The organism is Paraburkholderia metrosideri, from assembly GCF_904848625.1.
Classification (GTDB): Bacteria; Pseudomonadota; Gammaproteobacteria; order Burkholderiales; family Burkholderiaceae; genus Paraburkholderia; species Paraburkholderia metrosideri.
Map to the genome: position 1 here is coordinate 1 of NZ_CAJHCP010000015.1, position 57,117 is coordinate 57,117.

Consider the following 57,117-nt stretch of genomic DNA (forward strand, 5'->3'; position numbering starts at 1 on the left):
CCGGCGTGAAAGCCGTTACCCGGCCCTGGCGATTGCGTAGCGCTGCGTGCGCCCACATCGCCCGCCCATCCCGGGTGCGGATCCTGAACGCCATCAGCGAGGAACCGTCAGCGGGATTGGCACTTCGTCAGTCCCGTCGCCGACTCAAGAAAAACCCATCGTGGCGGCGCTTGATTACCTATATTCGCCGTGCCCGCCACTGAGCCCCGACTCACTGCGCGGCGACATCCCCCGTATTACCACCCGCGATACCACCGGCATTACCACCGGCATTACCACCGGCATTACCACCGGCATTACCACCGGCATTACCACCACCAATACCACCACCAATACCACCCGCACCACCACTCTCAACCAACACCGCAGCCTCGCTCGAATCCGCCCTGCCAACCTCAGCAAGCAGCGCCTCGTCGCGTGCAATCACTTTTGGCAGATGTGTGCGCAAGAACTCCACCCACGTCCGCGTTTTTGCGTCGATGAACTTACGGGACGGATACAGCGCATAAACGTTCATCTTCTGCAGCGTATAGTCCGGTAACACGCGCACCAGCGTGCCATCGCGCAACCCCGAAATGGCCGCGTACAGCGGCACCATACCGATACCCATTCCTTCGCGAATCGCGACGATCAGCGACTCCGCGATGTTCACTTGCACGGGCCCGTTCACCTCCATCATCTCGCTGCCATTCGGGCCGTCAAGTACCCATTCGTGCGGAGGAAATGCCGGCGTGTGCAGGATCAGACACTCGTGATGCGTCAGCTCGCCAGGCTTCTGCGGTGCGCCGTGCGCGCGCACATACGCGGGCGACGCACACAAAATGCTGAAAGTGGTGCCCAGCGGAAGCGACACGAGGTCCGAATTGGGCAACGTGGAGGCGCCAATCACTGCAACATCCGCGCTACCTTCAAAAAGATCCGGCATGCGTTGCGACAACGTCAACTCGACCGTCACTTCTGGATACAACGCGCGATATCGCGAAATCGCCGGCAACACGTAATGTTGCCCAATACTGGCAAAGCTATGCATGCGCAACGCGCCAGCCGGACGCTCGTGCGCGCAACTTGCTTCTTCCTCGGCGGTATCGACGTCGGCAAGTATCTGTTGCGATCGCTTCAGATAACGCTCGCCCGCAGTGGTCAGCGCAAGCCGTCGGGTCGAACGGTTCAGCAGCCGGGTACGCAAATGCGTTTCAAGTTCCGAGACGGCGCGGGACATAGCGCCCGTCGTCGAATTGAGCGACTGCGCGGCGGCAGTAAAACTACCGGCTTCGACCACGCGCACGAACACCCGCATATTTTGTAACGTATCCATCGATCCTTCTATTTCACGGCAGAAGCCGTATTGTCCGCCTCTCCCGGAGGCGCATTGTTGTCGGTTCTGGAAGGGACGTTCCCTGATCGTCCCCTTAATGCGCGCACTGCATGCTCCTACAATCGGCGCCTTGCCTGCCGGTGTGCGCAGTCTTCGCCGGCGCTTTTTTCAGCGACCAATCGGGGCGCACTGCTTTCAGATGAAACGCCAACATGCGATCAGATCTTCGGGGGACCTCTTCCGCCCGTGGAGCGCCATGTGGCAATCGTTCAGCCAGAGAACGCTCAGCCCCGCGATTCGCGACTGGGCGAACAGCGACGGTCTGATCTGGCTGCACCTGCTGAAAACGGTCACTGCGGGTTTGCTGGCGCTGGGTATTGCGATGCTGCTCGATCTTCCGCAGCCGCGTATCGCAATGACCACGGTGTTCGTGCTGATGCAGCCCTTCAGCGGGATGGTACTCGCGAAAAGCTTCTACCGGATTCTCGGCACTGCGGTCGGCACCATGGCGGCGTTGGTGCTCGGCGCGCTGTTCGTCCAGCAGCCAGAGCTGTATATGCTCGGCATGATTGCGTGGGTAAGCGCCTGTATTGCAGCCGCAGTCCGGTATCGACATTTCAGATGGTACGGCTTCGTGCTGGCGGGATACACCGCTGCGCTAATCGGCATTCCGAACGTCACCGCACCGAACGCTCTGTTTCTGGCGGCGCTCACGCGCGCGGCGGAAGTGGCGGTCGGCATCGTGTGTTCGAGTGCTGTCAGCGCGTTGATCGTGCCGCAGCGCTCCAGCCTGGCACTGCGTCACGCGCTGCAGATCCGGTATGCAAACTTTACGGTGTTCGCTGCCGATGTGCTCAATGGCGGAATCGAACGAGGTCAGTTCGAGCGGCGCTTTGCGGGCCTTGTCGATGAAATCGTCGGGTTCGAAGCGACGCGTACGTTCGCGGCCTTTGAAGATCCGGCGATGCGCTCGCGCAGTCAGCATCTCGGTCGTCTGAACGGCGAATTCATGGATGCGTGTGCGCGCTTGCACGCGCTGCATCAATTGCTGAAGCGTCTGCGCGCGAGCGGATCGCAACCGATGGCAACCGCCATCAAGCCGTATTTCCACGAACTTGCCGCGCATTTCCAGCCACAACTCGACCGCGCTGTTCCAGATGCGTCGCAACTCGCGACGCACTTACGGCTCTTTCAATCGACGTTGCCCCGCCGGATGCGTGAAACGAGACGGCCTCTGGAAGCTTCGCCGCGTGAATCGCTGGCCGACTTCGATACCGCAGCAGAGTTGCTATACCGTTTCGTCGACGAATGGATCCGCTATTCGGAGACATACACGTCGTCGTTAGCGCAACGTAAGCCAGCGAGCCAGCCGCGCAGCACGAGCCGCTACGTGAGCCGTACCAATGGCTTTGTCGTCGCGTTCACGTTCGTGCGTTGCGCAGTGGTGATGGCGATCGCCAGCTCGTTCTGGATCGCAACCGACTGGCCGAGCGGCGGCCTTGCCGTGATCGGTGCGGCGCTCGCGTGCGCGCTCACGTCCACCGCACCGAACCCGCCGAAGATGTCCGTGCAAATGGGCATCGGCGCCGTGTTCGCGACCATGACCGGCTATCTATTCACGTGCTACGTATATCCCAACATCGACGGCTTTCCGCTGCTTTGCACGATGCTTGCACCCGTGCTCGCATCCGGTGCGTTCATCGCGACCCGGAAGGGCGCTGCGGGATATGGCATCGGCTTTGCGGTGTTCTTCTGTCTGCTCGCCGGGCCGGATAACGTTGTCAGCTATGCGCCGGATCTGCTGATTAACAACGGCATCGCCGTCACGGTGTCGATGTTGTTGTCGGCGATCGTCTCTGCGGTGGTTTTCCCCGCTGACATGCCCTGGCTCACGAGAAGAATCATGAGCGATTTGCGCGCCCAGGCCGTCTCCGCGTGCAACGACGAATTGCCGGGACTTAACCAGCGCTTTCAGTCGAGCACGCACGACCTGACATCGCAACTGCGGATGCTGTTGACGCGGCACACGCGGCGTCGGCGACAGGCATTGCGCTGGATGCTTGTCACGCTCGAAGTGGGTCACGCCGTGATAGATCTGCGCAACGAAACGGCTCGTTCTGCGTACGCCTATGAGTTGCATCCGCGTTGGCGCAGCAGCATGGAACGAGTCCGCGATGACCTTGCACAACTCTTCGAGCAGCCGGGCCCGCGAGCACTGGACAGCGCGCTCGTCTCGGTCCGCTCCGCCACGTGGATCGCTCAGGACCTGTTGCAAATCGTGCATGCAGACCGCGAAAAACGCCATGACGTGCAGCGCATTCTCAGCTGTCTGCATTTCATCCGCACGGCATTGCTCGACAAGGACTCACCGTTTAACGCGCGTTGAAGCCGCACATTGTGTGCTGTCACGCGGCTCGATCCTTCTGCCAGATAGAAAGATCACTTCCGGACAGCCCGGTTTATCTGGGTAGGCGGCGGTCATATAGTTTCATCACTGCCTCGCAGTCACCGTAAGTCCTGGAGAACGAAATGAAAATGTTGAAGATCGCCCTGATTGCCTGCTCGTTGTCTGCTGCTGTCGCTCATGCACAGTCGGCGCCGGCTACTCAGGAACAACAGGTCGCGCAAGCAACTGTCCAGCGCGCCGATAGCGTCAATCGTGTCAATGCACGCAGCCGTGCCGACGTGCCGAAGAGCAAAGCTGAAGTGTGCGTGGGTCCTGTGAGCTTCTGCAACATCTACTCCGGTAGCTGATTCGACCATCGTGAAGTATCACGCGTAGTAACTGACGTATGAGCAACACCCGCCGCAAGCATGTTGCGAGCGGCGAAGTCACTGGCCGCGACGCTGTCCTGTCGAGACGCCGCGGCCAGCGCGACGACCTGTCTACCGGGTGAAGCACACCGCAGACGTGCGCATCGGCAGACCAGACTGGTGATTATGGAGAGACTCGTTTCATGTACGAAGACCGGATTCGTTGTGCCGCATTGCGCGGCAAAATCACATCGGCCGCCGAGGCGGCGCTTCTGATTCAGGACGGCATGCGCGTCGGCGCCAGCGGCTTTACGCGCGCGGGCGACGCCAAGGCTGTCCCTGTCGCGCTGGCTGAACGCGCACGCGCGGAAGGCACGCCGCTGCGCATTACGCTGATGACGGGCGCATCGCTCGGTCATGACGTGGACCGCATGCTCACCGAGGCGAACGTGCTCGCGCGCCGCTTGCCGTTTCAGGTCGACAAGACGTTGCGTGATGCGATCAATCGCGGTGAAGTGATGTTCGTCGATCAGCACTTGTCCGAAACGGTCGAGATGCTGCGCGCAAACCAGCTTGGCAAAATCGACGTTGCGATTATCGAAGCCGCCGCGATCACCGAGACCGGCGGCATTGTGCCGACTACGTCGGTCGGTAATTCAGCCAGCTTCGCGATCCTTGCCGACAAGGTGATCGTCGAAATCAATCTGGCGCAACCGCTCGCGCTCGAGGGGCTGCACGACATCTGGATTCCGGGTCGCAGACCTTACCGTGAGCCGCTGCCGATCGTCCGCGCGCGCGACCGCGTCGGCACACCGGCGATCGAGATCCCGCTCGAAAAAATCGCGGCAATCGTGATCACGAACATGGCCGACAGTTCGTCGACGGTATTGCCCGCCGATATAGACACCGAGTTGATTGCCGGCCATCTGATTGAATTTTTCCAGCATGAGGTGTCGCGCGCACGCATGCCGGCGCAGCTGCCGCCGTTGCAGGCGGGCATTGGCACGATTGCTAATGCTGTGCTGGCGGGCTTCGTCGATTCGCCATTCGACAACTTTGAAATTTACTCAGAAGTACTGCAGGACTCCACCTTCGACCTCATGGATGCCGGCAAGGTAACGTTCGCCTCGGGTGCATCGATCACGCTGTCTGCCGCGCGTCAGGCGCAGGTGTTCGGCGAGCTCGAACGTTATCGCGACCGGCTCGTGCTACGCCCACAGGAGGTGAGCAACCACCCTGAGGTCATTCGCCGGCTGGGTCTGATCGCGTTGAATACGGCGCTCGAACTCGACATTTACGGCAACGTGAATTCGACGCACGTGGGCGGCACGCACATGATGAACGGCATTGGCGGCTCGGGCGATTTCGCGCGCAATGCGTCATGCGCGATTTTTGCGACGAAGTCGATGGCGAAGGGCGGTCGCATTTCGAGCATCGTGCCGATGGTGCCGCATTGCGATCACAACGAACACGACGTGGATGTGGTCGTGACCGAGCAGGGTCTTGCCGATCTGCGCGGCCTCGCACCGCGCGAACGCGCGACACTGATTATTGAGAACTGCGCGCATCCGCTGTATCGCGATCTGCTGCGGGATTACTATCGGGACGCGTTGAAGTGGGGCGGACAAACGCCGCATCAACTGGATCAGGCGTTTGCCTGGCACACGCGGCTACGTGATACCGGCTCGATGTTGGTGGCGGCTGAGGCAGGGCTGGAAGCGTTGGGACGCTAAGCACAACAGGCGTCAGGCGGCGTTCGCCCCTGACGCGTTGAAACGTTGGCTACGCTACGATCACCCTCGTCGGATGAGCCGGATAATAAACAACAGAACGACTGCGCCGATCACCGCTGTGATGATCGAGCCGATCCAGCCGCCACCGAGCGAAATGTGCAGTACGCCGGCAAGCCAGCCGCCAATGAACGCGCCGACAATCCCGACGATGATGTCGACGATCAGGCCGAAGCCGCCACCCTTGACGAGTACGCCGGCCAGCCAGCCCGCAATCGCGCCGATGATAAGCCATGCAATGATGCCGTGTTCCATATTCGAGACTCCCTGGTTGTGTGTGAAGAAATCACGGTGACAGAGCTTAGTCGAAGGTTATGGGACAGTCCATGCTCAGGACGCTGAATTAACATTGTCTGAATCTGTTGCAAGCTAAGTGTAGACGATGCACGTCGATCCGGGGAACTCATGCGCGACGTGCGGCAGTCGTATTACTCCGGCGTCGGCTCCGCTTCTTTCGCTGTCCAGCTGACGCTGGAGACGCTCTTTTCCATGCTTAAACGGCCAGCCATCTGTTCGAGCTTCGACTGATCCTTGGGATGCAGCTTGAGGGTTGCTGTCACACGAATGCGGCCGGAATCGCTATCCACGTCTTCGCTCGTCAGGCTCTGGAACGACAGCGGCGCCGAGTACATCGAGTTTGAAATAGCGGTGCGGATATGGATCTCGTCGGCTTCCTTGCAGACGATCGTCAGCACGTATTCGCGCACGAGATCGGCGTTTGAAACCGGCGTCGCGTTGATCGTGCGGCTCACTTCGCGCAGCACCGTATTGGTCAGCAGCACCACGGCGGTGCCGGCCAGCGCCGGCCCATAGTGACCTGCGCCGCATAGCACGCCGACCGCCGCCGAGCACCATAAGGTTGCCGCCGTATTGATCCCCTGAATGGAACCTTTGTCGCGCATGATCACGCCGCCGCCGAGAAAGCCGACGCCGGACACGACATACGCGGCGATCTGCGTGATGCCGGAGGTGCCATTGCCGGTCAGCACACCCAGCGTGACGAACAGGCAGGCGCCGCTCGCGACCAGCGTAATGGTGCGCAGGCCGGCATTGCGCTGGCGCATCTGCCGCTCGAGGCCGATTGCGACGCCGCAGGCGAAGGCGGCCATCAGCCGCCAGACGAATTCGAGTGTCATCGTTAAGAAAGAGTGGGGCGCGTGTTCGCGCAGTGTGAACCAGACGCGTGACAGCCGCGCGTCTCCTTCGCGGGAGGCGGGCGGTTCAGGCGTGACGCATTACACGAGCGAAAGCTCGCGGCGTTGACAGCGGCGAATGTGACGCATCGCATGGGATCGAACCATGCGGCGTTGTACTGTCAACGTCTGACTATCAAAACGGGGATGTGAACGACGTGCACCGTCTGGCCCGAAGGCAAGACGGCGACAGTGTGGAAACTGACGCGGAAATCTTGCCGATCAGGCGATCGGGCGAATCGAAGCTCGACAGGTACGACTGCTACTGTCCAAGATCGTGATTCCGGTTGATTGAAGTGGGCGAATTTTAGGCGGCTGTGCAAAGTTAAGTCAAGCCGGGGAGCCGGTGATCTGTCGAAACCCTTGCGAATAGCGTGAGGAAATTTCTTCTGTCAGATCAGAACTATCCTTGCTTAGATACGGACTCCGAATATTGACGGTGATCATCCCGGAAAACACACTGTTTGCAGTCGTCGTGCTGCGCGCACTGCCTTTTTTTTCTTCGTTTTGTCGCAGCCGGTTTAGCAGCACGACACCGTCGTTTCCGCCGTTCAGTTCAATTGAGGAATGTATGAAAGTGAAAGCTTCCGGCATGATCGCCGCTGCGTTATTGGTAGTTGCGCCGCTCGTATCGAACGCCGCAGGTTTGCCCGCTGCTTTCGAAGGCACCAGCACGTTGCAGGCTGATGGCGTGGTCAAATCGATAAACCCGGCGCAAAACTCGCTGACCGTGCTCGACGCGCAGGGCCACGAAGCATCGTTCAATATCACTGACGCACGCAGCCTCACGCAGATCACCCAGGGCGGGAAGGTCCAGCTTCGTATGGTGCGCAGCGCGGTGGTGCGTGTCGTGCAGCCGGCGGATAGCCAGAGTCCGGCGGCCCAGCCGGATACGATCGAACGCGTGAGCGCCGAGGTCCAGGCGGTCGATCACGCTTCCGGGGTGATGGCGCTCAAGCGTGCGAATGGCACGGTGTTTCATATTCAGGGACGCGAGCCGGCAACGGTCGCCGACGTCGCGCCGGGCATGCAGGTGTCGGTCGTGTTTGCGCCGCAAGTGAGTGTGGCGGTGGCACCCGCGCTGTAACGAGTGTCGCCGGCCCGATTACAACGCTCAACAACACGCTTCACGCTAATCGGGTTCGCCCGGCACAAGCCGCACGCGCGTAATTTCTGACGGCGCGCCCAGCCGCTTGGGCGGGCCCCAGTAGCCGGTGCCACGGCTGGTATAAACCCACAGCCCATTCAGTCTTGCGAGACCAGCGGTAAACGGTTGTTGGAAGCGCACAAAGAAATTCCACGGGAAGAACTGACCGCCGTGGGTGTGTCCGGAGAGCTGCAACGTGAAACCTGCTGCGGCAGCTGCTTCAGCGGAACGCGGCTGGTGTGCGAGCAGCACTTTGATCAGCACGTCGCCAGGCGCGCCGGCAATCGCCGCAGCGGGGTCGCTGCGATGCGACGGGTCGTGATGTCCCGCGGAATAATCGGTCACGCCGGCAATGACGGCGCGTGCGCCATTGTGATTCACCACCACGTGCTCGTTAAGCAGAACGGTCAGACCGAGGCGGCGGAATTCGTCAATCCATGCGTTTGCGCCCGCGTAGTACTCGTGGTTGCCGGTAACCAGAAACGCACCATGACGTGCGCTCAGGCGAGACAGGGGTTGCGTGTGCCGGGTCAACTGCGGCACGCTGCCGTCCACCACGTCGCCGGTCACGGCAATCAGGTCAGGTTTGAGCCGGTTCACTGCGTCGACGATCGCATCGACATACCGGTGTTTGATCGTCGGGCCAACGTGAATATCGCTGATCTGAACAATCGTGAAGCCGTCGAGTTCGGTCGGCAAGTCGTCGATCGGTATATCGATCGTGACTACTTTGGCGCGACGGCGTGCGTTGAACAGGCCGACCAGCGTCGAGAGTAGCGCGAGCACAGGTACTGCTGCCGCCGAGCCCATGCGCCAGTGATGAATTGCAATGGAGTTGGGCCAGATGGCATCGACGGTAAGCAGCGACGCGAGCACCAGATCGCGCGCGAACGTCAGCACCAGCAGCGACGAGAAGAAACCCATGGCGAGCAGCCCGACCCAGGCGAGTCGGTCGCCGAGCGGCTGCCGTTTGATACTGCGCGCCAGCATGCCCAGCGGAATCAGAAAGATCGACAACACGAGCCACAACGCCATCAGCCAGCGGCCGGTCGTATCGACCGGCGTATCTGGAATCAGACGCAGGCCGACATAGATATGCAACATGATGCCAATCAGGATGATGCGGACAAGAAACGATGAGCGGCGCATAGAGAGGATCAGGGCGGGAAGGGGCCGGCACGAAGCGAAGGCGCGGGTTTTTGGTCGACCGCGGCAGTGCAGCAGTGATGCCGAAGCGAAGTAGCCGACCCATTCTACCGGCATGTTTAAGTGCTTGCCGAAGCTATCAGATTTAACGTTGATAGATTGCCCACGCGATGTCTGAAAGCCAGTGCGAGGGTCGCGTTTCGCAGCAAATCCATGTGGCGCGCATGAGGGTTCTGCGCGCACATACAAGCCAATTAAATGGGCTTTGAATTGTGTTCTCGCGTGGACTATTCTCAAAGAGAAGCAGCTGATTTTACGTGTGCCGCAAGGACCGTGGCCATGCAATAACGGCTGGTTCTGTCGCCATGAGAGGGCGAGGAGGCACATCATGAAACTGCTCAGAACAAGTCACCCGCTACGTCATGCGCATCATGCGCACCACGTCGGACGAGAGGGGCGCCATGTGATGCTGCCGCTCGTGGTCATATCATTGATGGCGATTGCGTTGTACGCGGGTGTGCACAACATCGATTTCTCCGAGCTTGGCCGAAGCGCGTTATTCGACGTGACGATGCTATGCGTCGCGCTGGGCATCGCCGGACTATTCGGCGTTGTCGGGGCCTGGGTGCGCTCCAGTGGCGACGACGCTGATGAGGGCGAGGGCTTCTGCTTCGTCGGCGCGTTGATCGGCGCAGTGGTGTTTTACATCGCGCTTTTCAGTTGAACGCACCATGGCTCAGCGCGACGTATCACACAATGCGCGCGGCTTCGTCGAATGAGAAACGCGGGCTGCGCGCAAATAGCTTCGCTGGGTCGCCGTAGCCGAGATTGATCAGGAAGTTCGACTTGACGGTCGTGCCGGCAAAGAACGCCTGGTCGACTTTGGCTGCATCGAAGCCCGACATCGGTCCGGTATCCAGGCCCAGCGCGCGAGCAGCGACAATCAGATAGCCGCCTTGCAGCGTCGAATTGCGAAAGGCGGTATCGGCGATCGCCTTGTCGTTACCGGCGAACCAGCTGCGCGCGTCCGTATGCGGAAACAGTTTCGGCAGATGCTCGTAAAACGCCATATCCATTCCGACAATCGCCGTCACCGGTGCGGCCATCGTCTTGTCGAGGTTGCCCGGCGACAGGGCCGGCCGCAGCTTTTCCTTCGCTTCCGGCGATTTGACGAAGACGAAGCGAGCCGGGCTCGAATTGGCGGACGTCGGGCCGAGTAAGGTCAGTTCGATGAGTTGCCTGAGCACGGCGTCGTCGACGGCCTTCGGTTGCCAGTCGTTGTGCGTGCGTGCCTCGCGGAAAAGCTGGTCGAGTGCCGCATCGGAGAGAGTCATGAAGGGTGCCTCTGGGAGTAAGGAGTGAGATGCCCGAGTGAGATGCGCTGAAAGCAGTCGAACGACAGCGCAACGTGGCGTTTGCCGTTGCCGCCATAATAGCCAACGTTCTCACCCGCACGCGTGGTTCGCGCGATCGCATCCGGCATCTGATCATGGATCTTTTCAACGACCTGCCGACGCCCGACGTCGACTGGTATCCCGACTGGCTCGAGCCCGCTGCTGCAACGCGCGCTCTAACGCAACTCATCGATGAAGTCGCGTGGCGGCAGGACGTCATCGGCACGCCCGCCGGGCGCGTACCGTTGCCGCGGCTGACCGCATGGCAAGGCGAACCCGACGCCGTCTATGTCTACTCAGGCATCCGCAATATCCCGCAGCCGTGGACACCGACCGTGGCGGAACTCAAGGCCGCCGTTGAAGTGGCGTGCGACGCCCGTTTTAACAGCGTGCTGATTAACCGCTACCGCAGCGGCACCGACAGCATGGGCTGGCATGCAGACAAAGAGCCCGAACTCGGCCTTCATCCCGTGATTGCGTCGGTCAGCCTCGGCGTGGCACGTACTTTCGATTTGCGGCATAACAAGACCGGCGTCGTGCAGTCGTTCTCGCTGAAGGGCGGCAGCCTGCTGGTGATGAAGGGCAATACGCAGGCGGAGTGGAGGCATCGTGTGCCGAAGGAGCCGCGCGTGGCGGGAGAGCGTATCAACCTCACGTTCCGCTGGGTGACATCGCGCGCGCCCGTCCGCTCGTAGCCGGTCGCGAGGCCAATTCGTAGAAACAACTGCCACGTGACTATGCGCACCAGGTAAGCACATAAGAAAGCCGATGGCTCGGTTGCGCTATCGAAAGACCATCCGAAACACACCCGAGCGCACAGTTCAGGGCCACGCCGACACCGATCCCGCCCGTTATACCAAAATTGGTATCGCGGACGCGAATCATATGATTGGACGGGTAACGCCCCGCACACTACGCTACATCACGATCCACGCACCTTGAGGGCCGCAAGGGCTGGGCAGGTTTGCTGGGTCGCCTACACAACAAAGATCAGGAGACAAGTCATGGCGAATAAACGACGTGCCGCATGTCGTGCGTTGGGCGCACTCGCACTGTCCGCGGGCATCGGCGCGCTGACGCTGGCCACGCCGGGCGCATATGCGCAAGATAAACAGATTACGCTGGGTTTTGCGCAAGTCGGCGCGGAAAGCGCATGGCGAACCGCGAATACCGAATCGGTGAAGTCCGCCGCCGCGGACGCGAAGATCAAGCTCAAATTCTCCGACGCCCAGCAGAAGCAGGAAAACCAGATCAAAGCGATCCGCTCGTACATCGCGCAGAAAGTGGATGTGATCGCGTTCTCGCCGGTCGTCGAATCGGGTTGGGAACCGGTGCTGCTCGAAGCGAAAGCCGCCAAGATTCCGGTGATTCTGACCGACCGCAATATCGATGTGAAAGACCCGTCGCTGTACGTGACGATGATCGGCTCGGACTTCATGGAAGAAGGTCGGCGCGGCGGTCACTGGCTCGAAGATCACTATAAAAGCGACCAAGGTCCCGTCAACATCGCCGAACTTCAGGGAACGGTCGGCTCCGCGCCTGCCAATGACCGGCACTCCGGTCTGATGGAAGTGATCAAGAACGATCCCAAATTCAAGATCATCGCGTCGCAAAGCGGCGACTTCACGCTGGCCGGCGGCAAGCAGGTCATGGAAGCGTTTATCAAGACTTACGGAAATAAAATAAATGTAGTTTATGCGCATAACGACGACATGGCGCTCGGTGCGATCCAGGCGATGGAAGAAGCCGGCATGCATCCGGGCAAGGACATCACCGTCGTTTCGTTCGATGCCACCAAGGGCGGCTTCCAGGCCATGGCCGCAGGCAAGATGAACGTCGATGTGGAATGCAGCCCGTTGCTCGGACCGCAACTGATGTCGGCAGTGAAGGACGTCGTGGCTGGCAAGCCGCTGCCGAAGCGCATCCTCACGCAGGAAACGGTGTTCCCGATGAGCGTTGCCGCGCAGACATTGCCGACGCGCAAATACTGACGCGAAGTAGTTGGGCGAAGTACTAAGCTTTCCTGATGAACCGCACAAAAATGGCGGCGCAGCGAACCGGCGTAGTACGGATATAGCGAAAAGGTTCTCCAGTGGTGCCTGACCGCCTGGCTGCTTCGGCAGCGGGCGGTCTCTTTTCAGGACTCATCGTTGCTGAGTGGCGCTGGAGCCCGCCGAACCCCCGCATTGCCTATCGAGCGAGGTCTATGACCCATTCCGCTTCCGAATCGAATTCGCCGACGAATGGCACAACGGGCGCACGTGATGCCGCGAACGCGCACGAACCCATTCTGGCCACCGCCGGCGTCAGCAAAACATTCCCGGGCGTAAAAGCGCTCCAGGGCGTCGATTTCCGTCTGTTTCCCGGCGAGGTTCACACGCTGATGGGGCAGAACGGCGCCGGCAAATCCACCTTGATCAACGTGCTGACCGGCGTCGTCGCGCCTGATGCCGGCACGATCCGCCTCGGCGGCGAAGTGGTCGCGTTCGCGTCGCCGCAGGAGGCCGAAGCGGCCGGCGTGCGCACGTTGTATCAGGAAGTGAATCTGTGTCCGAACCTGTCGGTGGCAGAAAATATTTTTGCGGGCCGGCAGCCCAGGCGCTTTGGCGCAATCGACTGGGCCGATATCAAGCGGCGCGCGCAGGCTGCGTTGGCGCGGCTCGACGTGTCGCTCGACGTGACCCGTTCACTCGACGCGTATCCGATCGCCGTGCAGCAGATGGTGGCAATCGCGCGTGCGTTATCCGTCGATGCGCGGGTGCTGATTCTCGACGAGCCGACTTCGAGTCTCGACGACAGCGAAGTCGCACAGCTTTTCAAAATACTTCGCCATCTTAAGCAATCGGGTATTGCGATCCTGTTCGTCACGCACTTTATCGAGCAGACGTACGCGATTTCCGACCGTATCACCGTGATGCGTAACGGCGAGCGCGAGGGCGAATATCTCGCCCGCGATTTGCCGGCGGATCAACTGGTGTCGAAGATGGTGGGCCACGAGCGGATGAGCGCGCGTTTGCGCGAAGCGTCGCACGAACATGCTGCGGCCGACCCGGCCAGCGAAACCGGCGAAACCAGCGACGCTGCACCGCACGCCGCGTCCAAAGCCAAACCGTTCATGGAACTACGCGGCGTAGGACGACGCGGCACGCTGCAACCCATCGACCTCGACGTCCAGCCGGGCCAGATTCTCGGCCTCGCCGGTTTGCTCGGCTCGGGCCGCACCGAAACCGCGCGCCTGCTGTTCGGCGCAGACCGCGCGGACAGCGGCACGATTCTCGTCAACGGACAGCCAGTGCGGCTGCGCTCGCCACGCGACGCGGTGCGCCACGGTATCGGCTATTGCGCGGAAGATCGCAAGAAAGAGGGCATCGTCGCCGAACTGTCGATCCGCGAAAACATTCTGCTGGCGTTGCAGGCACGCCGTGGCTGGTGGCGCAAGATCAGCCGCCAAAGGGCGCGCGAAATCGCCGACTTGTGGATCGAACGGCTCGGCATCAAGGCGTCCGACGCCGAGCAGCCGATTGGCCTGCTGTCCGGCGGCAATCAGCAGAAGGCGCTGCTCGCGCGCTGGCTCGCCACCGATCCCAAATTGCTGATCCTCGACGAACCCACGCGCGGCATCGACGTCGCCGCGAAGTTCGACATCATGGATCGCCTGTTGGCGCTCTGTGCGAACGGCTTGAGCATCCTGTTCATTTCGTCGGAAATCAGCGAAGTGCTGCGCGTCAGTCACCGCGTGGCGGTGTTGCGCGACCGCCGCAAGATTGCGGAAGTGGCCGGCAAAGCCTCGACTGAAGACAATATCTATCGACTCATCGCGGGGAGCGGCGAATGAAGCTATCGAACTGGTTCGTGCGCGACGGCGTCGAGCGTCCATTGATCTGGCCGTGTGTCACGCTGGTGTTGCTGTGCATTCTGAACCTGTGGGTCAATCCGCATTTCCTGTCGCTGCGGATGCTCGACGGCCATCTGTTCGGCGCGCCGATCGACGTGCTGAACCGCGCCGCGCCACTGGTGCTGGTCGCGACCGGCATGACGCTGGTGATCGCGACGCGCGGCATCGACATTTCGGTCGGCGCGGTGGTGGCGATCGCGGGCGCGGCAGCGGCTACGATTCTCACGACGCAGGCCGAGCCGAGCGGCGCGCTGATCGCGCAGGCGCTGGTGGCGGCGTTGATCGTCGGCGTGCTGAGCGGTATGTGGAACGGTCTGCTGGTGTCGTTTGTCGGCATGCAGCCGATCATCGCCACGCTGATCCTGATGGTCGCCGGGCGAGGCATCGCGCAATTGCTCACCGCCGGGCAGATCATTCCGATCGGTGCGGCGGGTTATCTGTTTGTCGGCGGAGGCTACTGGCTCGGCGTGCCGTGTTCGGTGTGGATTGCCACCGTGGCCGTGCTGGCGACGGCGGCAATCGTCGAAGGCACCGCACTCGGGTTGTTCATCCGGGCCATTGGAGTGAATCCGGTGGCGACGCGTCTGGTCGGCTTGCGCTCCAAAGCGCTCGTGTTCGCGGTGTACGGTTTCTCGGGATTGACGGCGGCCATGGCCGGCATCCTCATCAGTTCGAACGTGCGCAGCGCGGACGGCAACAACGCCGGCCTGCTGCTCGAACTCGACGCGATTCTCGCCGTCACGCTCGGTGGCACGTCGCTGCTGGGGGGCCGCTTCAGCTTCGCGGGCACCGTGCTCGGCGCGCTGATCATTCAGACGTTGACTTACACCACTTATTCAATCGGCGTGCCGCCCGAAGCCACCCTGGTCGTCAAGGCGGCCGTGGTGCTCGCGGTGAGCGTGATCCAGTCGCCGACTGCACGCGGGCTGGCGATGTCGGTCTTTACCCATCGCGGGGTGGCACGATGAGACGAATTCTCGATGCGTGGTCGCATATCGTCGATCCGCGTACGCTGCCGATCGCCGTCACGATCCTGCTGTTCTGTGTGCTGTTCGGTTTCGGCTCGGTGATGTACACCGGCTTCTTCTCATGGCAGGTGTTGCTCGATTTGCTCGTCGACAATGCGTTCCTGCTGATCGTCGCAATCGGCATGACCTTCGTGATCGTGTCAGGCGGGATCGATCTGTCGGTCGGCTCGGTCGTCGCGCTGACGACGATTGTCGAGGCCGTGTTGTCCGAGCACATGCACTGGTCGGTGTGGGTGATCATCCCCATCGTGCTGGTGATGGGCACCGTGTTCGGCGCGATCCAGGGCGCGTTGATTCACTTCTTCCGTCTGCAGGCGTTCATCGTCACGCTGGCCGGCATGTTCTTCGCGCGCGGCCTGTGCTTCCTGATCACGACCCAGTCGATCACGATCACCGATCCCACGTTCGCGAAGATCTCCGCGTTCCGCCTGAGCATCGGCGTCGGCTCGGTGACGGCAAACGTGCTGATCGCGCTGGTGACGCTGGTGGCCGCGATCTACGTCGCGCATTTCACGCGCTTTGGGCGCAACGTGTATGCGGTCGGTGGCAACCCGCGTTCGGCGTTGCTGATGGGCCTGCCGGTCGCCCATACGCGGATCGGCGTGTATGCGCTGAGCGGCTTCTGTTCGGCGCTTGGCGGCGCAGTGTTCACGTTCTACGTGCTGTCGGGCTATGGCTTGCAGGGGCAGGGCATGGAACTGGACGCGATCGCCGCCACGGTGATCGGCGGAACGTTGCTGACGGGCGGTGTGGGCTATGTGATCGGCTCGCTGTTCGGCGTCGGCATTCTCGGCACGATCCAGACGCTGATTACGTTCGACGGTACGCTCAGTTCGTGGTGGACACGTATCGTGATCGGCGCGTTGCTGTGCGCGTTCTGTCTGCTGCAACGGTTGATCGAACGGCATGCGAAGTCGGCGCGTCGCCCCGGAGGGACCGGTGCGGTGGCGACGGCGGGACGCGAACGCAAGCATGGCGACGCATCGGCCACGGCGTCCGATTCGCAGGTGTTAGGGCGCGCACCTGAACAGGCGTGAGTGAATGGTGAGTCTGCTGGCGGACTCACGCATTCTGCGTGACCTCAACCGGTTTTCAGACGTCGGGTGGCGGTCGCCACGAGTCTGTCGAACTCCGTAAAAGTGCTCGCGGCTAACGTCGTGGTCTGCGGGAAATACTCGCGCGTAATGTCGGTCAGCACCTGCCCCGGCGGTGCTTCGATCAGTACGCGCGCGCCCATTTCCTGCATGACCGTGAGCGCGTCGAACCAGCGCACCGTGTAGCGCATATTGGTGGCGAGATCGTCGCGGATCGCGTCTGCCGTGTACAAAGGGCGGCCGCCACGATTGCCGACGTAAGTGCTTTGCGGCGTTTGAAAAGGCACCTTGCGTGCGTAGGCGATCAGTTCGTCGGTGGCCTGCGCGAGCAACTCGCAATGTGACGGCACGCTGACCGCGAGGCGGGTGGCCTTGCGCGCACCCGCCGCCAGCGCACGTTCAATAAACGTATCGAGCGCGGCATTTGCGCCGGCCATCACGATCTGGCGTGGCGCATTCACATTGCCGATATACACGCGCTGACCGGTTTCATCGGCATGCTGCTGGGCGAGTCGTTCCAGTTGATGCTCGGTCAAACCCGACACTGCCGCGAGACCATAGCCCGATGGATACGCGGTCTCCATCAACTCGGCACGACGGCGAACCATCTTCAATGCGTCGTCGAATTGCACAGCGCCGCAACTGACCGCCGCCGGATAAGCGCCCACCGATAACCCCGCGCTGATCTGCGGCGCAAGTCCTTCAGCGGCGAGGGCGCGCGCAATGGCGACACCCGCAATCGTCAAAGCGGTTTGCACCGCGACGGTCGAGCGTAGCGCGTCGGGCGTGTCGAGCGTCAGTACATCGATGTCGAGCACGTGCGACGCTTCATCGAGCGTGGCACGCGCGGTTTGATGGGTTGGCAGGTTATGCAGGAAACCGTCTGTCTGCGCGCCCTGGCCCGGAAAAAGCAGCGCGAGCATCAGATGCGGCCTTCCTCGGCGCTTGCCCACGGGTCGGCAAGCAATTGCGGACCGCGTGCATGGCGCGCCATCACGCGCGGCTTGCGCGCGGCCCATTCGGCGAGCGCGACCCCGCCGGCGGGCGTTTCGAGTTGCGCATCCACGCGAATCGCCGTTTGTGTCGCGAGCGTTTGCAGTTGCTCGAGCAACGCGGCGGCGATGTGCGGCGATAGCGGTTCGGGCGTGCGGATCAGCAGATCGAGATCGCTCGATCCGGTCACCGCCGGCACCTGCGTGGCGAGTTCAAAACCGGCGCTACCTGTCGGGCCCCAGGCGAATTGGCTCAAAGGCGAGTTCGCGTCGGTTTGCTGGGCGACGAGGTGGGCGAGCGCGACGAACGGCGGCAACGCGCTGCGCCCGGAAAGCGGGGTGGCGAGTATCAGCGCTTCGGGTGGCACGACATTCAGCACGTCGCCGGCATGCGCCCATGTGCCGTAGCGCTGCGCGCGTTCAGCGCCGCGTACGCCAATCGCGATCACATCGTCGGCAGCTAACGCGCGTCTGACCACTGCATACGGCGCGCGCGCGAAAGCGTCGCGGACCCATGCCGGTTCGTCATCGAACACCGGCAGGCGCCGCAAGCGCAGCAAGTCATGCGGACGCCATCGCGCGTCGCACGACGACGCTGCGCGATCGGCAACAGCATAAGGCGGCGCCGCGCAGACCCGCATCACACGGCATCCCACTGTTCGGCAAGACGCCGCCGCACCTCGATCGACGCCGCGCGATTCTTCTGCGCCGCCGCCGATTCCAGCCGATGCGACAAGGTTCGCTGGCCGTCGCGCGCACTGCGAATCTGCGCGGCCAACACCTGACGCACGTGCTCGATCTGCGACGCGTCGGGTGCATCGGCATTGACGCCTTGAATCAACTCGTCGAGCAGGCCAAGCTTCGCGAACGACGCCATCGAGTACGACATCGGCACGATGGTTTCGCCGAGCGCGTCGAGTGCTTCGACCGTGCGGCGCGTGACCCGCGCGGCAGCTTCCTTGCCCATCGCGTGAACCATCGTGCCGGGCGCGTCGAGTGCGACGATCCGGTTGGCCTGATAGCCGTGCGCGAGGAAGGCGCCCGACATCGCCGGCCCGACGATCAGCGCGATCACGGGATGACCTGCATCGCGTGCGCTCGCATACGCATCGACGGCAGCGGCGCAGGCCAGATGAATGCCGAGCATTTCCTCGCGATAGCCATACGCCTGACTTTTCACGTCGACGATGGCGACGATCGGGCGGCGCGTGCCGCTCGCCGCGTCTTGTGCGATGACTTCGCGCACAGCCTTCGCCAGCAGCCAGCCTTGCTCCAGACCGACGACGTTATCGACCGCGCGCGGGAAGCGGTTGGCCGGATCGGGCACGACGCTGATGAAGCGCGCGGTTTCGCCGCCAACGGAAGCGTCACCGCTCCACACGGGCGCGTTGCCGCCAGCTTCGCCTGCCAGAGCGTGGAACCAGCGCGCGCCGCGGCTGAGTTGGGTCTCGCTCATGATTGCTCCTTGCGCGTGGCGTTCTGTGCGGACGGGTTATAAACATCGCGCATGCTTTCCGGCGTGACGCTGGCCGGATCGATCTGCGCGAGGCGATTCAGAAACGTGTCCACCTGTTCGCTGCGATGGGCGGCCGGCACGCCTTGCGCGAAAGCGGCATGCACCGCATGGCGGACCGCGTCGGCGTCGTCGTCGACGAGCTGATCCGCCAGCGCGGTCGCCGCGCGTTGTTCACCGCCGATTAATTGCCACACGTGACGGCGGTCGCTTGAATCGAGTTCATCGATCCCGGCTTCCTGTTCGATCACTTCGGGACCGTTCATACCGAGCCGCCCCTGCTTCGTCACGATCAGATACGAGCACAGCGCGGCGGCGAGCGACATCCCGCCAAAGCAGCCGACCATGCCCGCGATCACGCCGACCACCGGTACATGCCGGCGCAGTGCGACGATCGCCGCCTGCATTTCGGCGATCACCGCGAGGCCGAGGTTCGCTTCCTGAAGCCGCACGCCACCGGTTTCGAACAACACGACCGGGCGCACGATCTTGCCGCGCTCGCAATCGCGTAGCGCCATTTCCAACGCCGCGGCGATCTTGCTGCCCGACACTTCGCCGATGCTGCCGCCCTGGAATGCGGATTCGATCGCGGCGACCACAGCGGGTTCACCGTCGATGGTGCCACGCGCGATCACGCAGCCGTCGTCGGCCTGGCAGACGACGCCTTGCAGCGGCAGCCACGGCGATTCGATTTTGTCGAACGGACCCAGCAGTTCGCGGAAGCTGCCCGCGTCGAGCAGCGAGCGGGCGCGTTCGCGCGCCGGCAATTCGATGAAACTGTCGCGCAACAGCGGGGCGGAATGGGCGCTAGTCAGTGTGCTGGAAGGCGTGCTCATGCAGCGTCTCCTTCTTCAGCGGCTTCGACGGCTTCGGCGAGGCGCAGCGCGACCACGCCAGGCGTTGCGCCGAAGTCGTTGATTTCGATTTGCGCGGCGCCGTCGTAGCGGGTGAAGAAACGGTCGAGCACGCTTTTCCAGATGTGGCTGTAGCCGTCGACGCTGGTGCGTACGACCACGTGCGCGGTGAGCGTGCTGGCGGAATCGGCGGGCGTGAGCAGCACTTCCAGATCGCCGGAGCCGACCACGCCGACATGCGCGCGGGTTGTGACGGCACGTTGCGCCGGATAGTCGAAGGTCAGATGTTCCATGAGTCTGGGCTCCGGCTGGCGTCGTGGTGCGCCAGCATGTCGAGAAAAAGAGTGGCGGCGAGCAGATCGGCTGCGCCGCCCGGCGATGCGTTGAGCGACAGCAAATCGTGTTCGAGCGCGGCAAGCGCGGCGCGGCCCGCGGACGTCGAGTAGCCGCCTGCCTGCAGCACGCGTTGCGCGCCGTGCTGGCCCGCGTGCAGGCCGGCCAGGCCCGCGCGATGCAGCAGGCAGGTGTCGTCGAGTGAAGCCATGATGGCGAGCAGGGTATCGACACGCGCGGCGTTTTCGTCGATGCCGCGTGTGCGCGCCGCGTGCAAAAACGGCAAACCCACGTCGATAACATGACGGAAGCCGTCCTGCGCTTCCTGCCGTGCGCCGCCGACCTGGTAGCGTTGGCGAGCGCGTTCGCCGTGACTGTCGGGGGCGGGTGCAGCGAAGCGGTCCGGGAAGCAGGCGATTCGCGCGGCGAGTGTGCAGATTTGCGATGCGTGCAGTCGCGCCGATTCGCCGCCGCGCAGCGCGAGAGAAGCGCCTGCGACCAGCAAGCCGATGATCCAGATGGCGCCGCGATGCGCATTGCTGCCGCCGGTGGCGTTCATCATGTCCTGCTCGCCTTGACGGCCGATCTGCGCGAGTTCGGTTCTTAGCAACGCGGACGGCTCGCCACGGCGGCGTGAGGTCCGCGCGAGCGCCGCGAACGTGGCTTCGAGCGCATGCGCCGAGCGCAGCATCGTCGCGAGATCGAGGTCGCGATGCGCGCCGCTGCCGCGCTGGTCGACCAGCGCGGGCTTCGGTGTGAGTCGGGCTTCGTCGATTAGCGCAGTGATCGCGTAATGGGCGAGTTGAGCGTCGGAGAGAAGGGCGCGCTCGGGCGTTCCGCTGACTTCGACGCACGCCGTCGACGCCAGCGAGTTGTCCGCGCGCCTGAACACAGCAGCAGCGGGCGCCATCGTTACCAGCTCCTGAAGCGTGCCGGCGGCTCGTACAAACCGCCGGACCACGTGACCAGATCGTCGATGCTGCGGGCAGCCAGCAACGAACGCTTCGCTTCACCGCGTCGAATGCCGAGGTCTTCGGGATACGCGACGATGCCGCGCCGACGCAACTCGGCGGTCTTCTCCGGCTTCGCGCGCAAACCGATCGGCGTCACACCGGCCACCGCGGCGATGGCCGCGCGCCGTTCGTCGATACCTTCGGCCTTGTGCAGATGCGCGATGCCTTCTTCGGTGACGACATGGCTCACGTCGTCGCCATAAATCATTACCGGCGCGATCGGCATGCCGCTTTTTGCGCCGACCGCGACTGCGTCGAGTTCATCGACAAAGGTGGGTTCGCCGCCTTTCTTATAGGTCTCGGCCATTTGCACGACCAGCTTCTGGCCGCGCGACACGGGCCCCTGATCGCGCAACAGCTTGAGCCACGCTTCGCTCGAATGACGCCGTCCGCGTGGATCGTGGCCCATGTTCGGCGCTCCGCCGAAACCGGCGAGCCGCCCGCGTGTGACGGTCGACGAATTCGCGTCAGCATCGATCTGCAGTGTCGAGCCGATAAACAGGTCGACGCCATATTGCCCGGCCAGTTGGCACAGCACACGGTTCGAACGCAGGCTGCCGTCGTTGCCCGTGAAGAACACATCGGGCCGCGCTTCGATATACGCCTCCATGCCGACTTCACTGCCGAAACAGTGAATGCTGTCGACCCAACCCGACTCGATCGCGGGAATCATCGTGGGATGCGGATTCAAGGTCCAGTTGCGGCAGATCTTGCCCTTCAGCCCGAGCGATTCGCCGTAGGTAGGCAGCAGCAATTCGATCGCCGCCGTATCGAAGCCGATGCCGTGGTTGAGCGACGTCACGCCATAGGGCTCGTAGATGCCGCGAATCACCATCATCGCGGTCAACACCTGAAGATCGCCGATGTGGCGCGGATCGCGCGTGAACAGCGGCTCGACGGCGAATGGACGGTCGGCTTGCACGATCACGTCGACCCACGAGCCGGGTATGTCGACACGCGGCAGTTCATCGACGATCTCGTTGACCTGCACGATCACGATGCCGTGCCGGAACGCGGCGGCTTCGGCGATGGTCGGGGTGTCTTCGGTATTCGGCCCGGTGTACAGATTGCCGTGACGGTCGGCTTTTTCCGCGCACAGCAGCGCGACGTGCGGCGTCAGGTCCACGAACATCCGCGCATACAGTTCGACGTACGTATAAATCGCGCCGATTTCGAGCTGGCCGTCTTCGAGCAATTGCGCGACCCGCAAACTCTGCGGCCCGGCGAACGAGAAGTCGACCTTGTGCGCGATGCCGCGTTCGAACAGCGTCAGGTGCTCGGGGCGCCCAATGCTCGAAATCAGCAGATGCACGTCGTGAATCTTCTGCGGATCGACTTTGGCGAACGAGCGCGACAGGAAGTCGGCCTGCTTCTGGTTGTCGCCTTCGAGCGCGACGCGATCGCCTGGCTGAATCAATGTTTCGAGCGCATCGACGATGCGGTGTGGCGGCAGCACGCCGTCTTCCAGCCAGGGTGCGATGGCCGCGAGGCGACGGTTCTTCTCGTCGCGACGGGTGGTCCATGAACGCGCGGAAGCGGGCGGCGCAGCGGCTTCGGCGGAACGGGTTAGCGGCTTATTCATCGGCGCAGTCATCGGCTCAATCAGCTCCCGGGGGTGGTGCGCGGACGTCGGCCGCGCGGCTTCGGTTGATTCGCAAGCGCGGCTTCAGCTTGCGCGCGTTCGGTCAGAAAACGATGGAGCAGGTTGCCGGTGCCTAGCAGATGCGCGACGACCAGCGATTGTGCAGTCGGAATGTCACGGCGTTGTACGGCGTCGAGCAACGCGGCGTGTTCATTGTCCGACTCGCCCTTGTACGACGGCAAGCCGAACTTGAGCCGCAAGTACCTTTCCCCGCGCCGATGCAGCGTGCCGATCATGTCTTCGAGTTGCGGCCGCCCGGCGGGCGCATACAGGCTCATATGAAACGCGGCATTGCGTTCGACATACAACGATGGGTTCCCTTCGCGCTCGGCGGCATGACACAGCGTGGCGCACTCGCGCAGCGTCGCGGCCGTGTGGCTGGGGATCGCGAGACCCAGCGCCAGACTCTCGAGCGCGGAACGGATCTCGTAGATCTCGCGTGCTTCATCCGCCGATAGCGGGGCGACGGTTGCGCCTTTATGCACGGCGGCGCGCGCCCAGCCTTCGCTCTCGAGCTGGCGCAACGCCTCGCGCACGGGAATTGCGCTAACCGAGAAATGCCGCGCAATTGCGTCCTGCCTGAGCGGTGCACCAGGCGCCAAGGTGCCGTCGACAATCGCCGCGCGCAATGCTTCCGCAATCACGCGGGACGTGCTCTCGCGCGGCGGCGCAGCCGGTAACAGCGGGTTGCGTGCCGGGGCGTCCAGGGGAAAACCATCAATTGCGTCGCTCATAGTATCAAATATTATATATAAAAAGACGCCAATTAAACTCGGGCAAAGTCGGGAAAATTTTCAGCGGAACGGGTTTTGTGTGGTTTTTCAGTTGTTGTAAGAAGCTGCGAATTTAATCGTAAGCAACACGTCATTCTGTCGTTCACATTGCGTCAGTCAACCGTAGGGCTGGAGGAGCACGATGAGTTCATTAACCGACCGCTCGACGGTCGCGCGGCGCCGTACGCCGCTCAATCGTTCGCAGATCGTAGGATTTTGGGGAGCGTGGGCCGGCTGGACCCTCGACGGCATGGACTCGTTCATCTATGCGCTGGTTCTCGCGCCCGCGTTGACCGAACTGCTGCCGCGCTCAGGCTTCGCGGCGACGCCCGCAAACGTCGGTCTGGCCGGTTCGATTCTGTTTGCGCTGTTTCTGGTCGGATGGGGGCTGTCGTTCATCTGGGGGCCGCTTGCCGACCGCTTCGGGCGCACCAAGGTGTTGGCCGGCACGATCTTCACGTTTGCGATTTTCACGGGACTTGCTGCGACGTCGACGAACGTCTGGGAGTTGGGCATTTACCGCTTCATTGCTGGTGTGGGCATTGGCGGCGAGTGGGCGCTGGCCGGAACCTATGTGGCGGAAGCGTGGCCGGAGGATCGTCGCAAGATGGGCGCGGGTTATCTGCAGACCGGTTATTACGCGGGCTTCTTTCTCGCGGCGGCGCTCAACTACACGATCGGCGTGCATTTCGGCTGGCGCGCGATGTTCCTCACCGGCGCAATTCCGGTGGTCGTCGCGATTCTGATTTTGCTGCGTGTGAAGGAGCCGGAGAAATGGCAGAAGGCGGAAGCGAATGCCGTGCGCAGCAGGCCGCTGCGCGAAATTCTCGGGCCGGTGTACCGGCGCCGCACGTGGGTGGCCTGCATTCTGTTGACGATCGCCATCATCGGCTTGTGGGCCGGTGCGGTGTATGAACCGACCGCAGTGATTCAACTGGCGACGCGCGCGGGTATGGGCAAAGCCGATGCGATCCGGACGGCGTCGCTGGCCACCGGGCTGCTGTCGATCGCGACGATTATCGGCTGTCTCGCGTTGCCGCCGATCGCTGAACGTATCGGCAGAAAGAAGACCCTGGCGATTTATTTCGTGGGGATGGCGGTGTCGATCGTCGGCAGTTTCGGCTGGGCGTTCTATCTGCCGAACGGGCTTGCGCCGTTCATCGCATGGCTGTGCGTGCTGGGATTTTTCGGCGGCAATTTCGCGTTATTCAGCTTGTGGCTACCGGAGCAGTTCGAAACCCGGGTTCGCGCGACGGCGTTTGCGTTCTGCACGTCGTTCGGGCGGTTTGTCGGGGCGGGCGTGAACTTTTTGCTCGGCGCGACGGTGCTGCACATGCATACGCTGGGTGTGCCGGTTGCGTTGACCGCGATTGCGTTTGTGATCGGGTTGTTTGTGATTCCGTTCGCGCCGGAGACGAAGGGCGAAGTGTTGCCGCAGTGAGGTATCAGGTAAGTGCCTGGGTGGCGTGGGGGCGTCGGCGTGCGGACGGAATCTCGCCGGTCGACGCATTTCGAAGCGGGTGGCGCGGGCAGGTTTTCAACGCGTGGCCATCCGCCATTCGCCCCTCGCCATTCGCCGCTCAATCCGCATGCCGCCGCGCCCGGCCGCCGGAACGCAGCAACGACAACAGCGGCCAGCCAAGATTCACCCCCAGACTCGCGACGACGATCAGCACCATGCCCGCGAGTTGCGGCATCGACAGCGCTCTGCCGTACACCACCGCATCGACGACAATCGCGGTCAGCGGATAGACGAACAGCAGCACGGCAATCACCGGCGTGGTCAGCTTGGGCAACGCGCCGTAGATCAGCACATACGACAGCCCCGTATGCAGCACGCCCATGCCGACCAGCCAGAACCACTGCATCGGGCCGATAGGCACAGAAGCCAGCGGCGCGATGAACGGCAGACACACTACACCGACCGCGCACTGCATGAGGGTCAGCAGATGCGGGCGCAGATCGCCGAGTCCTTTGGCAATCAACGTGACCGTTGCATACAGCAACGATCCGACTAATGCCTCGCCGATACCAATCAGATAACTCGTGTGTCCCTGCCAGTTTTCGGTAGCGGCGACGCCGGAGGCAAGCACCAGCCCGGCAAACGCCGTCGCGATCCAGCCAAGCCTGTCCATCCCCAGGCGCTCGTTAAACAGCGCCGCGCCGATCAGCACGACCCAGAACGGCTGCACGTGAAACACGACGGTCGCCACCGCAATACTCGTGCGATGAATCGCGTCGAAGAAGCCGACCCATTGCGTGACCATCAACACACCGGAGATCAGCGCGAGCACGAGGGTGCGTCGCGTGAAATGCGCTCGGGTGAAGAAGCCCTTCCACGCGCAATAGGCGGCCAGCGACAGGAAGCCGAACAGGCAGCGAAAGAACACCAGCGTCAGCGCGCCCAGCCGCGCTTCTTCGACGAAAACGCCGATCGTGCCCATCAGAAGCCCGCCGCTGGCCAGCGTGATGGCGCCTTGTTGACGTGAGGTGAGGGACATGCGAAGCGGCTCCGTGAAATGGTGGGCCCAGTATTGCGCGGCTTGCCGGGTCGCTACAAACGAATTAAATTGAGAAATTCCATAAGCTGAATTGATAAATCATGCACCCCGAATTCGATGTCGATCTGTTGCGCACTTTCGTCGCGGTGGTCGAAACCGGCAGCTTCACGAAAGCGGCGACGACCGTGTACCGGTCGCAGGCGGCGGTCAGCATGCAGATCAAGCGGCTCGAAACCATGCTCGGCACGACGCTCTTCGCACGCAACACGCGCAGTCTTGCGCTGACGCGGCCGGGCAATACGCTGCTCGAATACGCGCGGCGCGTGCTGGCGTTGCACGAGGAAGCGTGGTCGGCGATCGTGCGGCCCGAAGTCACCGGGCGCGTGGTGCTCGGCGCACCGGACGATTACGTGTCGTCGCTGTTGTCGCCGGTGTTGCGGCGCTTTTCGAATCTGTATCCGCATGTGGAGATCGAGATCGTCTGCGCGCAAAGCACGTCGCTCGCGCCGATGCTCGCCGATAACAAGATCGATCTCGCTTTTGTCACGCGCGACCGGAAGTTGCGCGGCGAGTTCGTGCGCAGCGAGCCGATGGTGTGGGCGGGGGCCTCGGTGGATACGCCGGTGCTGGCGGTGTCGCCGTTGCCGGTGGGTCTCTATGAGCCTGGCTGTGTCGCGCGTCAGCACACGCTCGCGGCGCTCGACGGCGCGCGGATCCGCTATCGGGCCGCCTTTAGCAGTGCCAGCCTGATGGGGCTGGTCGCGACTGTCGATGCAGGGTTGTCGGTGGTGGCGCTGACGCGTTGCAGCGTGCCGTCGCGTCTTGCGATTCTCGGCGAAGCGCAAGGCCTGCCGAAGATCGAGCCGCTGGAGATCGTGGTGGCGCGCAGCGCCAAATCCGACCGGCCGACCTGCGATTATCTGGCCGCGCAGATGATGCAGGACCTGTCGTTGCGAGGGGCGGCAAAGGGAGGCGGGTAGGGAGGCAGGTAGGGACGGCTGATGCGCTTTACCCGCGCGGATAAGCCGTCACATTCCCATCGACCGAGAGCCGCACCCGCTCTCCGGGCCGTGGACACAGATACCCCGGCACGCGTGCGCGCACCATCGTCTGCGAGCCGGATTGCAGTTGCAGTGCCACGCCCGCATCCTGTCCCTGGAAGGTCACTTCGGTGACGACAGCGTCATACGCTACGGTCCCATCGGCCGACGTCTCGCTATCGCGCAGCACGCGAATCTGTTCGGGCCGCACCATCACGTTGACCGCGCCGCTGGCCATTGGCGCGGTCAATGGCAACTCACCTAGCTCGCAACTCGCGCGATCGCGAGCTTGAGCGACGACGCCCGGCAACAGCACCGCCTCGCCGACAAACGACGCCAGTTCTGGCGTCACCGGCCGCTGATACAGCGTCTCGGGTGTCGCGGTCTGGATCAGCCGGCCGTTCCACAGCACCGCGACTTCATGACCGAGCGACAACGCTTCGGACTGGTCGTGCGTGACCAGCACAGCCGTCGCGCCGGTCGCGGCCAGCGCGCTCGCCACGGCCTGGCGGGTTTCGAGCCGCAACGCGGCGTCGAGCGAAGAGAAGGGCTCATCGAGCATCACGAGTGTCGGCGACGGCGCCAGCGCGCGCGCCAACGCGACCCGCTGCTGCTGTCCGCCCGATAACTGCTGCGGTGCGCGCTCGCCGAAATTCGCCGGCAGGCCAACCAGTTCGAGCAATTCAGCCACGCGGTGCCGTGCGCGTCGTTGCGAACGCGGCAGGCCGAATACGATATTGTCCGCGACCGACAGATGCGGAAATAGCGCGCCTTCCTGCGGCACATAACCGATCCGGCGTTGCTCCGACGGCACATGCAGGTTGTCACCTGCAACCGGCCGGCCGTCGATCTCGACGCTGCCGCTATCCGCGCGTTCGAAGCCGCACAGCAGGCGCAGCAACGTGGTCTTGCCGCTGCCCGATGGGCCGAGCAGCGCGAGCAGCGTGCCACGTTCGACGGACAGATCGATGCCGTGCAGCACGGGAACGCCGTCGAACGATTTTTGCAGTCCGCGGATACGAAGTTCGCTCATGAAATTCCGATGGTTAAAGCGCGTGAATGCAGAGGGTGGGTCGGGTTGGCGTGATGGGTTTCGGTGTTGCCGTTCGCGTTGGCACGCGCGTTGTTCTCCGCGTTGCCAAATGCGTTGCCACATGGGTCGCCACTTGCGTTGCCACTTGCATCCGCCACGTTGAAAAACCCCGTCGCAATAAGCAGCCTGACTTGCAAGATCATCCGCGCTCACCGAGCAGGGCCGATCGCCCGAGCAACGCAAACAGCAAGCCCGACGCAAACAGCGAAATGCCCGTCAACAACGCCGCATAAGGCGCGGCGGCGGCAAACGCCATCGTCGACGTATCGGCCCACACCTGGGTCGCGAGCGTTTGCGTATCGAGTGGCGACAGCAGCAGCGTCGCGTTCAGTTCGGTGACCACCGAGATAAACACCATCGCCGCCGCCGCGCCGAGTCCGGGGCCGGCCAGCGGCAGCATCACGCGAAACAGGGTTTGCGACCAGCTCAGGCCAAGCGCGCGCGCGGTTTCTTCGAGTCGCGGCTGCGCCTGCATGAAGGCGGCGCGCACGCTTACGAGTGCAATCGGCATGAACAACATCGCGTAGGCGACCACCAGCAGCGTCGCGCTTTGATACAGCGGTTGCAGCGCATGCACCGCGAGTGACACGATGGCCAGCGCAATCACCAGCCCCGGCACACCCTGCGCGAGAAATACCGTGCGCTCGAACAGCGTCGCAAAACGGGTGGGATAGCGCACCAGCAGGAACGCGAGCGGCACGACGAGCAGCGTGGTCAGCAACGCGGCAGCGAGGCCGAAGCCGAGCGACGAAATCGTCGCGTTGAACAGGAGTTCAGGCGATACATCAGCCGGCGTGACCGCGGCCGCGCCTGGCTGCGTGAGCCAGTAACCGATCATGCCGAGCGGCACGCCGAGTGTGACGATGGTCAGCAGCGCGAAGCCGGCGACCACGACCCAGCGCCAGCCGCCAAGCTCATAACGCAGCACCGCGCGCCGTGTACCGCGATCGACGCGTTCATACCGCGCCGCGCCGCGTACCCGAAACTCGAACGCGAGCACGATCAGGCAGATCACGATCAGCAGGCACGCGAGCAGCGAAGCGCCGCCGCCGTCGAAACTGGTGCGGAATTCAGCGTAAATCTGCGTGGTGAACGTATGAAAGCGCAGCAGCGTGAACGCGCCGAATTCGGACAGCACGCCGAGCGCGACCAGCAACATTCCGCCGAGCAACGCCGGCCGCAATTGCGGCAGCACCACGCGAATGAAACTGCTCCAGCGGTTGCAACCGAGTGCGCGCGCGCTTTCTTCAAGCGCCGGGTCCATCCCGCGCAACGCGGCGGCCACCGGCAGATAGACGAGCGGGAAATACGCGCAACTGAGCACCAGCAATGCGCCATTGAAGTCCTGCAAATCCTGACTCAGCGACACCCACGCATAGCTCGAAATGAACGCGGGCATCGCGAGCGGGGCGGCGCTCAGCACGGCCCACGCACGGCGTCCCGGCAAATGCGTGCGTTCGACGAACCACGCGGCGGCGGTGCCGAGCACCGCGCAAACCAGCGTGGTCGCGACCGTAATCAGCACGGTATTGACCAGCAGTTCGCCGACCAGAGGCCGCCAGATCAGATCGACCGCCTCGCCGACACCGAAACTCGCGGCCCGCCAGAACGTAAACGCAATCGGCAGCAACACCAGCAAAGCGCTGAACGCTGCTGCCGCGAACAGACCGCGCGGCGCGCGCGAGCGGGCGCGCGCCGGGACGGTCGAGACAGCCGGTGGACCGGCTGACAGAGCTTCACTCATTTACAGCAGACCAGCCTGACGCAGCAGCTTGCCTGCCTGGCTGTCGTCACCCAGTTGCTCGATGGTCAGCGACGGCGGGGTCAGGTCGGCCAGCGGCTTGAGGATCGGATCGGGCGCCACGCCTGCGTGCAGCGGATATTCGAACATCACGTGGCTGTTCGCCATCAACTGCTGGGCACGGTCGCTGACCAGATACGCGAGGAATTTCTGGCCGCCGGCCGGGTTATGCGCGGACTTCAGCACCGCCGCGCCCGACACGTTCACCAATGCGCCGGCATCGCCGTTGCCGAAGTGATAGATCGCGCTACGGGTTTTGCCATCGCCGATTTCGGCATGCAGACGCGCCCAGTAGTAGTTGTTGATCAGACCCGTCGCGACCGCGCCGCGGTTCACCGCAGCGACAACGCCTTCGTCGTCGTCGAAAATCTGCGCGTTGGCTTTCAGGCCCTTCAGCCACTGCACGGTCTGCGCTTCGCCCTTCAAGGCGAGCACGGCGCTGACCAGCGGCAGGAAGTCGCCGTCGCTAGGTGCAATGCCGACCTTGCCTTTCCACTCCGGCTTGGCGAGATCGAACAGCGACTGCGGCAACTGCGACGGTTGCAGTTTGGTCGTGTTGTACGCGAGCACGTTTTCACGCGCGGTCACGGCGACCCACGAGCCGGTCGGCGAACTGAAGCGCGTCGGCACGGTGGCAAGCGTCGCGCTATCCACCTTGTTCAGCAGGCCCTTTTCTTCGAGCAGCATCAGTTCCGGCGAGTTCTCGGTGAAGTAGACATCGGCGGGTGTGGCCGCGCCTTCCGCGACGATCTGCGCGGCCATCGCCGGGCCTTCGCCGTTGCGGATTCTCACCGAGGTACCCGACTGCTTTTCGAAGTCTTTGGCGAGCAGGTTGACGACCTGTTCGTGCTGCGCGTTGTACAGCGTGATCGAATCGGCATGGGCGGCCGATGGCATCGCAGCAAAAGCGCTCAGCGTGAGCGCAGCCGCGCCGCTCAGAATACGCAGGCGGGTGCCAAACGAGGAATAAGCCATGTTCCAGACGTCCGTTGTGATGGTGATTGGTTGTTGGTAAATCTGCCCGCTGCTTATAGCACGGGCATGTTACGTCTCGAACAGCCCCGCGCCGATATACGAGCCAGGCTTCGCCCCCGGCGGCACGGCGAAAATCGCACTGCCGACGTGGGTCGTGAACTGGTTCATCATGTCGAACTTCGCGAGCCGGTCGTTGATCGGAATGAAGCCCTTGCGCGGGTCGCTCTGGTGCGCGACAAAAATCAGCCCCGCGTCGTATTCCGTTTCCTGGCGCCATGGCGGCCAGCGCTCGATATAGAAGTTCGTGCCGTCGTTGTACGAATACGAGCGGCGCAGAATCTGCGCGCCGTCGTTGCTCGCCTGATTCGACAGACGCACGTGCGAGTTTTCCGGAATGACCGGATTGCCGTCCTTGTCCTCTTCCTTCAGATCGACGGCGTCAAACTCGTTCTGCCTGCCGATCGGCGCGCCGCTGTATTTGTGACGCCCGAACACCTGTTCCTGGAAGCCGAGCTCCATGTTGTCCCAGTGTTCGATCGTGATGCGGATGCGGCGCACGACCGTATAGGTGCCGCCTTCCATCCACGGTGCGTCGGCGGTTGCGCCAGCCCACACGAACTCTTTCATCAGTTCGGGTTTCGCGGTGGACGGGTTGTTGGTGCCGTCCTTGAAGCCCATCAGATTACGCGGCGTCTGACCGCGCGGACCCGACAGGAAACCGGACTGGCCCCAGCGCATCGCCGCGGTGCCGTAAGCGAGGCGCGTCAGTTGCCGGACCGCGTGAAACGCGACCTGCTGATCGTTCGCGCAAGCCTGAATGTAGATATCGCCGCCAGTTTTCTCGGGGATCAACTGGTCGCCGTTGAAGCGCGGCAGATCGACCAGCGCGGCAGGGCGGCGCGCAGCGAGGCCGTAGCGGTCCTTGCCGTCTTTGGTGAAGAGACCCGGGCCGAAACCGAACGTGATGGTCAGCCCGTTGGGGCCGAGGCCGAGCACGTCGCCGGAATCGGGCGCGGGCTTGCTGTCGCCTGCGTCGCCGGTGGGCAGCGCAGCGGCCGTGCCGCCCTGCGTGAGACGGGCGGCCGCTTCGGTCCACGTGCGCAGCAGCGCGATCACTTCGTCGCGTTTGTCGGTGGTCAGGTCGAGCGCGGCGACATAGGTGTGGCTCTGCTGCGGCGTGACGATGCCGGCCTGATGCAGTCCGTAGAACGGCTCGACAGCCAGTTGCGGATCGGCGAGATGAGCGGGCGCCTTCGCGAGCGCGGCCTGCGGCGCAAGACCCGCGCCGAGACTCGCACCAGCGGCTACCGCAGCGCCGCCCGCTTTCAGAAAGCCGCGCCGTGACGGGCGCGGGGGTTGGTCGTTTGCCATGATTACTTCACCTTCATCTTCATCTGACCCGTCGGCTTGCGCCTACTTCGCCAGGACCAGCGTGTTCACGTCATCCTGCACGTAGTAGAAACCGTCGCCTTCGGGTGTCATCGCGAGACCGAACAGGTCGCCGTTGCCCGGAGGCGATTGTGCCTTGTCCGTGTCGATCCAGCGCGCGTAAAGCTGCTTGCCGGTGGCCGGGTCGATCTCGACGATCTGGCCGTTCAGCGCATTGGTCACCAGCAGGTGGCCGTTAGGCGCGGTGACCATCGCGAGCGGGCGGTGCAACAGGCCGTCGGCGGTGAGTTGACGGCCTACGCCCGCGCTCGTGTCGCGCGTCATCGGCTCGTCGATTTCGGTAATGCGGTTGCCGATCGCGTCGGACACGAACAGCAGTTTCTGATCGTTCGACAACGCGAGGCCGGTCGGGCCGACGAGGAACACGCCCTTGTCGGCCTGCGCGCCGAAGCCGCTGCCCACCACCGTTTCGTTCTTCACGACAGGCGGCTTGCCGGCCGGAATGTCGAGATCCAGGCGCAGCACGGTGGCCTGTTTGAACACCGGCGGCGTGCCTTCCGCGCCACCCACGCCGAAGCCCGCATTGCTGACGAACAGCGTCGCGCTGGTGCCGTTGTCGACCACCGCCATGTTGCCCCACGGGTCGTTGATGTTCGGGCTCGTGATGGTCGATACCACCTTGCCCTGCGAATCGAGCACGATCAGGCAGCCCGCGCCCTTGGTGCCGGTGGTGCCGTCATTGCTCGGCGTGCTGCCGACGATCACGAAGCCCGATTTCAGCATCGTCATCGCCGTGGACAGACCGATGCCACCGGGGCATTCCTTCAGGTCGCGCGGCACGGTGGCGAACGTGGTCATCTGCTTCGTATCCGGACGATAGTTGATGATCGTGCTGCCGGTGCCTTGCAGATTGGTCGAGTTATTGAAGTTGCCGATCAGCACGTCACCCTGCTTGACGGTGCCCGCCGTGACCGGCGCGACGACCACCGCGTACGGGTTCTGGTCGCCGTTAGTGGGCACGGTGTTGATCAGCGTGGTGTGATGCTTGATGGTCTCGAGGAAACCTTGCGGCTCGGCGTACGCGGCGCTCACCGTCGCGAGGGTGGCGACGCCGGCGGCGACCGCCAGCAGATTTCTGACATGGCCGCGCACGGCGCGCGGCGAAAATTTGCGCGTGGAATGGTTCACGATTGAGTCTCCGTGCAAGCGCACAAATCGGGGAGTGAAGTCATGATGAAAGCTTTTTTGATTTCGATAGATCGGTAGCGTGCGGGTCGGGCACGAATCGCATCAGAACGTGATATTAGTCCGTACGCCGATGACAAACGTATTGCGCAGCGGTTGCGTCGGGTCGTTCGGATTCTGGCCGGCGCCTGCGTTAAACGTGTACTGCGCATCGGCCTGCAACTGCCACCACGGATTAACCTGATACTGATAGGTCGCTTCGAGCACGGTTTCGCTGGTGCGCACGCCATACGGGCCGCCGGTGAACGCCTGCGTGTCCTGATCGAGTCCCTTCACCGTATTGCTGACCTTGATGTACGTCAGCGCGAGGCCCGCGCTATCGTTGTCGCGGCCGGCAAACGGCGCTTTCAGCACGAGGCCGAGATTGGCCGCGTAGGAAACCAGATTGCGGTCGTTCGGCGCGCCCATCACGCGGGCGAATACGCCGAGACTGCGCGGCTCGTCGGGGTCCGGTCGCCAGATCATCTGGTCGGCCACTGCATAAATACTGTAGTTGCCGCTGTGATTCGCGGCAATACCGTTCGACGCCGGATTCGCCAGCGACAAACCGAGCGTGTCGAAGCGCTGATCCGCGAACTGGTTCGTGTTGTACCAGACGCCGAGTTTGTACGTGCCGGGCAAACCGCCGCCGCCCATGCCGACCATTTCACCGTCGGAGGGCTGGTTGATCGCGTATTGAAACTCGCCGATCCACAGCGCACCGTTGTGCAGGTTGAAATTGGTGCCGCTCATGTTGTTCGGGTTGTTGCCGAGCGGATCGCCGGAGAACACGCCGGCCAACGCGGTCAACGAAGGTGTGATCTGGCCGCGCACGCGCACGCCGAGACCCGACAGCGGATACGCGGGACCACCCGAGGGCATGTCGTACGACGGCAACGCCGGCCAGCCGAACATCGTGTTGAGGAACAGCGCCGAGTACGTACTCGTAATGAATTCCTGGTCGATACTTTGCTGACCGATCTTCACGTCGACGCGCTTGTTCAAAAACGATTGCTGGTACCACAATTCCCACAGACGGGTGGCGTCATCGGCTTCGATCCCGCTCGCCGTATTCAGTGTGCCCAGCTTGTTGGCGCTCAGGTTCGCGCCGTGAATCTGCAATGCGCTGACGTTGAACAGGCCGCCCGGCAAGCCGAATGCCTTCTGCGTATCCATCTGGACCGTGGCGGTTGTCAGGCCATCGTAATCTGCGCCGCGTGCAAGGCCGCCGCGCAGGTTGGCGAGCACTTCACTGGTCTCGGTCAGCGCAAACGTCACGCCATACTTGCCAAGCCACGGACGCAGGCCGCCTATGTCGCCCAGCAGTTGCTGGCGATTCCACACGCCGGTCCATTGACTGGTCTGCGCGGCCTGAATCTTCAGGTCGGCCTCGGATGTGTCGGACACGGCGTCGGGATTGGCTTCGGCCATCGCGGCGGCCGCGGTCAGCGACGCCCATGCGAACGCCGTGCACATCGCGGCCTGGCGGAGGGAGGGTAAACGCGTACGGCGAGCAGCGCGTCTGTGCGTCGAGGGATCGTGCAATGAATGCGCCTGGGCGGCGTTTCTTTTCAGTTGGGCGAATTTCATCGGATTCCTTATTGGTGTTGTATCGACCTACCTGACCCTCGCCGCGTGGTACGCCGCACTATTCTCCTTAAGCCGTAACAGGAAGCCGTTACAGCAGATTGACGGGATCGTACGCATGCGGAATGCGAGAGTCAACCCAAATGAGAACGATTCGCATCAATATTACTGTCATGTAATTTTTTGTTGAGCCAATACAACGAAAGGCTATTTGTACGTAATGCGAATGGAATGTGAGCGTAATAAAAAGGAAGGCTTGTGGTCTGATATAAGTCGAGGCGCCAGCGCAACGGTGGAGTGTTCCGGTGATCGCGCGGCGCAGGTGATGAAGTGAATAGCTGGCGTAAAGCGGCGATATAAAACCACCTGGAATCCGGCATCCCGGGCCGACAAAAAAAAGCCGCTATGATCATGTCCCAAACCGCCGGGCTGATTGGCATACCGCGGCGCAGGCGGGCGTTCGGGCTGCCCGGCGCTCATACTCATTGCCACTCGTTCAACTCATTCCATTTCAATCCAATCCCCAGCGGAGACCATGCCGATGTCATACAACGTGAATCTGGAACACTACTTCGCCCGCATCGGCTACGAAGGCCCACGCGCAGCCACGCTCGACGTCCTTCAGGCCATTCACGCGCTGCACCCCCGAGCCATTCCGTTCGAGAACCTGAGTCCGTTCACCAGAAGGGCGGTCAGGCTCGACCTTGAATCGATCGAAAGAAAACTCGTCAGCGACCGGCGCGGCGGCTATTGCTTCGAACAGAATGCGCTGTTCGCGAACGTGCTGACGCAACTGGGGTTCAGCGTCACGCCGTTGCTCGCGCGCGTGCTGTGGGGGCGTGAGGACGACGCCGTGCCGCCGCGCACGCATATGGTTCTGCGGATCGACATCGGCGGCGAAGCCTGGATTGCCGACGTCGGTTTCGGCAGCGTGACGTTGACCGCGCCGTTGCGTCTGACCACGGGTGTCGCGCAGCACACGCAACTGGGCATCTTCCGCCTCGCCGATGCGTCGCACGATGCGCTCAATCTCGAAGTGCAGCTTCGCGACGAAAGCTGGGCGCGGATTTATCGCTTCGATCTGCACCCGGTCGAATGGATCGACTACGAAACGTCGAACTGGTACACGTCGACGGCACCCGATTCGATTTTCCTGAGCACGCTAATCGTCTGCCGCGTGATGCCCGAAGCGCGTATCGCGCTGTTCAACGATCAACTGAGCGAACGCGCCGCAGACGGCGAACTCCTCAGCGAACGGCAGATCACGAGCGCCGACGAATTCGCCGAGTGTCTGCGCGATCAATTCGGATTGAATACGGGTGAAATCGACACAGCCAGGGTGTTCGCGCGCGTGCATGCGCCGACACGAACCGCATAACGCATGAACCGGTAGTGCATGAACCGGTAACGCATAACGGATCTTCGCGATGATCGCGCGCCTCATTCTGCAAACAGTGGTCTGGCTGATCGGCATGGGCGCGCTGCTGTTCGGCGCGGCGGGCACGCTCGCGTGGCCGGCCGCGTGGTGGTACCTGATCGAAGTGGGCGGCCTGAGCCTGGGAATCGGACTATGGCTCGCGCGTCACGATCCCGGCCTGCTCGCCGAACGTCTTGCGCCGATCGTGCAGCGGCAGCAAAGCCGCTGGGACCGCCTCTTCATGGTTGGCGTCGCGCTCGTATGGTGTGGCTGGCTGATCCTGATGGCGCTCGACGCAATGCGCTTGCGCTGGTCCGCGCCGTTGCCGGTCGCGCTGGTCAGCCTGGGCTCGTTATGCGTGTTTCTGTGCCTCTTCATCTGCTATCTCGTGTTCAAAGCAAACAGCTATGCCGCGCCTGTCGTCAAGATCCAGACGGGGCGTGGGCATAAGGTGATCGACAGCGGTCCTTATGCGCTGGTGCGCCATCCCATGTACGGCGCGGCATTGCTGCTGTTCGTCGGCACACCGTTGCTGCTCGGCTCGTGGTGGGGGCTCGCATTCGTGCCCGTGCTGGTGGCCGGGATCGGCTGGCGTGCCGTGCGCGAAGAGCGCGTGCTCGCGGCGGAACTCGACGGTTATGCGGACTACATGACGCGCGTGCGTTTCCGCTTTGTGCCGTTTGTCTGGTAGCACATTCGCGGCTCTGAGCCACGCCTTTTCCTGCCGCCATTTCTGGCAACCTGTCTAGACAAAGTGCCACGCGTGTCGCACACGTGATCATGCATCCGCACGGCCTTCGTTCATCGGAAATTTCCTCTTAAGCCTTACAGAAAGCCATTCATAGGGACTTACCCGATGAATGCTGCAAGTTCTGACAAATCCTCTTGCGATGCGTTTTTGAATCGTGCAATCTTGTCTATACAAGATGAGCGGCGGTTAAAAAATTCAACTCGGTGGTTTCCTCAATCAAGGGAGTTTGACGTGAAAGTGAAGCGCAGAACGGCAGCAACGGCAGTGATGAGCGTCCTGCTCGGCTTCGCAGCGAGTTTCGCGGCACCGGCGCACGCAAAAGAGTGGAAAACCGTGACGATCGCGCTCGAAGGTGGCTACGCACCCTGGAATCTCACGCTGCCGGGCGGCAAGCTCGGCGGCTTCGAACCCGAACTGGTCGCCAATCTGTGTGAGCGCGCCAAGCTGCAATGCAACCTGGTGTCACAAGACTTCGACGGCATGATTCCCGGCCTGCAAATGGGCAAGTTCGACGTGCTGATGGACGCTATTTCCATCACGCCGGAGCGTGAAAAGATCATCGCGTTCTCGCGGCCTTACGCGTCCACGCCGGCCACCTTCGCGGTGACCGACCCGAAGGTGCTGCCGAAGGCCGCGCCCACCGCAACCGTCATCAAACTGACCGGCGACCCGAAGACTGACCAGCCCACCGTCGACGCATTGCGCAAGCAGTTGAAGGGCAAGACGATCGGCCTCCAGGCCGGCACGGTCTACACGAAGTTCATCACCGAGAGCTTCAAGGACGTGGCCACGATTCGCGTCTACAAGACCTCGTCAGAACGCGATCTCGATCTGGCCAATGGCCGCATCGACGCGTCGTTCGACGACGTGACCTATTTCGCCGCCACGCTCAACACCAAAGAAAACGCGTCGGTCGTCGTAGCGGGTCCGAAGATCGGCGGCCCGATCTGGGGACCGGGCGAAGGTCTCGCGTTCCGCAAACAGGACCCGGATCTGAAAGCGAAATTCGACACGGCGATCACCGAGGCACTCGCCGACGGCACCGTCAAAAAGCTCTCCGACAAATGGTTCAAGCTCGACGTCACGCCCTGATCCACTGAACGTCGAAACAAGGCGGCACGCGCGTAACGGTTCGCTCGAGCCTGCACGCGCCGGCTGGTTCGACCAGCCGTCAAGAAAGAAGGAGAGGCAATGGCTCTGATGGAAATGTTCGGCTTCGGGCCGCAAGCGTGGGGCGGCGTTCTGCTGCTCGCGGCGTTGATGACGGTCGCACTGACGCTCGCAGCGCTCGCGGTCGGTGCCGTGTTCGGCGCGCTGGTGGCGGCGGCCAAGCTGTCGCGCTTTCGTACGTTGCGCGTCGTCGGCGATCTGTACACCACGGTGTTTCGCGGCGTGCCTGAACTGCTGGTCATCTATCTGTTCTATTTCGGCGGATCGGCGCTCGTGACCACGATCGGACAATGGTTCGGCGCGGAAGGTTTTGTCGGCGTGCCGCCGTTCGTGATCGGCGCGCTGGCGGTCGGAATGATTTCCGGCGCTTATCAGGCCGAGGTGTATCGCGCGGCGGTGCAGGCAGTCTCCCGTGGCGAACTCGAAGCAGCCCGCTCGGTCGGCATGCCGGTGCTGACCATGGTGCGCCGCATTCTGATTCCGCAGGTGCTGCGTTTCGCGTTGCCCGGCATCGGCAACGTCTGGCAATTGAGTCTGAAGGACTCCGCGCTGATCTCCGTCACCGGGCTGGCCGAACTACTGCGCGCGAGTCAGATAGCGGCAGGTTCCACCCGTCAGTACTTCACGTTCTTCGTGGTGGGCGGCGCGCTGTATCTGCTGATGACCAGCATCTCGAACCGCGTTTTCAACCACGCCGAAGCACGCGTGGGCCGGTCCTTCAAGCGCAACTTCGCGCGCAACTGACAACACACGCATCATGCATATCGACATCGATTTTCTGCTCGACACGCTGAAGCAGCTGCTCGCGGCCGTGCCGACTACGCTCGGGCTGTTCTTCAGTTCGCTGATTCTCGGCGGTCTGCTTTCGCTCGTGATCGTCACGATGCGGGTCTCGCCGCGCTGGCTGCCGAACCGTTTCGCGCGCGCTTATATCCTCGTGTTTCGTGGCTCGCCGCTGCTGATCCAGATGTTTCTCGTGTACTACGGGATGGGCCAGTTCGGCGTGATTCGCGAGAGCTTTCTGTGGCCGGTATTGCGCGAGCCGTATATGTGCGCGGTTTTATCGCTGGCGTTGTGCACGGCGGGCTATACCGCCGAGATCATTCGCGGTGGTTTGCTGGCGGTGCCGGTAGGGCAGATCGAGGCGGGTTATTCGGTCGGTTTGTCGGGCTTCGCGCTGCTGCGTCGCGTGATCGGCCCGATTGCGTTGCGCCAGTGTCTGCCCGCGTATTCGACGGAAGCTGTGCTGCTCGTCAAGTCGACGGCGCTCGCGAGCCTCGTCACCGTATGGGAAGTGACCGGCGTCGCGCAGCAGATCATTCAGCAAACCTACCGCACGACCGAAGTGTTCACCTGCGCTGCGTTGATTTATCTCGCGCTGAATTTTGTCATCGTGCGCGCGCTTGGGTTGCTCGAGACACGTCTGTCGCGGCATCTGCGTGCAGCGCCGACGCGGGTCGAGCCGGTCCGTGTGGTGTCCGCGACGACCTGAGTTCGAACCTTCGCATTCTGAGCCGCGCACCTGCGCCGCCACTCTGTAACGACTGCGCCGCGCCCCGCATGGCCGGCCATCCCGGATGAACCTGGAGAATTTCTGATGAACGCTACGGCGCCCGCTGCACTGTCGGTCAAGAACATACATAAGTCGTTCGGCGAACATCACGTGCTGAAAGGTATTTCACTCGACGCTTACCAGGGCGACGTGATCTCGATTCTCGGCGCGAGCGGTTCGGGCAAGAGCACGTTTCTGCGTTGTCTGAATCTGCTGGAAACACCCGACGACGGCTCAGTCGCGCTCGCCGGCGAAGAGTTGAAAATGAAACGCCGCAGCGACGGCAAGCTGCAACCGAGCGACCGCCGCCAGGTGGACCGGGTGCGCTCGCAACTCGGCATGGTGTTCCAGAACTTCAATCTCTGGTCGCATATGACGGTGCTGGAGAATCTGATCGAAGGGCCGATGCGCGTGCTCAAGCGCAGCCGCGCGGAATCGATTGAAGAGGCTGAAGCGTTGCTCGCGAAAGTCGGTCTCGCCGAGAAACGTGGGCACTATCCGGCGCATCTGTCGGGTGGTCAGCAGCAACGGGTGGCGATTGCGCGTGCGCTGGCCATGCACCCGAAAGTCATGTTGTTCGATGAACCCACTTCTGCACTCGACCCGGAACTGGTCGGCGAAGTGCTGCGTGTGATGCGCTCGCTCGCTGAAGAGGGACGCACCATGCTGGTCGTCACGCACGAGATGGGTTTTGCGCGGCACGTGTCGAATCGCGTGATGTTTCTGCATCAGGGGCAGGTGGAAGCGGACGGCACGCCTGACGAAGTATTCGTCGACTGCAAGTCGGATCGGTTCCGGCAATTCGTGTCGAGTCATCAGGATCGCACGACGCATTAAACCGCGTCAGCGGATCGACTACGGGGGCGCTCAATGGTGGCAGCCCTCGTAGTCGTCATCGCGTCACTTGATCTCGTCACTTCGTCACGTCACTTCGTCACGTCATTTAGCAAGTAAAACATCCTCATGGCCGTGATCCGTTCCGAACGCCCCCTCGACTGGACCCAGGTGGCCGCAGTCGCCGCAGGCGAGCCGCTCGAACTTTCCGTCGACGCCTGCGCGCGCATCGCGGCAGCGCGCGTGCTTGTCGAACAGATCGTCGAGCGCGGGATTCGCGCGTATGGCGTGAATACCGGCGTCGGCGCGCTGTGCGACGTGATCGTTTCGCCGGCCGAACAGCGGATGCTGTCGCGCAATATCCTGATGAGCCACGCGGTCGGCGTCGGCGCGCCACTGGGTGCGGCCGAGACGCGCGCGATCATGGCCGCGGCCGTGAACAATTTCGCGCACGGGCATTCGGGTATTCGTCTCGACGTCACGCAGCAACTGGTGGCGTTGCTGAACGCGGACTGCGTGCCCGAAGTGCCTGCATTCGGCTCGGTGGGCTATCTGAGCCATATGGCGCATATCGCGCTGGTGTGTATCGGCGAAGGGTACGCATGCTATCGCGGCGAACGGCTCAGCGGACGCGATGCGTTGCGGCGGCTCGGCCGGGAACCCCTCGTGCTCGAAGCGAAAGAGGGCTTGAGCCTGATCAACGGCACACCGTGCGTGACCGGCCTCGCCGCGCTCGCGCTGGCGCGCGCCGAACGTCTGCTCGACTGGACGGACATGGTCGCCGCGATGAGCTTCGAGAATCTGCACGGCCAGATGGCGGCGTTCGACGAAGATTCGCTGGCTCTGCGCGTGTCGGCGGGTCTGAGCCGGGTGGGCGAACGGATGCGCGCGAGCCTCGCGGGCAGCGGCATTCTCGCGGCCGTGGTGGGTCAGCGCACGCAGGATCCGCTCAGCATGCGGACCATTCCGCACGTGCACGGCGCCGCCCGCGACGTGCTCGACGCGACCGCCGGCGTGGTCAATCGCGAACTTGCGTCGATTACCGACAATCCGATCGTCGCCGGTACGCCGGACGCGCCGCGCGTCTATTCGCAGGCACATGCGGTGGGCGCCGCGATTGCGCTGGCCATGGACAGCCTCGGCACCGCCATTGCGCAGGTCGCGGCGATGGCCGAGCGGCGGCTCGACCGCCTCGTCAATCCGCTGGTCAGCGGTTTGCCGGCCTTTCTCGCGGAAACGGGCGGCACCCGTTCCGGCTTCATGATTGCGCAGTACACGGCGGCTTCGCTGGTCGCGCAGAACCGGCGGCTGGCGATGCCGGCAAGCCTCGACGGCGGGATTACGTCGGGTTTGCAGGAAGATCACCTGTGCCATGCGACGCCGGCCGCGCTGAAGGCGCTGGAAATCATCGACAACGCCGCGCGTATCGTCGCGATCGAATTGCTGGCGGCGGCCCAGGCGTACGACCTGCAAAGCGGCGATGCGCCGCGCGCACCGCATACCGAATCGCTGTGGCAACGCGTGCGGCGCGCGGTGCCGGTGTATCGCGACGATCGGCCGCTCGCGGACGACATGCGCATCGCGTTTCGCATGATCGCCGACGAAGCCCCTCCGCCGCTGCCGAACCCGGGTAACATTGGGCCTCGGCCCGCGGCGCCGGCGGACGGCGCGCAGCGGGTTGCGCTGGCGACCGTCATGCATCTGGCAGCCGCCGGCCATTTCGATCCGGCCGTGAGCATCGCGGTCAACGACGGGCAGGCCGCCGCTCACCAGGCGTGATGAAAGCAGGACCGGTGAGTGGGCTTACCCGCCGGCTGACCGGATAATCGGCCACGAGGCTAACCGGCCTGGCGGCCAGGGCGGACAACCGTGTACCGCCTGCGTACCACCCACGAGGTTGGAGTGAACACAACGACAAACGCGCGAACCACAGAACCGGCTGCATCGGCTGCAGTAACAGAGACCGCTGCGCAGGCCGCGCAGATGCAGAACCCGGCCGACCGTCCTCGCGACGTCGCCGCGAAAGCCATGCCCGCGTATGAGCAGATCAAGCGCTACGTGATCAAACGCATCAGCGACGGCGACTGGAAGCCAGGCGGCCTGATCCCGTCCGAAATGGAACTGGTCAAGGAATTCGGCGTTGCGCGCATGACGGTGTCGCGCGCGTTGCGCGAACTGACTGCCGAGCGCGTGGTGACGCGCGTGCAAGGCTCAGGTACCTTCGTCGCGCCGAAACGTTACGAATCGACCGTGCTGGAAATCCGCAATATCGCCGACGAAATCGCCGCGCGCGGTCATCGTCATTCGGCGCGCGTGCTGAAGCTCGAACCGGGCGACGATCCGCTGGCGCTCAGTTCGCTCGCGCTGTCGAGCGGTCCGGTATTTCATTCGTGCATCGTGCACTTCGAGGAGGGCGAGCCGATCCAGTACGAAGATCGATACGTCAATCCGAATGTATTCCCCGACTATCTGCAACAGGACTTCACGGTCGAGACACCGAATCACTATATGGTGCGGCTCGCGCCGATCCAGCGCGCCGAGTTTCGCATCTATGCGCAGAAGCCGGACGCTTATGTGCGCCGTCATCTGATGATGGAGATCGGCGAACCGTGTCTGCAGCTTTGGCGTCGCACCTGGGTAGGGGACGAGGTGGCGACGTCGGTGCAGTTGTGGCATCCGGCTTCGCGATTTCACCTCGCGGGGAATGTTTAGCGCGCTGCGACGCGCTGCGTGAGTTTCACGGCAGCGCAGCGCGGCGCGGCCGCGAAAAAAAAGCGGCCGCGTAAAGGCGATGAGCAGTCTTCAATGCGCCGCGACGGAGTCCATTCCGGTCGCTCTGACCGTAGCTTGCGCATCGGCTGACGAGAGGTAGTCGAGCAGCGCCTTCGCCTCCCGCGGATGCTTCGAGCCGACCGGAATACCCGCCGCATAGCGCGTGACCGATTGCACCGACTCCGGAATCTTGCCGACAAACGTCGCGCCGCTCACCGGCAACAACTCGCTGACCTGCTGGAAGCCCACTTCGTAATCGCCATTGGCGACGACCGACGCAACCGGAATTCGCGGCACCATCTTCGCTTTATCCTTCACCTGGTCTTCGATGCCGAGCCGCTTGAACAATTCGCGCTGAATATAAACCCCGCTCGCGCTGTCCGAATACGCGATGGATCTGGCGTGCAGCAATGTCTCTTTCAATGCATCGACCGAGCCGATGTCCGGCTTCGGCGCCCCGTCGCGCACGACCATACCGATGCGCGAATCGGCGAGTTCGACTCGCGAAGCTGGAATGACCTTACCCTGCTTGATCAGATCGTCCAGCGCATAGCCGACCATGATGACCACGTCCGCCGCTTCACCGCGATCGAGGCGGTTCGGAATGGCTTGCGGCGATTGACCCATCGACGGCCCGAGGATCGTGTCGAGCGTATTGCCCGTCGATGCCGAGAACTTCGGGCCGAGCGTGTTGTATGCGGCAGTGAAGCCGCCCGAACTCATCACGTGAAGCTCCGCAGCCTGCACGTTCGTCGCGGCGACGGTGGTGCTCAGCAAGCCGGCGCTCAGTATGGACAGAAAGAATGTTTTCATTGAAATCGTTGTGGCGGTCTGAAGTGGAAGTAAGCGCGATGAAGCAGGGTGACTGACGCAGCCGGACGCCTCGACATGAGGCCGTGCGGGTACGGCGTGAAGCCGCCAGCCACAGCCGTAGCCAGACTGTTGGTCAAACGCGCACTTCGACCAGCATCGCCGGAGTCAGCGCCGCGACCCTTGCGCCGTCGTGTCAACCATACATGAACGGGAGCCACAGGAGAACCGGGAACACGTGAAGGATCAAGCCATCGTGCATGGGCGAACCATGACAGCGCCGGGCAGGCGCTCGCCATTGCAGATACTGCGATCGGGGCAGGCAGCGGGCGCGCGGCGTTTCGCACGCCCGCTCGAGGTCAATGCGCGTCGAGATATCGCCTGATCAACGGATAAACATCGACCGACGCGTTCTTGCCGAACATACAGTCGAGGTGTCCATAACCCGGAATCAGATGGCGTTCATAAGGCTGTTCTGGAAAGTGACTGACCAGCATGTTGAACGTCAATTCGGTGCTTTTCGGCAGATACGTTTCGTTTTTTTCGCCGTGAATAAAGCCGATTGGCATGCGCATGCCTTCCAGTCCTTTCATGCCGTCCGCACCGGTCAGATAGACGTCGTTGCCTTCGGCATCGACGACCTTGCCCGCCCGCACCATCGCCGCGAGATGTCTGAAGACCTCGACGTCGTGTATGCCGAGCAGTTCCTGCAGATTCGAATGCAGCGTCTCGTTCAGTTTTTCATGTTCGTAGAGCAGGCCATACAGAAAGGTCGCGCGATGACAGATCGGATTGCCACAGCCTTCGTCATGATCGAGCGGATAGAGCCTGAGCGCTTCGTCGAGCAGATTGGCGGGCCACGAGTCGTCCTGCGTGTACGCGGTCAGGTCGCGTACGCCGAGATGTTTCATGATGCCGGGGATATGCAGGCCCGCCTTGATTTTTTGCAACGTGCCAGGCACCGGGTTCGTCGATACCTGCGAAATAACCGCCGAGCGCACGCCTTCGAGCCTGTCGAGCAACGACATGCTCAACGAGACACCTCCCATGCAATGACCCAATGCCTGAATGTTCGCTGCGCCGGTCACCTCGAGAATTTTGGCGACGGCGGCGGGAATGTCCTCGCGCGCCACCTTGTCGACGTTGGTCGGCACCAGCACGCTGGGCATTTCGATGCTGACACGCAGATCGACGAGCCACACATCGTAGTTGGCCGCGCAGAGATATTCGACGAGATTGGTCGCGATCAGATCAGTGGAAAACATTCGGCTCGATACGCCTGAGCCATGAATCAGCAGCACGGGGCGCGCATTCCGGTTCGCGGGATCGACATAGCGTGTGAGCCTTAGCGTCGTGCCGTCCGGTGTATCGAAGAAGAACAGTTGCGGGGCGGGCGCGCGCAGTGCGCGCTTCAGACGCGGCGGCGCCTTCGGGTCGTAAAACTGCAATGGCGCGGCAACGCCGCCGTATTCCGTGAACAACACGCCGGCGAAAAACTTGCCGAATTTCAACGTCCATTCGAGGCGCGTCTTCAGATCGGGCGTGTTGGTGACTTCGAGCGTGCGCTGCTGTTTGAGGAAATTTTCCGGTGTGATGATCAGCGTGGCTTTGCCGATGACCGGTGCGTCCTGTTGCGCCGACTCGCGGATCTCGGCATACAGCGTGTTGGTCTGCTCCCACAGATTGATCGGCGAGGAACGCGTGATGATCTTCTGTCCCGTCAGATACCAGGTTTTTCCTTCGGCAGCGTTGAGCGTCATCCGGTAATTCATGTTGCGCTCATCGACATCGGACTCGCTGACGACGAAAAGATTGAAGGTGCCGTCAGTGATCGTCATCGGCTGAGCGGAAAGTGCGGGACAGGTCAACGTTCCCGCCGTATGAGCCAGATGCTGCGCATTGCCGAGCATGTCGGCGAGATCGTCCGATTCGACGGTCAGCGTGAATTCGATCGGACTCGTCGCGGCTTGTCCCGCCACGACCGGCGTGTAAGTGCCGACCATGGTCTCGGTGAAGCGCAAGCCGATTTTTTGCGGAGGCGGCGGCGCGACCGTGCCCTTCGCGGTGTAATCGATCGACCAGCCGTGCGACGCAGCCAGTCGTGCGCAATTGCGTTCGGCTAATGCAGAAATGGTCAGCAGCGGATTGACGCCGAGTGACATCGGCATCACCGCGCCGTCCATCACATAGAGCCCGTCGTGTACTTCGGTGCCTGTTGCGCCGCTATAGACGCGACCCATGTGATCGACCACGCCACGCCCGGCGTCGTCGCCCATGCCACAGCCGCCCAGTGGATGCACGGTGACGGTGCGATTGCCGGCGATATCGGTGGAAATCGGATTGCGCAGGTATTTGCCGCCGAGCGGTACGGTTGCCTGCTTGAGCACGTTTTCAATGGTTTGAAAAATCGGCTGCTTGCCCGCCTTTTTCCACGCGATGCGCGCACGGCCTTTATCGTCGACGCTGATCTGGCCGCTTTCGTCGTCGTGCGCCATCACGAGGTAGCTCTGCGTGTGGTTGAGCGCGCCGTGATACGGGCCGCGCAGAAAGCTTTCTGCCACGCGCGCTTCGTAGTCGATCCGGTCACGAAGCGGGCGCCGCGCGCTCGCGTCGACGTCCACGCCTTCCAGCGGCGCGGCATTGCCTAGCAGCCCGACCAGTGCCACCCCGACGGCGCCCGCCAGCGAGCCTTCTTCGATCACATAGCCGTCTTTCACATTGGCGGTATTGCGATTGTCGATCAGGCCGGTAATCGTCGGCCCGACCGCAGGAATCTCGCCCTGGACGTGCGAGCCCCAGCCGACTCCGTTGATCACGTCGTCGGTGTTGTACGCGAAGGCGAGCACGTCGCCGTTGCCCGTGAAGTGCTGGCCGAGCATGTCCGACGTGGTCAGCCCCTGCTTGCGCGAGCGCAACAGCAATGCGGTTGAACCAATCGTTCCCGCCGACACGATGACGATATCGGCGCTCACGAACAGATCGGGCGCGTCATAGCTTTCGCGGCCGAGTTGCACCAGCTGGAAGCTCACCTTCCAGTTGCGTGTGTCGGTGTCACGCGTCACCGAATGCACGGCGGCGCCGGTGAAAATCTCCGCACCGTGCGCGACGGCATCAGGCAGATAGTTCATGTGCGTCGAATTTTTCGCGTCGTAGTTGCAACCCGAGTTGCAATCGCCGCAACCGACGCAAGCTTTCTGCCCGACACCCGCAGCGTTGATGCGATCTTCAAAAGTGACGGTGATCGGCGGACGGCTGAAGCGGTCTGCCATGCCCAACCCCTGCGCCGATTTTTCGAGTGCCTGCAATTTCGGCAGCGGTGGGAAATCATCGGGGACCGGCGCAGGTTCCAGCATCGCGCGAGCCAGTGCATAGCCGTGATCGCGGCCGTCCTTGTCGGCGCGCAGCGCGGCCGGCCAGCGCGAGTCGTCCCATAGGCGCGGATCGGCTTCGAGCGCGACATTGGCGTTGATCAGCGACGTGCCGCCCAGTCCGCAACCGACCACCGCGTTCACGTCCTCGTTCACATGCACTTCGAGCAAAGCCAGTGGCGAGCCGATTTGCGCGAGGGCCGTGTTGTACTGGACATTTTCAGTGCCCTGAAACGGCGTGCGCGGATAGTCGCCTGCCATGAATTCGCGCCCCCGTTCGAGCACACAGACACTGCGGCCCGCACGCGCCATGCGGCTCGCTGCAATTGCGCCGCCGTAACCCGAGCCGACGACGACCACGTCGTAATGCCGTTTCAGCGCCGTGGGGGCGCTCGATAAACGCTTCATCAGGACCACCTCGTCACGAAGGGAACGCGGGGAAATAGAGCCGGACTGCGGAAGGAAGACGGAATGCGGTCGCGGCTTTTTTATCGTAGGCGATGCGCGACCCATTCCACCTGTTTCGATTACGCTGCTACCTGATCAAGCTCGCTGTCGCTCGATTCCGCCGCCAGCAGGTTCAACGCCAGCAGAATGGCCTCACGGTTATCGACGTCGATCGCGATCCCGAGCGTGTCCGTCAGCCAGTGCCCGATCTTGGTATTGGAGAATTCCTGCGTGCCGGCCGTCTTTTTCATCGTGACGCCGAGTTTGATCGCGCGATAGTGATACGAGGGCACCCGATGCTGAGCCGCCACTGCCGACAACCCGCCTTTGCCTTCCGAGCACCAGCCGAGGCTGCCCGCGAGAACGATCCGCTCCGGCTCGTCGAGACTGTCGATAAAAGCGCGCGCCGCCAACCGGACGCGCTGCTCGTCGAGTCCGTATTGCAGCAGCACGCTGTTTATCGGGTCTTCGAGCGCTTGCGCGTGCAGGTCGATTTCCTGCGCCATGCCTTCGTTTTCCATCGACACATTGCGTTGATGGCACGCGCTGCGCAGGCAGTCGATCAGATAGCGGCGGAAATACGCGCACACCGCGTAGCCGTTGGACGGCGCGCTGTCCGCGCAGGAGCTGGTTTCCGTATGGCCGGGTGCGAGCCGCAGCACCTTGGCGTAAATGAACTGCGCGACCAGTTCCTCCTTGTCCTCGCCGAGCGCCTGCAACTCGAGCGGGTGATAGGTCCGCAACGCGCGCCTGACCAGTTCGACCATCGACACCATTTCGTCGCCGGACAACTGGGTGCGTCGGCGCCACAGGTCGGGCAGGATGGCATCATCGAGATTGCGGACGAACGCGTGGCTCGGAACTGCGCCCATGAAAACCTCCGTAAAAGTAAGGCCAAGGAGCGCGGTGCGTCCGGACTGCAAGCCGGACATGAATGAGGGACCTTTGATGCCGCGCTGGAATGTAAAGTCAGTATGGTTTCCGCCGACTGCTTCGCCTATATGGATTAAGTAGTAGCTGATGGGTAAACTTCCGGGTAAACCTAAACTACGCTTAACGCTGTGTCGCGCATCCCGCCAGCCTCTGCGGACCCGTTTCAAACGCTGGCCCTGTCATTCGTCTGAAGAGAAAGCGTGCGCCGCACCTCGATTCGGCGCCATCCCGTGACCGCGCTGCGGCCGGAACCTGCCGTCACTGATGCGGTCTTCCCGTGCGCAACGCGCGGTCCGTCCCGTCTGAGTCGAGCTTTCGCGACCTGTCACCGAATTTGCCGTGCCCGACAAGGAGACCGCGCAATGCGGGCCGACCCGATCCAGCGTGCCATCGACGAAGACCTCGTCCGCGTGTTGTACGCGCAAGATCCGATTGCCTTTTTCTCGCACTGGTTTTCGATCGCGGTGCTGATCGCGATTTATTGGCCGGCGATACCGTCGCCGCGGCTATTCGCTGCGTGCTTCGGGTTTTATGCGGTGGCCAATTTCGGCAGCCTCGCGCTGTGGATCTGCAATCGTCGCTGTCCGCAACTCGTTTCGCCGCGTGACTGGATTTATCTGCACGCGTTACGCGGTGTATTGCTTTACAGCGCACCGGGTATTGCGGTGTGGTTCGCGTTCCAGAGCGCGCAAACCGACTTGCCGTTGCTGCATACCGTCATGCTCGTGACATTGGCGGCGGGCGTGTTCATGTCGAATGGTTTCGACCTGCTGAATTTCTCTACCGCGATTCCATTTCTTTTATTCCCGTCGATCGTGCTGCTGTTCGGCTCGCATACGTTCGACCGCACGCTTCTGGCAATCGTGATCGCGTTCTTCTTCTGCGCGATCAACGTCTATGCGATGAGTTACCGCAAGCTGTTCCGGCAGGTCGTGCAGGCACGGGTCGATCAGCAGTATCTGGCGGAGTCGCTGGCGGCACAGAAGCATGTCGCCGAAGAGGCGAGTCTCGCGAAGACGCGTTTTTTTGCCGCCGCCAGCCACGATTTACGGCAGCCGCTGCATGCAATCGGGTTGCTGGCCGCGTCGCTCAACGACGCGGCCGCGACGCCCGCGCAGCATGCGAAGACGGCGGAGCACATCGTCTATAACGTCGAGGCGTTGAATCAGTTGTTCAATCAGGTGCTCGATCTCGCGCGGCTCGAAAGCGGCGTGACGCAGGTGATCCGGCTGCATTTCCGGCTCTCGGAACTGTTCGAGCGGGTGGGCAGCCAGTATCGGCCGCAGGCTGCGGCCAAGGGGCTGGCGCTGCGGATTGCGCCGACCACGATGGTGGTGCATGACGATCCGGTGTTGCTTGAACGCGTGCTGAGCAACCTGCTGTCGAACGCCGTGCGTTATACCGAGGACGGCGCGATCTGGCTGGGATTTCGACGCGCGGGCCGGCTTGATGGCGGCTTTGTCGAAGTGCGCGATTCGGGTATCGGGATTCCGGCCGACGAGCAGGAGGCTATTTTCGAGGAGTTTTATCAGGTCGCGAATCCGCAGCGCGACGCGCGTCAGGGCCATGGGCTGGGTTTGCCGACGGTCAAGCGCCTGATCGACATGCTCGGCGGCGAACTGCAATTGCGCTCGGCGCCGGGGCGCGGCTCCGTGTTCCGCTTTCCGGTGCAGGCGGGCGAGGTCGGCGGGATCGTCGCGAGTCTGAACGAAGCGGTGGCGGGTGGGCCTTCTGCGCAAGGCCGGCGCGTGCTGTGTATCGACGACGATCCGTCGATTCTCGAAGGTCTGTCGAGTTTGCTGGGGCGCTGGGGTTGCGCAGTGCTTGGCGCGCGCGACGAGGTCGAGGCGCTCACCGCGCTGGCCGGCGGCTTCGTTCCGGATGCCGTGCTGTGCGATTACCAGCTCGCGAATCACCGGACCGGCGCACAGGCACTGACGGCGGTACGCGGGGCGCTGGCCAACGCGGGGCATGACAACGTCGTGACGCTGCTGATTACCGGCGATATGGCGTCGGCGGAACTGGCTGCGCTCGCGTTGCAGGGTATCCCGGTGTTGCATAAACCGGTGACGCCGGCGCGTTTGCGGCGCACGCTGGAGATGCTGTGGCAGCAGGCCGAACTGGATAAGGGAAGGGCGGCCTCGGCGGTGAAGCTGGGTCAGGGTGGGGGCGCCGAAGAAGCTGACGGCGCAGGTTCCGCTGCGGCAACGGAGGTGGGTGCATCGCCGGGCACGATTGCGGCTGGTTTGCAAAGTCAGGTGCAAGGGCAGCCGCAGAAGTGAGGGCGGCTGACGCCGTGCGTTGCCGTCGACGCGGTAGTGTTCGTGTCGCGGTGGGTGGCGCGGAAACAAGCGCTCGGGGGGAGGGGGCGTCGCGACTCCCCGACGCCGAAAGACCGCAGCGCTGAAAGGCCTAAACGCCGAAAGACCTAAACGCCGAAAGACCCCAAGACTCCAAGACCCCAAGACCCCAAGACCCCAAGGCCTCAAGACCTCAACGCCCCAAGGCCGCAAGCCCCAAGGCCGCAACGCCCCAGTGCCCAGTGCCCCCAGTGCCCCCAGTGCCCCCAGTGCCCAAGCCCCAAGCCCAAGCCCCAAGCCCAAGCCCAAGCCCTAAAGCGTCTTCCCCGCCTCCAGCCACCCATTGATGACCGCAATCGCCGTCGATCGGTTATGCACGCCCAGCGCCCGGAAAATCACCGACAGATGGACCTTCACCGTCCCTTCGGCGACGCCCAGATCGCGCGCGATCATCTTGTTGGTCCAGCCGCGATGCACGAGCCGCATGATGTCCTGCTGCCGGGGCGACAGATTCTCCAGCAAATGCTGCTGATGCGGCTGCAACGCCTGAACCTGCGTAATGGGCTCGGTCAGGGACTGGGCGCCCGACGTGCCGCCATGCGGTGCAACACCCTGGTCCGGTGCTGCGGGCGCGCAAGCCGAGGCCGAAGCGCCGCCGCCCGCACCCGATTGCGCGTCCCGCGACCCCAGCAGACTCAGCGCTTCCATCGGCACATAGGCGCCGCCCGACAGCACCAGTTCGATCGCTTTCAGCATGACGCTCGCAGGCTGCCGCTTCGGCACGAATCCCAGAGCCCCGGCGGCGAGCACCGCGCGCATCTCGTCAGGCGATTCCTCAGCGGACAGCACCACCACCGGCAGCGCCGGATTCGCCTTCAGCAACACTTCGAGCGATGAAGCGCCGCTCATGCCCGGCATATGCAGATCGACGATCGCCAGATCGTGGTCGGCATCCGGTCGTGCGGCGGTGGCAAGTGTTTCCCAGCTATCGGCTTCGTCGAACTGCGCGTCGGGATCGAGACCGCGCAGCAAACCCTTGACGCCTTGCCGGATCAGTTCATGGTCGTCGGCCACAAGAAACTTCATGATGTCTCCGCGAGTCGGGCCTGCCCGTTATTTACGTTCGCCGTCAGGGGGTCTCGTATCGGGTCCTGTTCCTGTCGTTCTACTTGTCGTGTCGTGAAACGCATCATGGCCGGCTACCCCGCGCTTCTTGTGCCGATCGGTGGTGCGGCGCGCCTACCGGCGGCCGCCCAGGTGGAGCAATATCAATACGATCGCCGGCTGGTTTGAAGCGCCCCATTCAGGGTAAGGCAGGTCTCCCGCGCCCAGCTTCCGGCTTGGTACGTAGACGAGGCGAATGGCCCTTTTTTGAACGCTTTCCCGCACGATCCCGAAGCTTATGCGCGCCGGATCAAGCCATATGAAAGCAGCGCTTATTTGACTGCGAACAGCGTCGCATTCATCAGAAGCTTGAAGGCGAAGCCGAGCGATACCGCTGAGGCTACACCAAAGCACCACAGCGCAATAAACCAGATCCAGCCAGGCAGTTTTCGCGTTGAGGCGGCGGGCGTCGTCACTGCATTCCGCCTACCCATCAATGAAGCGCTCGCCGACGCGCGGCCGCCGGGTTGTTTAGTGATAGTGATGTTGGTCGTCATGGCGCACCTTGCCTCGAAATACCCAATAACCCATCGTCGAATAAGCGATGATGATCGGCAGAATCACTGCCGCGCCAGCCAGCGTGAACGTCTGGCTCGCACGCGGCGCGGCGGCTTCCCACAGCGTCACGCTCGACGGAATCGCGTAGGGCCACAGGCTCACCAGCAGTCCCAGATAGCCGAGCAGCACCAGCAGCAGGGCGAGCACGAACGGCGTGTTGTGATGCCGCGCCCGCACCGCGCGGTACATGAAGAACGTGCAGATCGCCACGAGGAACGGCACCGGCAACAGGTGATAGAAAATGTCGTCGTGGAACCAGCGTTGCGCGATAGTCGGGTCCTGCAGCGGCGTCCACAGGCTGACCATCGCGATGAAGCCCAGCAGCACGAGCGTCAGCGGCCAGACCACGCGGTGCAGGCGGCGTTGCAGGTCGCCTTCGGTCTTGGCGACCAGCCAGCAGCAGCCCAGCAGCGCGTAGGTGACCACCAGTCCGAGGCCCGTCAGCAGACTGAACGGCGTGAGCCAGCCGAACGCGTCGCCGGCATAAGCGCCGTTCGTCACCGGAATCCCTTGCAGAAACGCGCCCAGCACGATCCCCTGGAAGAACGTCGCCCCCGCCGAGCCGCCGATAAACGCCAGATCCCAAAGGTGCTTGGTGCGGTTGGCCTTGGCGCGAATCTCGAACGACACACCGCGAAAGATCAGGCACACCAGCATGAAGATCAGCGGCAGATACAACGCCGACAGCACGGTCGCATAGACCATCGGAAACACCGCGAACAACGCGGCGCCGCCGAGCACGAGCCAGGTTTCGTTGCCGTCCCAGACCGGCGCCACCGTGTTCATCATCAGGTCGCGCTCTTTCTCGTCGGGGAAGAACGGGAAGACGATGCCGATGCCCAGATCGAAGCCGTCCAGCACCACATACATGAAAAGGCCCAGCGCGATGATCGCGGCCCACACTACGGTTATGTCCATTCTGTTTCTCGCAAGCGGCTAAGACGGCAGGGTTAGGCGACGTCGATCAGTTGATCGGCGGCGGACATCGGGCGGCGCGCGGTCTCATTCGGCGAACGCTGCGGCACGCCGTGCGGCGTCTGTCCCGGCAACGCAGGACCCGAGCGCATCAGCTTGAGCATGTAGTAGATGCCGGTGCCGAACACGAGGAAGTAGACGGCGACGAAGGTCATCAGCGAAATGCCGACCTGCTGCGTGGTGAGCGGCGACACGGCTTGCGAGGTGCGCATCACGCCGTACACGACCCACGGCTGGCGGCCGGCTTCCGTCGTGACCCAGCCGGCCAGCAATGTGATAAAGCCGGTCGGCCCCATCGCCACTGCAAAACGCTGGAACCACTTCGACTCGAACAGGCGTTCACGGCGACGCAGCACCCACGCTGCGATCGACATCAGGATCATCAGCACGCCGAGCCCGGCCATGATGCGGAAGCTCCAGAACACCACCGTCGAATTCGGGCGGTCCTGTGGCGGGAATTCCTTCAGGCCGCGTATTTCGCCATCCCAACTATGGGTGAGGATCAGGCTGCCCAAATGAGGAATCGACACTGCATAGCGCGTGGTTTCCGCCTTCATGTCGGGGATGCCGAACAGGTTCAGCGCGGTGCCGCCTTTTTCGGTGTTCCACAGACCTTCGATCGCGGCGATCTTCGCCGGCTGATATTTGCGCGTGTTCAAACCATGCTGATCGCCGACAAAGGCCTGGATCGGCGTGAGGATCAGCAGCAGCCACAGCGCCATCGAGAACATCTTCTTGACGGCCGGATCGCGCCGTCCGCGCAACAGATGCCACGCGCCGACTGCCGACACCACCAGCCCCGCAACGATGAACGCCGCCAGCGCCATATGCGCGAGCCGGTACGGGAACGACGGATTGAAAATGATCTTGAACCAGTCGAGCGGCACGACGTGGCCGTTGACGACTTCGAAGCCTTGCGGCGTTTGCATCCAGCTATTGGACGCTAGAATCCAGAAGGTCGAGATCAGTGTGCCGATGGCGACCATCAGCGTGGCGCCGAAGTGAGCGCGCGGACTCACGCGCTGCCAGCCGAACAGCATGATGCCGAGGAAGCCTGCTTCGAGGAAGAAGGCGGTCATCACCTCGTACATCAGCAGCGGTCCGGTGATCGGGCCCGCGAAGCTGGAGAAGCCCGACCAGTTGGTGCCGAACTGATAGCTCATCACGACGCCGGAAACGACGCCCATACCGAAGGCCACTGCGAAGATCTTCGACCAGAACAGGCAAAGATCTTTGTAGTACGCCTTGCCGGTTCTCAGCCAGCGCCATTCGAGGACGGCAATGAAGCTGGCGAGACCGATGCTGAGCGCGGGAAAAACGATGTGAAACGAAACGGTGAACGCAAACTGGATGCGGGCTAGATCGAATGCCGATATTGCGGAGGTCATGAGCGTGATATGCGTGATGTCCGCGAGGGCGGACTACGCGCGTCGACCGTTGTCGGTGCGCACTGCGTCTGGCAGATGGCGCAAGAGTAGGGGATGAGGGGAAATTATGTTGCGGCGCGACGTGCGTCAAAAAACCGCCTTGTTTTAAGCGGTTTTTGGATTTTTAGACGTCAAACCCTTGATGGGTATCAAGTTTTCCTGATGGTCTTGCGGCGCGTGTTCGAGGCGTGCGGGTGACAAGTGCGTCAATAGACCGCGCTGCAGCAAAAGGGTTTAACCACGCTCAGACGGTCGGCCAACCCATGCGCGCCGCTCGCTGCAACGACGAGCGCACCACCAGCCGGTGGAATGGCGCGATCGCCACGATGTACGCGCGGCCCAGCGTGTTGTGACAATTCACGACGGTGGACAGCACCAGATAACGCGAGCGGCCGTCTTGCGTGCTGCGGGTCTGCTGCAACACCGACAACCGGAAGTCGAGGTGACTATCGTTCTCGCCAAGAATGATCTCGTGCGCGCTGCGCGTGTAGATCCTGAAGATGTCGACACGCTCCCGCGAACCCCCGGCACCTTCGTGGCGCAACTGCCTGGCCGTCTTGATTCCAAAGCGCGCGACCAGCACGTCACGCAGTGCCAGCAGTTTCGCGACCCAGCTTGCCTGATGCGCAAACAGAAAACGCGCGAGCAACTCGGGGTCGTCGATCGCGTTGTCGGGCAGGCGGACTGCGTAGGCGTCGGCGAGATCGGGGGCGCTATACAGACGCGTGACGGCGGACTCGGGCGGCAGCGCGACGGATCGCACGGAATAGTCGGCAGTGGGCATGGTGAGTTGCTGTGCTGAAAATGAACCGGGCTGAATGAACGCAGCGGCGACGGCAATTAACTGAACGGGCTGCCGGCGCATAAGCGGTAGAAAGCGGACAGTAAAGCGGCAAGCGGGACAATAACGCAACAGAAAACGCAGGCAACAGCGGCACAGTCTACGCGCGCTTGCTGGAGGCCGCTTCGAAAGCAGCTGCGTGGCGCGCTCGACAGCAAGCCGTTGAAAGAAAACTGACAGAAAAATTCGATGTTATGTCATACGACATCGCATAAATTTAATAACCGAATACCTCTGTTTATTAAAGAAAATTTCATTCTCGATGGATGAATATGAGGGTAAATGCCTAGTTGAAATCTGCTTAAGCATCGT

At 62.6% G+C, this 57,117-nt stretch carries 50 protein-coding genes and 1 pseudogene; 22 read left to right on the top strand and 29 right to left on the bottom strand.

The window, feature by feature from the left end:
- The coding region (locus LMG28727_RS34845; protein ID WP_407945878.1) for a hypothetical protein at positions 1-203 on the top strand (203 nt) is incomplete at its 5' end.
- Positions 204-399: 196 nt separating this feature from the next.
- Here the strand turns inward: LMG28727_RS34845 and LMG28727_RS28140 are convergent.
- Positions 400-1,315, bottom strand: a pseudogene (locus tag LMG28727_RS28140) (LysR family transcriptional regulator); the annotation flags it as partial.
- A gap of 199 nt (positions 1,316-1,514) precedes the next feature.
- Between LMG28727_RS28140 and LMG28727_RS28145 the strand changes: the two are divergent.
- The 3 genes from LMG28727_RS28145 (at position 1,515) to LMG28727_RS28155 (ending at position 5,802) form a co-directional block, all read left to right on the top strand.
- Positions 1,515-3,701, top strand: a complete 2,187-nt coding sequence (locus tag LMG28727_RS28145) for an FUSC family protein (protein ID WP_201645613.1) — start codon at positions 1,515-1,517, stop codon at positions 3,699-3,701.
- Between the two features lie 143 nt (positions 3,702-3,844).
- On the top strand, positions 3,845-4,069 hold the full coding sequence (locus LMG28727_RS28150; RefSeq protein ID WP_201645614.1) for a hypothetical protein: 225 nt from the start codon (positions 3,845-3,847) through the stop codon (positions 4,067-4,069).
- A gap of 203 nt (positions 4,070-4,272) precedes the next feature.
- Positions 4,273-5,802 carry an acetyl-CoA hydrolase/transferase family protein gene (locus LMG28727_RS28155; protein ID WP_201645615.1) on the top strand — a complete coding sequence of 510 codons (1,530 nt, stop codon included), beginning with the start codon at positions 4,273-4,275 and terminating at the stop codon, positions 5,800-5,802.
- A gap of 60 nt (positions 5,803-5,862) precedes the next feature.
- On the opposite strand, the gene LMG28727_RS28160 is transcribed toward LMG28727_RS28155, so the two are convergent.
- The 3 genes from LMG28727_RS28160 to LMG28727_RS28170 all read right to left on the bottom strand — a co-directional run bounded on the left by LMG28727_RS28160 (position 5,863) and on the right by LMG28727_RS28170 (position 7,646).
- On the bottom strand, positions 5,863-6,114 hold the full coding sequence (locus LMG28727_RS28160) for a GlsB/YeaQ/YmgE family stress response membrane protein (RefSeq protein WP_201645616.1): 252 nt from the start codon (positions 6,112-6,114) through the stop codon (positions 5,863-5,865).
- A gap of 173 nt (positions 6,115-6,287) precedes the next feature.
- On the bottom strand, positions 6,288-6,995 hold the full coding sequence (locus LMG28727_RS28165; RefSeq protein ID WP_201645617.1) for an MgtC/SapB family protein: 708 nt from the start codon (positions 6,993-6,995) through the stop codon (positions 6,288-6,290).
- A 387-nt stretch (positions 6,996-7,382) separates the two neighbouring features.
- Complete coding sequence (locus LMG28727_RS28170; protein ID WP_201645618.1) at positions 7,383-7,646, bottom strand: hypothetical protein; 264 nt, start codon at positions 7,644-7,646, stop codon at positions 7,383-7,385.
- Between LMG28727_RS28170 and LMG28727_RS28175 the strand changes: the two genes are divergently transcribed.
- Complete coding sequence (locus LMG28727_RS28175) at positions 7,624-8,139, top strand: hypothetical protein (RefSeq protein WP_201645619.1); 516 nt, start codon at positions 7,624-7,626, stop codon at positions 8,137-8,139. The genes LMG28727_RS28170 and LMG28727_RS28175 overlap by 23 nt on opposite strands.
- A gap of 45 nt (positions 8,140-8,184) precedes the next feature.
- On the opposite strand, the gene LMG28727_RS28180 is transcribed toward LMG28727_RS28175, so the two are convergent.
- The gene (locus tag LMG28727_RS28180) at positions 8,185-9,348 is read right to left on the bottom strand and encodes a metallophosphoesterase (RefSeq protein ID WP_201645620.1); all 1,164 of its coding nucleotides are present in this window, start codon (positions 9,346-9,348) and stop codon (positions 8,185-8,187) included.
- A gap of 385 nt (positions 9,349-9,733) precedes the next feature.
- Between LMG28727_RS28180 and LMG28727_RS28185 the strand changes: the two genes are divergently transcribed.
- The gene (locus tag LMG28727_RS28185; RefSeq protein WP_201645621.1) at positions 9,734-10,069 is read left to right on the top strand and encodes a hypothetical protein; all 336 of its coding nucleotides are present in this window, start codon (positions 9,734-9,736) and stop codon (positions 10,067-10,069) included.
- Positions 10,070-10,094: 25 nt separating this feature from the next.
- Here the strand turns inward: LMG28727_RS28185 and LMG28727_RS28190 are convergent, their stop codons facing one another.
- On the bottom strand, positions 10,095-10,679 hold the full coding sequence (locus LMG28727_RS28190) for a malonic semialdehyde reductase (protein ID WP_201645622.1): 585 nt from the start codon (positions 10,677-10,679) through the stop codon (positions 10,095-10,097).
- A gap of 155 nt (positions 10,680-10,834) precedes the next feature.
- On the opposite strand from LMG28727_RS28190, the gene LMG28727_RS28195 reads away from it, so the two are divergent.
- The 5 genes from LMG28727_RS28195 to yjfF all read left to right on the top strand — a co-directional run bounded on the left by LMG28727_RS28195 (position 10,835) and on the right by yjfF (position 16,699).
- Positions 10,835-11,434: an alpha-ketoglutarate-dependent dioxygenase AlkB family protein gene (locus LMG28727_RS28195; protein ID WP_201645753.1), complete on the top strand. Its 600-nt coding sequence runs from the start codon at positions 10,835-10,837 to the stop codon at positions 11,432-11,434.
- Positions 11,435-11,743: 309 nt separating this feature from the next.
- On the top strand, positions 11,744-12,730 hold the full coding sequence (locus tag LMG28727_RS28200; protein WP_201645623.1) for an ABC transporter substrate-binding protein: 987 nt from the start codon (positions 11,744-11,746) through the stop codon (positions 12,728-12,730).
- Between the two features lie 215 nt (positions 12,731-12,945).
- Positions 12,946-14,574, top strand: a complete 1,629-nt coding sequence (locus LMG28727_RS28205) for a sugar ABC transporter ATP-binding protein (RefSeq protein WP_201645624.1) — start codon at positions 12,946-12,948, stop codon at positions 14,572-14,574.
- Positions 14,571-15,602, top strand: coding sequence for an ABC transporter permease (locus LMG28727_RS28210; protein WP_201645625.1), 1,032 nt, complete (start codon positions 14,571-14,573; stop codon positions 15,600-15,602). The genes LMG28727_RS28205 and LMG28727_RS28210 overlap by 4 nt, the downstream gene beginning before the upstream one ends.
- Positions 15,599-16,699, top strand: coding sequence for a galactofuranose ABC transporter, permease protein YjfF (yjfF, locus tag LMG28727_RS28215; protein WP_201645626.1), 1,101 nt, complete (start codon positions 15,599-15,601; stop codon positions 16,697-16,699). The genes LMG28727_RS28210 and yjfF overlap by 4 nt, the downstream gene beginning before the upstream one ends.
- Before the next feature lie 44 nt (positions 16,700-16,743).
- Here yjfF and mdcH read toward each other — a convergent pair whose 3' ends face one another.
- The 8 genes from mdcH to LMG28727_RS28255 are packed head-to-tail and all read right to left on the bottom strand — an operon-like array spanning position 16,744 to position 23,837.
- Positions 16,744-17,679 (bottom strand): malonate decarboxylase subunit epsilon, encoded by a 936-nt coding sequence (gene mdcH / locus LMG28727_RS28220; protein ID WP_201645627.1) that lies wholly within the window; start codon positions 17,677-17,679, stop codon positions 16,744-16,746.
- A complete protein-coding gene (locus tag LMG28727_RS28225; protein ID WP_201645628.1) occupies positions 17,679-18,389 on the bottom strand; it encodes a malonate decarboxylase holo-ACP synthase in 711 nt (236 codons plus the stop codon). The genes mdcH and LMG28727_RS28225 overlap by 1 nt, the downstream gene beginning before the upstream one ends.
- Positions 18,389-19,204 (bottom strand): biotin-independent malonate decarboxylase subunit gamma, encoded by an 816-nt coding sequence (mdcE, locus tag LMG28727_RS28230; protein WP_201645629.1) that lies wholly within the window; start codon positions 19,202-19,204, stop codon positions 18,389-18,391. Before mdcE ends, LMG28727_RS28225 begins: the two co-directional genes overlap by 1 nt.
- On the bottom strand, positions 19,201-20,097 hold the full coding sequence (locus LMG28727_RS28235; RefSeq protein WP_201645630.1) for a biotin-independent malonate decarboxylase subunit beta: 897 nt from the start codon (positions 20,095-20,097) through the stop codon (positions 19,201-19,203). Before LMG28727_RS28235 ends, mdcE begins: the two co-directional genes overlap by 4 nt.
- The gene (locus tag LMG28727_RS28240) at positions 20,094-20,408 is read right to left on the bottom strand and encodes a malonate decarboxylase subunit delta (protein ID WP_201645631.1); all 315 of its coding nucleotides are present in this window, start codon (positions 20,406-20,408) and stop codon (positions 20,094-20,096) included. The genes LMG28727_RS28235 and LMG28727_RS28240 overlap by 4 nt, the downstream gene beginning before the upstream one ends.
- Positions 20,396-21,358 (bottom strand): triphosphoribosyl-dephospho-CoA synthase, encoded by a 963-nt coding sequence (locus LMG28727_RS28245; protein ID WP_201645632.1) that lies wholly within the window; start codon positions 21,356-21,358, stop codon positions 20,396-20,398. Before LMG28727_RS28245 ends, LMG28727_RS28240 begins: the two co-directional genes overlap by 13 nt.
- 2 nt (positions 21,359-21,360) lie before the next feature.
- The gene (gene mdcA / locus LMG28727_RS28250; protein ID WP_201645633.1) at positions 21,361-23,043 is read right to left on the bottom strand and encodes a malonate decarboxylase subunit alpha; all 1,683 of its coding nucleotides are present in this window, start codon (positions 23,041-23,043) and stop codon (positions 21,361-21,363) included.
- Positions 23,044-23,063: 20 nt separating this feature from the next.
- On the bottom strand, positions 23,064-23,837 hold the full coding sequence (locus tag LMG28727_RS28255) for a GntR family transcriptional regulator (protein WP_201645634.1): 774 nt from the start codon (positions 23,835-23,837) through the stop codon (positions 23,064-23,066).
- Between the two features lie 181 nt (positions 23,838-24,018).
- Here LMG28727_RS28255 and LMG28727_RS28260 point away from each other — a divergent pair, with 181 nt between their 5' ends.
- Complete coding sequence (locus LMG28727_RS28260) at positions 24,019-25,317, top strand: MFS transporter (protein ID WP_201645635.1); 1,299 nt, start codon at positions 24,019-24,021, stop codon at positions 25,315-25,317.
- 139 nt (positions 25,318-25,456) lie between these two features.
- On the opposite strand, the gene LMG28727_RS28265 is transcribed toward LMG28727_RS28260, so the two are convergent.
- Positions 25,457-26,377 (bottom strand): DMT family transporter, encoded by a 921-nt coding sequence (locus LMG28727_RS28265; protein WP_201645636.1) that lies wholly within the window; start codon positions 26,375-26,377, stop codon positions 25,457-25,459.
- A gap of 101 nt (positions 26,378-26,478) precedes the next feature.
- On the opposite strand from LMG28727_RS28265, the gene LMG28727_RS28270 reads away from it, so the two are divergent.
- The gene (locus LMG28727_RS28270; RefSeq protein WP_201645637.1) at positions 26,479-27,357 is read left to right on the top strand and encodes a LysR family transcriptional regulator; all 879 of its coding nucleotides are present in this window, start codon (positions 26,479-26,481) and stop codon (positions 27,355-27,357) included.
- 28 nt (positions 27,358-27,385) lie between these two features.
- Here the strand turns inward: LMG28727_RS28270 and LMG28727_RS28275 are convergent, their stop codons facing one another.
- The 6 genes from LMG28727_RS28275 to LMG28727_RS28300 all read right to left on the bottom strand — a co-directional run bounded on the left by LMG28727_RS28275 (position 27,386) and on the right by LMG28727_RS28300 (position 35,489).
- Complete coding sequence (locus LMG28727_RS28275; protein WP_201645638.1) at positions 27,386-28,450, bottom strand: ABC transporter ATP-binding protein; 1,065 nt, start codon at positions 28,448-28,450, stop codon at positions 27,386-27,388.
- Positions 28,451-28,649: 199 nt separating this feature from the next.
- Complete coding sequence (locus tag LMG28727_RS28280) at positions 28,650-30,254, bottom strand: ABC transporter permease (protein ID WP_201645639.1); 1,605 nt, start codon at positions 30,252-30,254, stop codon at positions 28,650-28,652.
- Positions 30,255-31,286 carry an iron ABC transporter substrate-binding protein gene (locus LMG28727_RS28285; RefSeq protein WP_201645640.1) on the bottom strand — a complete coding sequence of 344 codons (1,032 nt, stop codon included), beginning with the start codon at positions 31,284-31,286 and terminating at the stop codon, positions 30,255-30,257.
- Between the two features lie 69 nt (positions 31,287-31,355).
- Positions 31,356-32,657 carry an iron uptake transporter deferrochelatase/peroxidase subunit gene (gene efeB / locus LMG28727_RS28290; RefSeq protein ID WP_201645641.1) on the bottom strand — a complete coding sequence of 434 codons (1,302 nt, stop codon included), beginning with the start codon at positions 32,655-32,657 and terminating at the stop codon, positions 31,356-31,358.
- A gap of 42 nt (positions 32,658-32,699) precedes the next feature.
- Complete coding sequence (locus LMG28727_RS28295) at positions 32,700-33,863, bottom strand: NHL repeat-containing protein (protein ID WP_407945879.1); 1,164 nt, start codon at positions 33,861-33,863, stop codon at positions 32,700-32,702.
- A gap of 102 nt (positions 33,864-33,965) precedes the next feature.
- A complete protein-coding gene (locus LMG28727_RS28300; RefSeq protein ID WP_201645642.1) occupies positions 33,966-35,489 on the bottom strand; it encodes a carbohydrate porin in 1,524 nt (507 codons plus the stop codon).
- 538 nt (positions 35,490-36,027) lie between these two features.
- Between LMG28727_RS28300 and LMG28727_RS28305 the strand changes: the two genes are divergently transcribed.
- The 8 genes from LMG28727_RS28305 to hutC all read left to right on the top strand — a co-directional run bounded on the left by LMG28727_RS28305 (position 36,028) and on the right by hutC (position 43,922).
- A complete protein-coding gene (locus LMG28727_RS28305; RefSeq protein WP_201645643.1) occupies positions 36,028-36,864 on the top strand; it encodes an arylamine N-acetyltransferase family protein in 837 nt (278 codons plus the stop codon).
- 49 nt (positions 36,865-36,913) lie between these two features.
- A complete protein-coding gene (locus tag LMG28727_RS28310) occupies positions 36,914-37,594 on the top strand; it encodes a methyltransferase family protein (RefSeq protein WP_201645644.1) in 681 nt (226 codons plus the stop codon).
- A gap of 291 nt (positions 37,595-37,885) precedes the next feature.
- Positions 37,886-38,746, top strand: coding sequence for a transporter substrate-binding domain-containing protein (locus LMG28727_RS28315; RefSeq protein ID WP_236592446.1), 861 nt, complete (start codon positions 37,886-37,888; stop codon positions 38,744-38,746).
- 99 nt (positions 38,747-38,845) lie between these two features.
- The gene (locus LMG28727_RS28320; protein ID WP_201645645.1) at positions 38,846-39,568 is read left to right on the top strand and encodes an ABC transporter permease; all 723 of its coding nucleotides are present in this window, start codon (positions 38,846-38,848) and stop codon (positions 39,566-39,568) included.
- Positions 39,569-39,581: 13 nt separating this feature from the next.
- Entirely contained in the window at positions 39,582-40,316 is a 735-nt protein-coding gene (locus tag LMG28727_RS28325) for an ABC transporter permease (protein WP_201645646.1), read from the top strand.
- 105 nt (positions 40,317-40,421) lie between these two features.
- Positions 40,422-41,213, top strand: a complete 792-nt coding sequence (locus tag LMG28727_RS28330) for an ABC transporter ATP-binding protein (protein ID WP_201645647.1) — start codon at positions 40,422-40,424, stop codon at positions 41,211-41,213.
- 126 nt (positions 41,214-41,339) lie between these two features.
- Positions 41,340-42,989 carry an HAL/PAL/TAL family ammonia-lyase gene (locus LMG28727_RS28335; RefSeq protein WP_201645648.1) on the top strand — a complete coding sequence of 550 codons (1,650 nt, stop codon included), beginning with the start codon at positions 41,340-41,342 and terminating at the stop codon, positions 42,987-42,989.
- A gap of 123 nt (positions 42,990-43,112) precedes the next feature.
- Positions 43,113-43,922: a histidine utilization repressor gene (gene hutC, locus LMG28727_RS28340; RefSeq protein ID WP_407945880.1), complete on the top strand. Its 810-nt coding sequence runs from the start codon at positions 43,113-43,115 to the stop codon at positions 43,920-43,922.
- Between the two features lie 90 nt (positions 43,923-44,012).
- On the opposite strand, the gene LMG28727_RS28345 is transcribed toward hutC, so the two are convergent.
- From LMG28727_RS28345 to LMG28727_RS28355, 3 genes are all read right to left on the bottom strand, one after another.
- Entirely contained in the window at positions 44,013-44,795 is a 783-nt protein-coding gene (locus tag LMG28727_RS28345) for a substrate-binding domain-containing protein (RefSeq protein WP_201645649.1), read from the bottom strand.
- 356 nt (positions 44,796-45,151) lie between these two features.
- The gene (locus LMG28727_RS28350; RefSeq protein WP_201645650.1) at positions 45,152-48,568 is read right to left on the bottom strand and encodes an alpha/beta fold hydrolase; all 3,417 of its coding nucleotides are present in this window, start codon (positions 48,566-48,568) and stop codon (positions 45,152-45,154) included.
- Between the two features lie 119 nt (positions 48,569-48,687).
- The gene (locus LMG28727_RS28355) at positions 48,688-49,479 is read right to left on the bottom strand and encodes a hypothetical protein (RefSeq protein WP_201645651.1); all 792 of its coding nucleotides are present in this window, start codon (positions 49,477-49,479) and stop codon (positions 48,688-48,690) included.
- A 423-nt stretch (positions 49,480-49,902) separates the two neighbouring features.
- On the opposite strand from LMG28727_RS28355, the gene LMG28727_RS28360 reads away from it, so the two are divergent.
- Complete coding sequence (locus LMG28727_RS28360; RefSeq protein WP_236592448.1) at positions 49,903-51,822, top strand: ATP-binding response regulator; 1,920 nt, start codon at positions 49,903-49,905, stop codon at positions 51,820-51,822.
- Positions 51,823-52,152: 330 nt separating this feature from the next.
- On the opposite strand, the gene LMG28727_RS28365 is transcribed toward LMG28727_RS28360, so the two are convergent.
- From LMG28727_RS28365 to LMG28727_RS28385, 5 genes are all read right to left on the bottom strand, one after another.
- Complete coding sequence (locus tag LMG28727_RS28365) at positions 52,153-52,926, bottom strand: response regulator transcription factor (RefSeq protein ID WP_201645652.1); 774 nt, start codon at positions 52,924-52,926, stop codon at positions 52,153-52,155.
- A gap of 350 nt (positions 52,927-53,276) precedes the next feature.
- Positions 53,277-53,501 (bottom strand): hypothetical protein, encoded by a 225-nt coding sequence (locus LMG28727_RS28370; protein WP_201645763.1) that lies wholly within the window; start codon positions 53,499-53,501, stop codon positions 53,277-53,279.
- Entirely contained in the window at positions 53,476-54,480 is a 1,005-nt protein-coding gene (gene cydB, locus LMG28727_RS28375; protein WP_201645653.1) for a cytochrome d ubiquinol oxidase subunit II, read from the bottom strand. Before cydB ends, LMG28727_RS28370 begins: the two co-directional genes overlap by 26 nt.
- 32 nt (positions 54,481-54,512) lie before the next feature.
- Positions 54,513-55,925, bottom strand: a complete 1,413-nt coding sequence (locus LMG28727_RS28380; RefSeq protein WP_201645654.1) for a cytochrome ubiquinol oxidase subunit I — start codon at positions 55,923-55,925, stop codon at positions 54,513-54,515.
- 283 nt (positions 55,926-56,208) lie between these two features.
- Positions 56,209-56,748, bottom strand: a complete 540-nt coding sequence (locus LMG28727_RS28385; RefSeq protein ID WP_201645655.1) for a DUF2867 domain-containing protein — start codon at positions 56,746-56,748, stop codon at positions 56,209-56,211.
- Between the last annotated feature and the right edge of the window lie 369 nt (positions 56,749-57,117).

What these genes read in the sequence shown, in the direction of transcription:
- LMG28727_RS28145 (WP_201645613.1), top strand. Translation starts at nt 1,515, where the DNA reads ATGAAACGCCAACATGCGATCAGATCTTCGGGGGACCTCTTCCGCCCG.
- LMG28727_RS28150 (WP_201645614.1), top strand. Translation starts at nt 3,845, where the DNA reads ATGAAAATGTTGAAGATCGCCCTGATTGCCTGCTCGTTGTCTGCTGCT.
- LMG28727_RS28155 (WP_201645615.1), top strand. Translation starts at nt 4,273, where the DNA reads ATGTACGAAGACCGGATTCGTTGTGCCGCATTGCGCGGCAAAATCACA.
- LMG28727_RS28160 (WP_201645616.1), bottom strand. Translation starts at nt 6,114, where the DNA reads ATGGAACACGGCATCATTGCATGGCTTATCATCGGCGCGATTGCGGGC.
- LMG28727_RS28165 (WP_201645617.1), bottom strand. Translation starts at nt 6,995, where the DNA reads ATGACACTCGAATTCGTCTGGCGGCTGATGGCCGCCTTCGCCTGCGGC.
- LMG28727_RS28175 (WP_201645619.1), top strand. Translation starts at nt 7,624, where the DNA reads ATGAAAGTGAAAGCTTCCGGCATGATCGCCGCTGCGTTATTGGTAGTT.
- LMG28727_RS28170 (WP_201645618.1), bottom strand. Translation starts at nt 7,646, where the DNA reads ATGCCGGAAGCTTTCACTTTCATACATTCCTCAATTGAACTGAACGGC.
- LMG28727_RS28180 (WP_201645620.1), bottom strand. Translation starts at nt 9,348, where the DNA reads ATGCGCCGCTCATCGTTTCTTGTCCGCATCATCCTGATTGGCATCATG.
- LMG28727_RS28185 (WP_201645621.1), top strand. Translation starts at nt 9,734, where the DNA reads ATGAAACTGCTCAGAACAAGTCACCCGCTACGTCATGCGCATCATGCG.
- LMG28727_RS28190 (WP_201645622.1), bottom strand. Translation starts at nt 10,679, where the DNA reads ATGACTCTCTCCGATGCGGCACTCGACCAGCTTTTCCGCGAGGCACGC.
- LMG28727_RS28195 (WP_201645753.1), top strand. Translation starts at nt 10,835, where the DNA reads ATGGATCTTTTCAACGACCTGCCGACGCCCGACGTCGACTGGTATCCC.
- LMG28727_RS28200 (WP_201645623.1), top strand. Translation starts at nt 11,744, where the DNA reads ATGGCGAATAAACGACGTGCCGCATGTCGTGCGTTGGGCGCACTCGCA.
- LMG28727_RS28205 (WP_201645624.1), top strand. Translation starts at nt 12,946, where the DNA reads ATGACCCATTCCGCTTCCGAATCGAATTCGCCGACGAATGGCACAACG.
- LMG28727_RS28210 (WP_201645625.1), top strand. Translation starts at nt 14,571, where the DNA reads ATGAAGCTATCGAACTGGTTCGTGCGCGACGGCGTCGAGCGTCCATTG.
- yjfF (WP_201645626.1), top strand. Translation starts at nt 15,599, where the DNA reads ATGAGACGAATTCTCGATGCGTGGTCGCATATCGTCGATCCGCGTACG.
- mdcH (WP_201645627.1), bottom strand. Translation starts at nt 17,679, where the DNA reads ATGCTCGCGCTGCTTTTTCCGGGCCAGGGCGCGCAGACAGACGGTTTC.
- LMG28727_RS28225 (WP_201645628.1), bottom strand. Translation starts at nt 18,389, where the DNA reads ATGCGGGTCTGCGCGGCGCCGCCTTATGCTGTTGCCGATCGCGCAGCG.
- mdcE (WP_201645629.1), bottom strand. Translation starts at nt 19,204, where the DNA reads ATGAGCGAGACCCAACTCAGCCGCGGCGCGCGCTGGTTCCACGCTCTG.
- LMG28727_RS28235 (WP_201645630.1), bottom strand. Translation starts at nt 20,097, where the DNA reads ATGAGCACGCCTTCCAGCACACTGACTAGCGCCCATTCCGCCCCGCTG.
- LMG28727_RS28240 (WP_201645631.1), bottom strand. Translation starts at nt 20,408, where the DNA reads ATGGAACATCTGACCTTCGACTATCCGGCGCAACGTGCCGTCACAACC.
- LMG28727_RS28245 (WP_201645632.1), bottom strand. Translation starts at nt 21,358, where the DNA reads ATGGCGCCCGCTGCTGCTGTGTTCAGGCGCGCGGACAACTCGCTGGCG.
- mdcA (WP_201645633.1), bottom strand. Translation starts at nt 23,043, where the DNA reads ATGAATAAGCCGCTAACCCGTTCCGCCGAAGCCGCTGCGCCGCCCGCT.
- LMG28727_RS28255 (WP_201645634.1), bottom strand. Translation starts at nt 23,837, where the DNA reads ATGAGCGACGCAATTGATGGTTTTCCCCTGGACGCCCCGGCACGCAAC.
- LMG28727_RS28260 (WP_201645635.1), top strand. Translation starts at nt 24,019, where the DNA reads ATGAGTTCATTAACCGACCGCTCGACGGTCGCGCGGCGCCGTACGCCG.
- LMG28727_RS28265 (WP_201645636.1), bottom strand. Translation starts at nt 26,377, where the DNA reads ATGTCCCTCACCTCACGTCAACAAGGCGCCATCACGCTGGCCAGCGGC.
- LMG28727_RS28270 (WP_201645637.1), top strand. Translation starts at nt 26,479, where the DNA reads ATGCACCCCGAATTCGATGTCGATCTGTTGCGCACTTTCGTCGCGGTG.
- LMG28727_RS28275 (WP_201645638.1), bottom strand. Translation starts at nt 28,450, where the DNA reads ATGAGCGAACTTCGTATCCGCGGACTGCAAAAATCGTTCGACGGCGTT.
- LMG28727_RS28280 (WP_201645639.1), bottom strand. Translation starts at nt 30,254, where the DNA reads ATGAGTGAAGCTCTGTCAGCCGGTCCACCGGCTGTCTCGACCGTCCCG.
- LMG28727_RS28285 (WP_201645640.1), bottom strand. Translation starts at nt 31,286, where the DNA reads ATGGCTTATTCCTCGTTTGGCACCCGCCTGCGTATTCTGAGCGGCGCG.
- efeB (WP_201645641.1), bottom strand. Translation starts at nt 32,657, where the DNA reads ATGGCAAACGACCAACCCCCGCGCCCGTCACGGCGCGGCTTTCTGAAA.
- LMG28727_RS28300 (WP_201645642.1), bottom strand. Translation starts at nt 35,489, where the DNA reads ATGAAATTCGCCCAACTGAAAAGAAACGCCGCCCAGGCGCATTCATTG.
- LMG28727_RS28305 (WP_201645643.1), top strand. Translation starts at nt 36,028, where the DNA reads ATGTCATACAACGTGAATCTGGAACACTACTTCGCCCGCATCGGCTAC.
- LMG28727_RS28310 (WP_201645644.1), top strand. Translation starts at nt 36,914, where the DNA reads ATGATCGCGCGCCTCATTCTGCAAACAGTGGTCTGGCTGATCGGCATG.
- LMG28727_RS28320 (WP_201645645.1), top strand. Translation starts at nt 38,846, where the DNA reads ATGGCTCTGATGGAAATGTTCGGCTTCGGGCCGCAAGCGTGGGGCGGC.
- LMG28727_RS28325 (WP_201645646.1), top strand. Translation starts at nt 39,582, where the DNA reads ATGCATATCGACATCGATTTTCTGCTCGACACGCTGAAGCAGCTGCTC.
- LMG28727_RS28330 (WP_201645647.1), top strand. Translation starts at nt 40,422, where the DNA reads ATGAACGCTACGGCGCCCGCTGCACTGTCGGTCAAGAACATACATAAG.
- LMG28727_RS28335 (WP_201645648.1), top strand. Translation starts at nt 41,340, where the DNA reads ATGGCCGTGATCCGTTCCGAACGCCCCCTCGACTGGACCCAGGTGGCC.
- LMG28727_RS28345 (WP_201645649.1), bottom strand. Translation starts at nt 44,795, where the DNA reads ATGAAAACATTCTTTCTGTCCATACTGAGCGCCGGCTTGCTGAGCACC.
- LMG28727_RS28350 (WP_201645650.1), bottom strand. Translation starts at nt 48,568, where the DNA reads ATGAAGCGTTTATCGAGCGCCCCCACGGCGCTGAAACGGCATTACGAC.
- LMG28727_RS28355 (WP_201645651.1), bottom strand. Translation starts at nt 49,479, where the DNA reads ATGGGCGCAGTTCCGAGCCACGCGTTCGTCCGCAATCTCGATGATGCC.
- LMG28727_RS28360 (WP_236592448.1), top strand. Translation starts at nt 49,903, where the DNA reads ATGCGGGCCGACCCGATCCAGCGTGCCATCGACGAAGACCTCGTCCGC.
- LMG28727_RS28365 (WP_201645652.1), bottom strand. Translation starts at nt 52,926, where the DNA reads ATGAAGTTTCTTGTGGCCGACGACCATGAACTGATCCGGCAAGGCGTC.
- LMG28727_RS28370 (WP_201645763.1), bottom strand. Translation starts at nt 53,501, where the DNA reads ATGACGACCAACATCACTATCACTAAACAACCCGGCGGCCGCGCGTCG.
- cydB (WP_201645653.1), bottom strand. Translation starts at nt 54,480, where the DNA reads ATGGACATAACCGTAGTGTGGGCCGCGATCATCGCGCTGGGCCTTTTC.
- LMG28727_RS28380 (WP_201645654.1), bottom strand. Translation starts at nt 55,925, where the DNA reads ATGACCTCCGCAATATCGGCATTCGATCTAGCCCGCATCCAGTTTGCG.
- LMG28727_RS28385 (WP_201645655.1), bottom strand. Translation starts at nt 56,748, where the DNA reads ATGCCCACTGCCGACTATTCCGTGCGATCCGTCGCGCTGCCGCCCGAG.